The following is a 57,671-nucleotide window of genomic DNA, read 5'->3' on the forward strand; positions in this document are numbered from 1 at the left end:
CCCCGGATGGGGCATTCATTACATGGCACTGACTTTCGGCACGCTGTTGAGTTCTCAAGGAGCGGACGCGCACGGACCCCGACCGAAATGCTCCGGTCATCGTTCCGCGGCGGTGTCCACACTGTACACCGGGCTCCGCAGCAGCCTCACCACAAGGGCTCGGCCGGCGGTTTCCCAGACCCCGCAGGGCCCGGTCCGTTCTCGCTCGGTGCAGGAAGAACAATACACGCCCCCTCCGGCCCCTGCACGAGGGGTCCCCCACACCCCCGCGACGGCGCGGAGGCGGCTGTCGGACCCCCTTGGCAGAGTGGGGGTCGTCGTCCCCAGGAGGTCCGCATGCCAGCGCTCGTCCCCCGCTCGCACCGGGTCGCCGGCGCGCTGATCGGCTCCGCCGTCGGGGACGCGCTCGGCGCCCCCTTCGAGTTCGGGCCGCCCGGCCGGTTCACCGGCCGGTTCCCCGCCGACGCCCGGGGCGCCCGGACCGAGATGTGCGGCGGTGGGTCGCTGGGCCGGGAACCGGGCGAGTTCACCGACGACACCCAGATGGCCCTGCTGGTCGCGCAGTCGCTGATCGAGTGTGGCGGGCTGGACGAGGCAGACGTCTTCGCGCGGTTCCGCACCTGGGCGAGCGCCGGGCCGCCGGACATCGGCAACCAGACCCGCGCCGTCCTCGGCTCCGGACGGCCGTGGGACGTCGCCGCCGCCGAGCACTTCGCGCGCAACGGGCACGCGGCCGGCAACGGTTCGCTGATGCGCACGACACCCGCGGCGATCCGCTTCAGCCGCGAGGGGCAGGCGGCCACCACCGAGGCCGCGCGCCGGCTGTCCGCGCTGACCCACGGGGATCCGGCCGCGGGTGAGGGGTGCGCGGTCTTCCACGAGCTGGTGCGGATCGCGCTGGACGGCGGGGATCCGCTGGACGCCGTCCCGGCCGCGGTCGACCTCGTCCGGCCCGAGCACCGGGACCGGTGGGCGGCCGTGCTGGCTCCGGGCTGGACGCCCGCCCAGGCCACCGAGAGCAACGGCGCGGTGTGGCCGACGCTCGGCCAGGCGGTCTGGGCGCTGCGGCACGGCCGGGACTTCGCCGAGGTCCTCCGCCTGGTGATCGACCTCGGCGGCGACACCGACACGGTGGCCGCGGTCGCCGGTGGCCTCGCCGGCGCGGTGTACGGCATCGCCGGCATCCCGATCCGCTGGACGTCGGCGGTGCACGGGCGCATCCCCGGCTCCGGGGACCGCGTGTGGTGGCTCGCCGACCTGCACCACCTGGCCGCCGCGCTCGACGGGTCGGCCGAGCCGCCGTACGAGCCGGTCGAGCTGGAGGGGCTGGAGGCGCGGGAGGTCACCGACGGCGTCTGGGCGGCCGACCTGGCCGGCGCCCGGCGCAGCTCGACGGAGTTCGCCGTCGTCTCGCTGTGCCGCACCGGCGCCCGGTTCCCGCACGACGTGCAGCGGTTCGCCTACCTCACCGACGACGACGCCAACCCGGAGCTGGACGCCGTCCTGGCTGACGTGCTCGACGACATCGCCGCGCTCCGGGCTGACGGGAGACCGGTGCTGGTGCACTGCTTCGCCGGCCAGTCCCGGACGGGCCTGGTGCTGCGCGCCTGGCTGCGCCGCACCCGGGGGATGTCCGCGGCCGAGGCGACGGCGTACGTCCGCGAGCGGTGGCCGCACCTCAACGAGTGGAACGCCAGCTTCACCGCCGCGTTGGAGCGGGTCCGCTGACCGGGCGGCCGGCCAGCGCGGACGGCCGGTCAGCCCGGACGGTCGGGGTCGACCGGGAGACCCTGGTCTGGCAGCTCCGACGCGCCGCCGGGCTGGTCGGCCAGCCCGCCGTGCTGCGCGGTGGGCGACTGCACTGCCGGGCCGACCCGGTCCCCGGCCGGCCGCTCCCCCGGCAACGGCTCGTCGTCGTTCGGTGTCCGGTTCGCGCCTTCATAGGGGCTGCCGGTCAGGTTGCCCTCGGTCATCGCTGACCTCACCTCCGGTGGAGAGCACCGGTGTAGCCGGTGCCGGCGCGGCGGAAACCGCGTCGGCCGGGCGGGTCAGTCGCCGACGAAGTCGGTGACGCCGAAGTGCTGCTCGCCGTTGTCGTCCTCCTGCACCAGGACGGTGTAGGCCGCGCCGTTGATGACCGCGGCGCAGGTGCCGCCGTCGCACTCGACGGTCTCCAGCGACGCGCCCTGACCGGAGACCATCTCGGCGAAGGCGGCCTCGGTGTCGGCGTTGGCCTCGTCGACGCCGTGCCGGTAGAGGGTCAGCCCGGTGATGGCCGCGGCGGCGACGATGACCGCCACCATCAGCGTGATCAGCGTCGCGCTGTGCCGGGCCACCCAGCCCGGCTCGGCGTCCTCGCCGGCCGGGGAGCCGTCGCCGATCGCGCCGGTGGTCGTGCCGGCCGCGGGCTGCTCGGCGGCCGGGGCCTCCGGAGCCGTGACGTCGGCAGCCGTGACGTCGGGAGCCGCGGCGTGGGGAGCCGGGGTCGCGCCGGTCGGGGTGGTGCTGTCCGTGCTCATCTGTGCATGCCTCGCTCTGGTGGGATCGGGGGTCCGTGGCGCGGTGTCCGCCGCCCGGCGCTCCCCCTCGACTGTGCCACAGCGCCCGCCCGGTGCCCGGGGCGCGCGACGGGCGCTGCGGCGATCAGTTGCCCGGGTCGAAGGCGAGCCGGTGCAGGGCGGTGGCGAGCACCGACGCCCCCCGGACGCAGTCGGCGAGCTCGGTGAACTCCGCGGGGCTGTGCGAGCGGCCCCCCACGCTGGGCACGAAGAGCATCGCCGTCGGCACCCGGCTGGCCATGAGCTGGCTGTCGTGCCCGGCACCGCTGGGCATCGACCGCGAACTCACCCCGCAGCTGTCCACCGCGTCCCGCAGCACCGCCAGCAGGCCGGCGTCCATCGATGCGGGCTCCTCGTGCTTGTCCCGGACGATCTCGACCTGGACCTCGTGGTCGGCGGCGACGTCGGCGCAGATCCGGTCGATCTCGGCCAGCAGCCGGTCGCGCACCGGCTCCTGCGGGTGGCGCAGGTCCACGGAGAACCGGGCCAGGCCGGGGACGATGCTCGGCAGGCCGGGCACCACCTCCCACCGGCCGGTGGTGACGACGGCGGGGCGGCCCCTCCCCTCGACCAGCCGGGTGATCCGCCGGGACATCTCCGCCGCGGCCTGGAACGCGTCCCGCCGCAGGTCCATGGGGGTGGCGCCGGCGTGGTCCTGCTGACCGCGCACGGTGACGGTCTGCCAGGTGATCGCGGGGATCACCTCGACCAGGCCCACCTCCACCCCCTCGTCGGCGAGCACCCGGCCCTGCTCGATGTGCAGCTCGAGGAACGCGTCGAGGTCCGAGCGCTGCGCCGTGGGGATGGCCGCGGGGTCCAGCCCGGCCTCCCGCATCGCCTCGGCGAGGCGGATGCCGTCGGCGTCGACCAGCCGGTCGGGCTCGTCGGGCTCGATGAGCCCGAGCATCGCCCGGGTGCCGAAGAAGTTGCCGGTGAACCGGCTGCTCTCCTCCTCGCAGAGGGCGACGACCTCGAGGGTCCGCTCCGGCGTGCCGTGCTCGCGCAGCGCGGCGAGCGCGGCCAGGCCACCGACCACGCCGAGGGCGCCGTCGTACCGACCGCCCGAGGGGACGGTGTCCACGTGCGAGCCGGTGAGCACGACCCGGTCCGACCGCCCGGGCAGCCGCCCGAAGACGTTGCCGACGGCGTCGACCCGGCCCTCCAACCCGGCCTGCTCGATCCACTGCAGCAGCTGGTCGCGGGCCTGCTGCCAGGCCTCGTTGTACTGGAACCGGAAGAGCCCGTTGCCGGGCACCTCGCCGATCCGGCCGAGCTCCTCGACGTAGGTGCCGAGCAGCTGCTCGTCGACCCGGACCGGGCCGGTCATGCGGCGGTCGGGACCGCGGCGCCGGTGTCCGCCAGCTCGTTGCGCTGGACGACGCCGTCCTTGGCCACCAGGACCACGCGGCCGGTCGCGGTGATGTCGGCGACCGGGTCCCCGTCGACGACGACCAGGTCGGCGAGCTTGCCGACCTCCAGGGTGCCGATCTCGTGGGCGAGGCCCAGGTTCGCCGCGGCGCTGGAGGTCGCAGCCACCAGCGTCTGCATCGGGCTCAGCCCGTGCTGGACCATCAGGGCGAGCTCCTGCGCCATCTGGCCGTGCCCGTTGAACGGCGTCCCGGCGTCGGTGCCGGCGGCGATCCGCAGGCCGGAGGCGACGGCCGCGGCGAAGCTCACCCGCTGCTGCTGTGCCTCCGCCTCGGCCTTGTCCACCACCCAGCCGGGGATGCCGGCGGCCAGCCCGTTCCGGACGATCCCGTCGACGGCGAGCATCGTGGGCACCAGGAAGGTGCCCTGGTCGATGGCGATGTCCAGCAGCTCGTCGTCGAAGTAGAAGCCGTGCTCGACCGAGTCGATCCCGGCGAGCAGCGCGTTGTGGATGCCCGCCCGGCCGATCGCGTGGGTGGTCACCCGCCGGCCGGAGTTGTGCGCCTCCTGCGCGACGACCGCGAGCTCCTCGGGGAGCAGCGCGGTCTGCGTCGGCGAGACCCCCGGGGTGAGCACGCCACCGGTGGCCATCACCTTGATCACCGCGGCGCCGGCCTTGATCTCGGCGCGGGTGGCCTTGCGCACCTCGTCGGGCCCGTCGGCCTCGCGGCCGATGAAGTGCCCGTGCCCGCCGGTCATGGTGATCACCCGGCCGGCCGCCTGCACCCGTGGCCCGGGGACCAGACCGCGGTCGATGGCCTTGGCCAGCTCGATGACGATGTCGTCGGCGGCGCCGCAGTCACGCACCGTGGTGACCCCGGAGTGCAAGGTCGTCCAGGCGCTGTCGGCCGCACGCAGCGTGGCGAGCGGGACGGTGTCCCCGGCGGCCTGGGCGAACAGGTCCGGGGCGCCGTTGGCGGTGAGGTGCACGTGGCAGTTGATCAGCCCGGGCAGCACGGTGCCGCCGCCGCCGTCGACGACGGACTCCGGCGCGACGCCGGGTGCCTGGTCCTCCGGGCCGATCCAGGCGATCCGGCGTCCCTCGACGACCAGGGCCTGGCCGGGGACGGGGGCGGCGCCGGTGCCGTCGACGACGGTGACGTTGCGGAGCAGGAAGCTGGAGGTGGTCATGTGCCCTTCCGGTCAGGGAGTGGTGAGGCGCCCGAACAGCGCCAGGTCGACGTTGCCGCCGCTGATGACGGAGACGACGCGCGTGCCGGGCGGCAGCTCCAGCACGCCGGTCATGAGCGCGGCCAGCGGCGCGGCGGCCGAGGGCTCGAGCAGGAGCTTCGTGCGCGTCACCGCCAGGGCGAGCGCGGCGAGGATGTCCGCGTCGGGCACCCGCACCACGCGCTCGACGAAGGCCTGCACGTGCGCGACGGTGACCGCGCCGCTCATCGGCGGGGCCAGCCCGTCGGCGATGCTGCGCGCCTCGGGCATCCGCACCGGGCCGCCGGCGGCGAGGCTGCGGGTCATCACGTCGGCGGTCTCCGGCTCGACGCCGATCACCCGGGTGCCCGGCGCGACCCGGGCGAGAGCGGCGGCGACCCCGCTGATCAGCCCGCCGCCGCCCACCGGCACGAGCACCACGTCGGCGTCGGGCACGTCCTCGGCGATCTCCAGGCCGACGGTGCCCGCGCCGGCGACGACCGCGGGGTCGTCGAAGGGGTGCACGGGGATCCGGCCGGTCTCGGCGACGACGGACAGGTAGGTCTCGACCAGGTCGCCGTCGGTGAGGACGACGTCCGCGCCGTACGCCCGGCAGGCCTCGACCTTCGCCGGCACCGCCGTCGCCGGCATGACCACCGTGCCGGGCACCCCGACGCTGGCCGCGGCGTAGGCGACCGCGGCGCCGGCGTTGCCCGCCGAGAGCGTGACGATCCCCCGGGCGCGCTCCTCCGCGGGCAGCGCGAGCACCTTGTTGAGCATGCCGCGGGGCTTGAAGCTGCCGGTCCGCTGGAACAGCTCGGCCTTGAGGTCCAGCCGCACGTCCCCCCACAACCGGCCCAGGCTGGTCGACCGCAGCACCGGGGTGCGGTGCAGGCGGCCGGCCAACCGGCCGGCGGCGGCGCGGACGTCGTCCAGGCCGACCAGTTCCGCTCCGGTCACGCGGCCGGCCTGTCCACGGTGCGCATCCGCGGGTCGAGGGCGTCCCGCAACCCGTCGCCGAGCAGGTTGAAGGCGAGGATGGCCAGGAAGATCGCGATCCCGGGGAACGTCGTCATGTGCGGGGCGCTGAAGATGAACTGCCGACCCTCCCCCAGCATCGTGCCCCACTCGGCGGTGGGTGACTGGACGCCCAGGCCGAGGAAGCCGAGGCCGGCGGCGAGCAGGATGCTCACCCCGATGCTCAGCGTCCCGTGCACCAGCACCGGGGTCAGCGCGTTGCGGAACACGTGCCGGACGATGATCCGGCCGTTGCCCGCGCCCAGTGCCCGGGCCGCCTCGACGTAGGGCTCCTCGCGCAGGCTGAGCACCGACGACCGGACCAGCCGGATGATCACCGGGATCACGCTGATCCCCACCGCGACGATCACGTTCTGCAGGCTGACGCCGAGGACGGCGACCAGGGTGAGCGCCAGCAGGATGCTGGTGAAGGCGAACATCATGTCCGCCAGCCGCGAGATCGCCAGGTCCGCCCAGCCGCCGTAGTAGCCGGCCAGCATGCCCAGCGGCACGCCGACCACCAGGCCGATCAGCACCGCGAGCACGCCGATCATCAGCGAGATCCGCCCGCCGTACATGAGCCGGGTGGCGATGTCGCGGCCCAGCTGGTCGGTGCCCAGCCAGTGCGAGCCCGACGGTCCCTGGATCGCCGAGGCGAGGTCCTGGTCGTTGGGGTCGTAGGGCGAGATCAGCGGCGCGAAGACGGCCAGCAGCACGAACGCGGCGACGATGCCCAGGCCGATCATCGCCGGGGTGTGGTGACGGAAGCGCCGCCATGCCCTCATCGGTGCACCGCCCTCATCGGCTTTCCCTCCGCCATGTCAGTACCGGATCCGCGGGTCGACCACGACGTAGAGGAGGTCGACGATCACGTTGAGCAGGATGAAGAAGGTGGCGTAGACCAGGACGAGCCCCTGGACGACGGCGAAGTCGCGGGCACCGATCGAGTCGACCATCAGCCGCCCGATGCCCGGCCACCCGAAGACGGTCTCGGTCAGCACCGCACCGCCGAGCAGGGCGCCGAACTGGAGGCTGATGACGGTCAGGACCGGGATGAACGCGTTGCGCAGGGCGTGCTTGACCACCACGGTCCGCGGCGGGGCACCCTTGGCGTGCGCGGTGCGGACGTAGTCCTGCCCGAGCACCTCGAGCATGCTGGCCCGGGTCATCCGGGAGACCAGCGCGGTGGAGAACGCCGCGAGCGTCACCGCCGGCAGCACGATGCTCAGCGGCTCCCCGCTGCCGGCCGCGGGCAGCCAGCCCAGCGTCACGGCGAACAGCAGGATGAGCAGCAGCCCCAGCCAGTAGACCGGCATGGAGATGCCCATCATCGCCACGCTGGAGATCACGTGGTCGATGATCGAGTTGCGCCGGACGGCGGCGATCACGCCGGCGGCGATCCCGACGACCGAGCCGATGACGGTGGCGACCACCGCGAGGATCAGCGTCGCGGGCAGCCGGACGGCGATCTCGCTGGTCACCGGCCGCGAGGTGCGGGCCGAGGTGCCCAGGTCGCCGGTGAGCACCCCGGAGATGAAGGAGCCGTACTGCGACAGCAGGGAGTCGTCGAGGCCGAGCTGCTCGCGCAGCCGGGCGACCTGCTCCTCGCTGGCGTTGAGGCCGGCCAGCACCCGCGCGGGGTCACCGGGCAGCACCCGCAGCATCAGGAAGATCAGCACCGACACCCCCAGGAGGGTGATCAGCGACAGCAGCAGCGTGCGCACGATGTGCGCGGCCGTGCCCTTCATGGCGTGTCCATCCGTTCAGTTCCTCCTCCGCCGGGGGCGGCGGCCGCCCCTGCCGTCGGGCAGGGGCGACCACCAGGGCCAGTGGGTCAGTCGGCCGGCCGGGCGTAGATGGCGTCGAACTTCTCGGTCGGCGTGGTGTCGATGCCGGTCACCTCGGCCGAGTGGACGACCGGGAAGGACTGCGTCCACAGGAAGATCCAGGGCGCCTCGTCCCAGATGATCTGCGAGGCGTCGCAGTACAGCTGCTCCCGGGTGTCGCGGTCGGTCTCCACGTCCGCCTGCGCGAGCAGCTCCTCGACCTGCGGGTTGGTGTAGAACGCCGTGCCCAGGCCGGCCGGCGGGTGGGTGGCCTGCCGGAACATCTGCATCTGGAACTCCGCGTCCAGGTACGGCGGGGCCCAGCCGAGCAGGTGCGCGTCCACGGTGTTCTCCGAGTGCGGCGCGTTCACCCGGGACAGGAACGACGGGAAGTCGCTGGTGGTGACGTTCACCGTGAGGCCGACCTCGCGCAGGTAGCCGGCGATGGCTTCGGCGGCCTGCTGGTCCTGGACGTAGCGGCCGCTGGGGGTGAGCAGGTCCAGCGAGGCGCCGGCCGCCCCGGACTCGGCCAGCAGCTGCTGCGCGCGCTCCGGGTCGTAGTCGTAGGAGCCGGTCTCGCAGTAGCCGAAGAGGCTGGGGGCCATCGGCGCGTTCATGACGTCGGCGGCACCGAAGAGCACGCTGTCGACGATCGCCTGCTTGTCGACGGCGTAGTTCAGCGCCTGCCGGGCCACCGGGTTGGACCAGATCGGGTCCTGGGTGTCCATGGCGATGTAGATGCTGCGGTCGCTCTCGCCGAGGATCACCTCGACGTCGCCGTTGTTCTGCAGCGCCTCGAGGTCCGACACCGGCGGCAGGATGATCATGTCGACCTGCCCGGCGAGCAGCAGGCTCTCCCGGGTCGCCGCCTCCGGGACGACCCGGAAGTTGACCGTGTCGTAGTGCGGCTCCTCGCCCCAGTAGTCGGCGAACTTCTGCACGGTGACGCTCTCACCGGCGGTGTAGCTGTCGAACGTGTACGGGCCGGTGCCCACCGGGTTCTGGTAGTTCTCGTTGGTGTTGCCCTCGGCGGTCACCGAATCGGGCGAGATCATCGCCGCGGTCGTCACCGACAGCGCGCTGAGGAAGCCCGGGGAGGGCTGGGTCAGCTTGATCTCCACGTTGGTGTCGTCGACCGCGGTCACCGACTCGATGACGTCGAACGGCGCGCCGAGCGGGACCGCGAGGTTGGGGTCCTTGATCCGCTCGAGGTTGAACTTCACGGCCTCGGCGTTGAACGGCGTCCCGTCCTGGAACTGCACGCCCTCCCGCAGCCCGAGGGTGACCGTGAGGCCGTCCTCGGAGACCTCGAAGGTCTCGGCGAGCCTGCCGCTGACGGTCCCCTCCTCGTCGACCGAGACCAGCGTCTCGACGACGTAGTCGACCATGTTCTGCACGGTGGTCGTGGTCTGGCCGGCCGGGTCGAAGGTGTCCGGGTCGATGCCCACGGCGATGTTGAAGGTGCCGCCGCCGCCCTCGGCGCTGTCCGAGGCCGGCGCCTCGGGGTCGCTGACGGAGCAGGCGGACAGCAGGATCCCGAGCGCCGCAGCGGCGGCGGCGAAGGACCTCATCCGGGTGGTGCGACGGCGTGCTGTGGACATGGGCAGGCTCCTGCGTTGGACGAGGTGGTGCACAACAGGGGTCGAGGGGCGGTGCTCAGGGGCGTGCGGCCGTCAGGGGGATGACGGGGCGCACCTCCGGGAAGTGGCAGGCGCTGGGGTGCCCGTGCCCCTCCCGGTCGATCAGTTCCGGCTCCTGCTCCGCGCAGATCGCCTGGGCCTTGAAGCACCGGGTGCGGAAGTTGCAGCCGGACGGCGGGTTGGCCGGGCTGGGGACGTCGCCGGTGAGCACGATCCGCTCGCGGGTGCCCCGCTGGGTGGGGTCCGGGATGGGCACAGCCGACAGCAGCGCCTGGGTGTAGGGGTGCGTGGGCCGGGTGTAGATGTCGGCCCGGGTGCCGATCTCGACGATCTTGCCGAGGTACATCACCGCGACCCGGTCGGAGATGTGCCGGACCACCGAGAGGTCGTGGGCGATGAAGACGTAGGACAGCCCGCGCTCGGCCTGCAGCTCCTGCAGCAGGTTGACCACCTGCGCCTGGATCGAGACGTCGAGGGCGGAGACCGGCTCGTCGAGCACCAGCACCTGCGGGTTCAGCGCCAGCGCCCGGGCGATGCCGATGCGCTGCCGCTGGCCGCCGGAGAACTCGTGCGGGTAGCGCCCGGCCTGCTCGGGGGTGAGCCCGACCGCCTGCAGCAGTTCGTCCACCCGGGCCCTGAGCGCGGAGCCGGAGAGCAGCCCGTGGATCTGCAGCGGCTCGTTGACGATGGTCCGGACGGTCATCCGCGGGTTCAGCGACGTGTAGGGGTCCTGGAAGACGAACTGCATCTCCCGACGGACGGCCTTCATCTGGGCCCGCCCGTAGCCGGTGATCTCGGCGCCCTTGAACCAGACCTTGCCGGCGGTGGGCTCCTGCAGCTTGACCAGCGTCCGGCCGGCTGTGGTCTTGCCGCAGCCGCTCTCGCCCACCAGGCCGAGCGTCTCCCCGGCCGCGACGGTGAAGCTCACGCCGTCCACCGCGTAGACGGTGCCGACCTGCCGGCGGGTCACCCCGCCGCGGATCGGGAAGTGGGTCTTGAGGTCCTCCACGCGGAGGATCTCGGTGCCCGCCTCCGCCCGCGCGTGCAGGTCGGCGCCGTCCACGGCGGTCATGCCCCGCTCCCGAGCCGCGCGCCCATCTCACGGGAGACCGTGACCATCTCTGCGGGGACCTCCTCGGAGAAGTGGCAGGCCGCGCCCTTGCCCGGACCCGTGTCGTAGAGCGGCGGCACCGTGGTGCGGCACACCTCGCGGCCCCGGGTCACGCGGCAGCGCGGCCGGAAGGAGCAGCCCTCCGGCAGGTCGACCAGGTTGGGCGGCGAGCCGGGGATCGGGTCGAGCCGGTGCAGGTCGACGTCCAGCCGCGGCAGGCTGCTCATCAGGCCGAGCGTGTAGGGGTGCCGGGGGGCGGAGAAGATCGACCGGACGTCGGCGACCTCGACGACCTTGCCCCCGTACATCACCACGACCCGGTCGGCGTGCTCGGCGATCACGCCGAGGTCGTGGGTGATGAGGACGGTGGCGGCGTTGGTGCGCTCCTGCGCCGTCTTCAGGACCTCGAGCACCTGCGCCTGGATGGTCACGTCGAGCGCGGTGGTCGGCTCGTCGGCGATGAGCACCTTCGGGTCGTTGGCGATCGCCATGGCGATCATCGCCCGCTGGCGCATGCCGCCGGAGTGCTCGTGCGGGTACTGGTCGTACCGGCCCTCGGGGTTGGGGACGCCGACCAGCGCCAGCAGCTCGATCGCCCGGGTGCGCGCCTGCGCGCGGCTGAGGTCGCCGTTGTGCAGCCGCAGCGTCTCGGTGATCTGGGCGCCCACGGTCAGCACCGGGTTCAGGCTGGTCATCGGGTCCTGGAAGATCATCCCGATGTCGCTGCCGCGCAGCTTCCGCAGCTCCTTGGCCGACATCTTCAGCAGGTCGCGGCCCTCGAACAGGATCTCGCCGGCCACGATCCGCCCGGGCGGGCTCGGGACCAGGCCGAGGATCGACATGGCGGTGACGCTCTTGCCGGAGCCCGACTCCCCGACCACGCCGAGCGTCTCGCCGGGGTACAGGTCCCAGCTCACGTCGTTGACGGCCTTCACCACTCCGCCCGGGGTGACGAATTCCGTCGTCAGACCCTGGACGGAGAGAACGGGATTGGTCACGAACCGCGCCTCCTCGACCGATCGGTGCGTGAAACCTAAGCCAGATCTGCGGCCGTGAGGTGACACTCAGATCACGGCGGTGAGTCGTGACTCTCGGCTACACCGGATTGACGGAACGTCCGGACGTCGGATCGGCCGGAACCGGGTCGTTCCAGACCTCCATCCGCACCGCACCGGTGGCCCGGCCGCTGACGTCGAGCAGGTGGCCCATGCGCTTGACCGGGCGGAGCACGACCAGCCGGTCGACCACCTCGGCGTCGGGCACCTGGTGCACCAGGTCCTGCTCGAAGCGGTGCACCTGGTCCAGCGAGGTCAGCCAGGCGGTCACGAGCAGGCTGGGGGTCCCGGCCAGCGTGGCCGACAGCCGGACCTGGCGCATCCGGCCGGCCCGGGCTGCCGCCTCGTCCAGCCGGCCGGCGGGCGCGTTCGCGGACAGCACCACCGTGACCGGCCAGCCAGCCAGCGGAGCGGCGACCTCGGTGCGCAGCAGCACGGCGCCGGAGGAGATGAGCCGGTCGACCCGGCGGCGGGCGGTGGGCTGGCTGATGCCGGTGGCCTGCGCCAGGGACGCGTAGGAGGCCCGGCCGTCCACGCCCAGCCGGGCCATCAGCTCGCGGTCGACGCCGTCCAGGACGACCGGCCGGGGCGCCGGCAGGACCGCGCCGGCCGACGTCCCGTCCCCGTTGCCGGTGGCGGCGGGCAGGACCCCGAGGCGCCACAGGCTCCCCTCGGCGAACAGCCGGGTGGCGACGCGGACCCGCGAGCCGGTGACACCGGGCACCCGGTCGAGCCGTTCCAGCAGGTAGCGGGCCAGCGTCGGCAGGTCGACGGCGGCGACGGTCATCAGCAGGTCGCGGCCGCCCGCGGTGATGTCCACCGACAGGGCGTGCGCGTCCCCGGCGAGCTCCGCGGCGACCCGGGTCTTCTCGCTCGGCAGGCAGGTCACCTCGACGTAGGCGAGCACCTGCGCGTGGTACGAGTGCGGGCCGGGGGCGCCGGTGACCCACGCCGCCCCGGCGGCCCGCAGCCGCTCCCAGCGCCGGGACGCGGTGACGGCGTTGGTCCCCACGACCTCGGCGACCTCCGTCCACGGCGCGCGCGGGTCCCGCTGCAGCGCTTCCACGAGGGCCAGATCGTCTTCGTCCAGGGCAACCAGATCGGACATCGCGCGGGCCTCTCGTGACGGATTCCTGCGAATCCTTCCGCAGATCAGTCCGGAGTCATAGCCTCCGGTCCACCCGTACGAGGAGGCTCCATGACCCGGTCCGAGGCCCTGCGTTCCGATGCGCAGGCGATGTCCGACGAGCTCCGGCAGCTCCGGCACCAGCTGCACCGCCGTCCCGAGATCGGGCTGCACCTGCCCAGGACGCAGGAGACCGTGCTCGCCGCGCTCGACGGCCTCGGCCTGGAGGTGAGCACCGGGACGGAGCTGTCCTCGGTGACCGCGGTGCTGCGGGGCGGCCGGCCCGGGCCCGCGGTGCTGCTGCGCGGCGACATGGACGCCCTGCCGGTGCAGGAGGAGACCGGGCTGGACTACAGCAGCGAGGTCGACGGCGTCATGCACGCCTGCGGGCACGACCTGCACACCGCGATGCTGGTCGGCGCGGCCCGGCTGCTCAGCGCCCACCGCGAGTCGCTGGCCGGCGACGTCGTCTTCATGTTCCAGCCGGGCGAGGAGGGCTGGGACGGCGCCGGCTACATGCTCCACGAGGGCGTGCTCGACGCCGCCGGTTCCCGGGTGACCTCGGCGTACGGCATGCACGTCATGTCCTCGGCGACACCGCGCGGGCAGTTCACCACCCGGCCGGGCACCCTCATGGCCGCCAGCGACGAGCTGCGGGTGACCGTGCACGGGTCCGGCGGGCACGGATCGGCCCCGCACCTGGCCCGCGACCCGATCACCGTGGCCGCGCAGCTGGTGGGCGACCTGCAGACGATGGTGACCCGCCGCTTCAACGTGTTCGACCCGGTCGTGCTCACCATCGGCACGTTCCACGCCGGCACGAAGCGCAACATCATCCCGGACCAGGCGGAGTTCTCGGCGACCGTGCGGTCGTTCTCCGCGGAGGCGCGGGAGCTGATGCGGACCGCGTCGGTGCAGCTGTGCGAGTCGGTGGCCGCGGCCTACGGGCTCGAGGTGGACGCGGAGTACCTCGAGGAGTACCCGGTGACGGTGAACGCCCCTGAGCACGCCGCGTTCGCCGCCGGCGTTGCCCTCGAGGTCTTCGGCGACGACCGGTACGCGCCGCAGGCGTACCCGCAGGCCGGGTCCGAGGACTTCTCCCGCGTGCTGGCCGAGGTGCCGGGCGCCTACCTGTTCCTGGGCGCGGCGCCCGGCGACGACCACGAGACCGCGCCGAACAACCACAGCCCGCGTGCGGAGTTCAGCGACAGCGTGCTCGCGGACGGCACGCTGCTGCACGCCGAGCTCGCGGTCCGCGCCCTGGAGCGGGACGCCGCCCCGGCGTCCGCCTGAGCCCCGGTCCGGACGGCGCCGGCCGCACCCGGCGCCGTCCGGACGGACTCGTCCCCCACCTCACTGGTCACAGCTCGGCGGGGTTCCCCGCCCGGACGCCTCCCCGGCGGTAGACACCTCCCATGGGCACCTTCCCCTGCCCGCAGCGCCCCGGGACCGGGGCGGAGGGCGGCATCTCGATCTCGGCCGACCCCGTTCCCGTCCTCAGCGAGGCGCTCGCCCGCGCCGGGATCCCCGTCGTGGCCGGCCTGCGGCTGACCACGGACGGCGACCCGGTGCGGGCCGCGCGGGTCACGGTCACGGTGCGGACGGCGGACGGCGACCTCGGCCGGCCCGTCGAGCTGACCGCCGACGTCGTCCCCGGCCGGCCGACGGTGCTCACCGACGTCCCGCTGGTCCTGGACGCGGACCGGCTGGCCGCGGTCCCCGAGCCCTGCCCGGCCTCGCTCACCGTGCAGGTCGAGGCGGGCGGCACGGTGCTGGCCAGCGCGACCACCCCCCTGCGGGTGCTGGGCGCCGGGCAGTGGCTGGCCTCTCCTCCCCCGCTGGCCCTCGAGCTGCTCGCGGCGCACGTGCTGCCCGACGACCCCGCGGTCGCCGGCCTGGTCGGCGCCGCCACCGACCTGCTGCGCTCGCGCACCGCCGATCCGCTGCGGGTCGACGAGACGGCCGCCGCGATCGTGGAGGGGATGCGCCGCCGCGGGATCCGGCCGCGGCCGGTGACCGCGGACTGGCGGGACGTGCCGCAGCGGGTGCGCACCCCCGCGGAGGTGCTCGAGGAGCGCGCCGGCACCACCCTCGACGTGGCCGTGACCCTCGCCGCCGCGTTCGAGCACGCCGGGCTGCGTCCGCTGCTGTGGGTGGCCGCCGACCGGCCGCACGCCTTCCTCGGCTACTGGCGGGTGCCGCACCGTGCCGACGGCGCCGCGGTCACCGACGTGACCGGCCTGGCCGAGCTGGTCGAGCGCGGGCTGGTCCAGCTGGTGGAGACCGCGCTGCTGCGGGTCGGGGCGGAGCCGGCGACCTTCGGCGACCTGCACCGCACCGCGGCCGCCACCTGGCTGACCGGGGACCTGCACCGGCTGGTCGGCGTCACCGACGTCCACCGGGCCCGGCTGGACGGCGTCGTCCCGCTGCCCGGGGACGACGGGCTGCTCGGCGCGACGCGGCGGGCGGCGCGTGACCGGCGGCGGCGGGCGGCCGGGCCGACGGCCGCGCTGCTCGACCTCGACCTCCGTGGCGGCGAGGACGGCCCGCTCCCCCTCACCGTCCCCCCGGGCCGGCTGGCCGCCATCGCCGACCAGCTCGGCGCGGGTGCCGCGCTGACCCTGCTGCCGGCCGACCAGCTCGGCGCCGGCGCGCGCCGCCGGGGCATCCGCGCGGCCCGCGACCTGCCTCCGCACCAGCTGGGTGAGCTGCTGGTCGAGCACGCCGGGCTGTACACCGAGGTCCCGTCCGACGACTACGCCGTCCGGCTCGGTGACCTGGCCGAGCGGGCCCGCCGGGTCGTCGAGGAGCGCGGCACCAACGACCTGTGCCTGGCGCTGGGCTCGCTGGCTTGGGAGGTCGACGGCCGGCCGGCGCGCTCGCCGCTGCTGCTGGTGCCGGTCGTCCTCGCGCCCGGGGCGAGGGCCGGCTCGTGGCGCATCTCCGCCGACCCGGCGGGCACCGTCACCCCGAACGGCTGCCTGCTCGGCGAGCTCCGCCGGCGGCACAGTGTCGCCGTTCCCGAGGACGCCGCCGACCTCACCCCGGTGCTGCGGCAGGCGCTGGCCGCCCAGGGGCTGCCCTTCCGGGTGGAGACGACCGCCGAGCTGACGCTGCTGCCGGCGGCCGCGTTCCGCGTGCGGGAGGACGCCGACCGGCTGGGTGCCGCCGCGCTGCGCAACCCGCTGGTGCCGGTGCTGCTGCGGCCCGGCCAGCCGTTCGCCGAGCCCGAGCCGGCACCGGGGAGCGACCTCGACGAGCTGGCCGCCGCCCTGCCGCTGCCCGCGGACGGCAGCCAGCTGCGGGCGGTGGCCGACGCCGCCGCCGGGCACTCGTTCGTGCTCGAGGGGGCGCCGGGGACCGGCAAGACCCAGGCGGTCGCGAACCTGGTGGCGGCCGCGGTGGCCGACGCCCGGCGGGTGCTCGTCGTCGGCCCGCAGCCGCGCGCCCTCGACGTGCTGGCCCGGCGCCTGGACGCCGCGGGACTGGGCGCGCTGACCCTGGCGCTGCACGGCGCCGCCGGGCAGCCGGCGGCCGTCCGCGCGCACCTCCGCCGCACCCACGAGCGGGCCTTCTCGGGCTCAAGCCCGGGGGCTTTCTCGGGCTCGAGCGCGGGGACGGCGCTCCGGGACGAGCTGCGGGACCTCCGGCGGCGCATCGCCGAGTACACCGACCGGCTGCACGCACCGAACGCGGCGGGGATGTCCGCGTACTCGGCGCACGCCGGCCTGCTGTCCGCCACCGACGGCCCGCCTGCCCTGGCGGTGCCCCCGGAGTTCGTCTCCAACGCCTCGGCGCGCACCACCGCGGCCGTCCGCCGGGTGCTGGCCGGGCTGCCCGAGGTGGCGGCGCGGACGCGACCCCGGGCGGGGCACCCGTGGGGCTTCCTCGACTCCGCGGACGTCGACCCGGTGGCCGTGCAGGCGGCCGTCGTCGCCGTCGACCGCGCGCTCGCCGCCCTGCCGCCCGCCGGCCCGCTCGCCCGGGTCGTCGCCGCCGCCCGGACGCCGGAGGACCTCGACGCGGTGGCCGAGGTCCTCGACGGCCCGGCCGTTCCGCTGCCCGCGCTCGACGCGACCTGCGCGCCGGGCTGGGACGACGAGGTCGAGGAGCTGCTCGCCGAGGTCGCCGGCTTCACCGCGGTCGAGCACCCGGGGCTGGACGTCGCCGACCCGCGGGTCCTCGACCTGCCGCTGGTGCGCATCGCCGCGGACGCGCGGGACGCCGCGGTGTCGGGCCGGTTCGGCCGCGGCCGGCGACTGTCCGCCGTCCTCGCCGAGCTGGCCCCGACCCTGCGGCCCGGCGCCGCGGTGGAGCCGCCGGCCGTGCCGGAGCTGATCGAGCAGCTGCTCGACGTGCACGACGCCGTCCGCGACCTGGCCGCTCGCGCCGCTGCCGTCCCCGGGCTGCTGGTGCCGTGGAACTGGAACCCGCTGACCGATCCGCACCTGCTCGACCGCCAGGTGGCCCACCTGCGGCGGCTGCGCGACGCGCTGACCACCGCGACGGCGTTCCTCCCCCACCTGCGCCGCTTCCTCGACACCGCGCCGGTCGAGGACCCGGTCCGGGCCGGCCGGGTGCGCCGGCTGCGCGCCGCGCTGGCCGCGCTCCCCGCCGCCTGCGCCACCTCGGCACGAGGGCTGCAGGAGTGGGCCGGGGACGGCGGCGTGCCCGCGCTGTGGGAATCCACCCAGCCCGGGCGCGCGATCGACGAGTTCGGCCTCCCCTCGCTGGCCCGCTGGCTGGACCTGCTGCGGCACCTGCACCTGCTCGACGCCGCCGGGCTGTCCGGGGTGCGTGAGGTCCTGCTGTCCGGCGCGGTTCCGGCCCGGGACGCCGTCGCCGCGTTCGACCGCGGGTTCGCCCAGGCCTCCTTCGTCGAGCGCCGCGCAGCCACCGGGCTGTCCGCCGCCGACGCGCGCGCCCAGGAGGAGGCGGTCCGCCGGTTCCTGGCCGCGTCGGCGGAGGCCCGTGCGGAGGTGCGGGCCGGGCTGGCGGCCCGGGCGCTCGCCGCCCGGGACATGCCGGAGGAGCCGGCACTCGACGCCCCGGACGTCTGCGGGCTGCTCACCGACCCGGGTGCCGCGGCGCTGACCCCGTGCGTGCTGGCCACGCCCGACACGGTGGCCCGGTCCCTGCCGGCGACCGCGGGTTCGTTCGACCTCGTGGTGGTGCTCGAGGCGTCCCGGCTGCCGGTCGCCGACGCGCTGGGCGCGCTCGGCCGCGCCACGGCCGCGGTCGTCGTCGGTGACCGGCGGCAGCTGCCGCCGCCCGGCGCCCGCCCCGGTGAGGACCTGCTCACCGCCTGCCTGCGGGTCGGCGTCCCGCGGCGTGAGCTCGGCTGGCAGCACCGGGCTCCCGACGGGGTGTCCGCGTTCGCCGACGCGGTGGCCTACGGCAACCGGCTGTCGGCGTGCCCGGCGCCCGGCGGGCCGGAGGTCTCGCTGGTCCGGGTGGCCGGTGCGTTCGCCCGGGCGGGCGCGGAGCGGCACACCAACGACGTGGAGGCGCGGGCGGTGGTCGCCGAGGTGCTGCGCCGGTTCGCGGCAGCGCCGGACGCCGATCCGTCGATCGCCGTGGTGACCCTGCACCCGCCGCAGCGGCGGCTGGTGGAGCGGCTGCTGCGCGGGTCCGGGGACGACCGGGTGGTCGCGGCGCTGGACGCCGGCGCCCTGCTGGTGCGCGACGTGGACACCGTCTCCGGCGAGCACCGGGACCTCGTGCTGCTCTCGCTCGCTTGCGCGCCGGACGCGCGCGGCGGCCTGCCGCTCGAGTTCGGCCCGCTGGGACGGGCCGGCGGCGAGCGGCGGCTCACCGTCGCGGTCACCCGCGCGCGCCGGCAGGTCGTCGTCTACGCGTCCTTCCCCGCGGCGCTGCTGCGGCCGGCGGAGACGTCGGCCCTCGGCGTCCGGCAGCTGCGCGCCTACCTCGACGTCGCGGCGCAGGGACCCGACGCGGTGCCGCAGAACGGCCGGCCGGCGCCGCCGCCTGACCCGCACCGCGAGGACGTGGCCGCGGCGCTGCGCGGCCGGGGGCTGGTGGTGTCCACCGACGTCGGGCTGTCCGGCTTCCGGCTGGACCTGATCGTCGCCCGCGCCGCCGCCCCGGAGCAGCCGGTGCTGGCCGTGCTGCTCGACGGGCCGGCGTGGGCGCAGCGCTCGCCGGTGGTCGACCGGGTCGCGGTCCCGGCCGGCCTGCTGGCCGCCCGCGGATGGCCGGCGGTCGAGCGGGTGTGGCTGCCGGAGTGGCTGGCCGACCGGGAGGCGGTGGTGGACCGGCTGACGGCCGCCGCGGCCAGTGCCGACCTGCCGGCGGCGGTGCTGCCCGCGGCCGAGCCGGTCGCCGAGGACGAGCCCGAGGAGGCCGACGAGCCGCCCTCGTCGGAGGCGCCCCGGCGGGTGCCGGCCCGTCCGGCGGTGCCGCCCGCGCGGCTGGCCGACGAGCAGCAGTTCCGGCCCTGGACGCCGGACGAGGCCGGCGAGCCGCGGCTGCTGCGGCAACTGGACGACCCGGAGACCGCGCGCCGGGTGCGCCGGGTGCTGGCGGCCGGGATCGCCGCGGAGGGGCCGATCCACCGTGACCGGCTGGCGGCGCTGACCGCGTCGGCCTTCGGGATCCCGCGGGTGAACGCGGCGCGGATCGAGTCGATCCTCGCGCTGCTGCCCGACCCGTCCGCGGAGTTCCTCTGGCCGGCGGAGCTGGACCCGGAGACCTGGACCGGCTTCCGCCGGCACGGTCGCGGGGTGGAGCGGCCGCTGGAGCACGTGCCGCCGGAGGAGATCGGCAACGCGATGGTGGCGCTGTGCCGGGCCGGCTCGGGGATGACCCGCGACGACCTGTTCCTGCAGACGCTGGTCGTGTTCGGCCACCGGCGGCGCCACCCGGTGCTCCTGCCGCACCTGGAGGTGGGGCTGGCGCACGCCGTCCGGGCCAGCCGGGTCGTCCGGGCCGGGTCGGGTCAGCCGATCACCGCCGCCTGAGCCGGTCAGCCCACGGAGACGGCGCCGCTGCCGAGGGGGACGAGCTCGACCCAGGTGGTGCCCGGGGCGAGCCGGACGGGGGCGCCGTCCGAGCCGGTGAGCAGGAGGCGGTCGCCGACGCCCGCCTTCGACCAGGTGGCGGGGACCGCGGAGCCGCCGGTCAGCACCAGCGCCTCGCCCGACCCGGTGAGCACGGTCTCCGGCACGGGGGTGCCGGCGGCGTCCCGGGCGGCGGTGTCCACGACGGTGACCCGGAGGACGACGACGTTCGTCGCCCGCAGCGGGGTGCCGTCGGCCTCGACGGCCGGCCGGCCGCCCTCGGCGCGCAGCCACCTGCCGTCCGGCGGGCTCCACGTCCACACCGGGTGGCTGAGCCCGGAGAGGGTGAGCCGCACCGCCGCCGCGGGCGTGCCGGCAGAGGGCGGCTCCCCCGGCGGGGCGAGGTCGAACTGCGCCGGCGGCGGGGCCTGGTGCGCGGCGTCGGCGGAGGCGAGCAGGGCCGCCGGGTCGGCGTAGATGTTGTGCGGCGCCGACCGCGCGCGGATGCGGTGGAAGCCGCCGTCCCCCCGCTCGAAGCTGACCGTCTGCAGACCGGCAGCCGCGAGCGCGTCGACGTACCCGGCCCTCCCGCCGGAGAAGGCGATCAGACCGCGCAGCGGCGCGGCGATGGCCGGGTCCATCGGCCGGACCGACCGCACCGGCCCGACCTGCGGCGGCAGCGTGGAGTGGTAGACGGCGACGAACCGGGTGATGCCGCCCTCGACGACCTGCTCCCAGACCACGTCCGCGGCGCCGAGGCCGGTCTGCGGCCGGGCGTCGACCGAGTTCTCGATCTTGACGGCGAGGGCCGGGCGCGGCGGGACGGGGCCGCTCTCGATGCCGGTGAGCGGCCAGAGCACCGGCGGGGGCGGCGGGGGCGGTGGCGGAGGCGGAGGGGGCGGCGTGGGGCTGGCACTGGTGGTGGGAGCCGTCGCGGCGGTCCGGACGGTCTCCCCGGAGGGGGTGCAGGCGACCGAGCCGAGGAGCGCGACGCCCACGAGCAGGACGGCGCGGAGTGCGGTGCTGCGACGGGCCACGGCGACGCTCCCGGGTCGGCCTGCGGGCGGGCTCGTCACCCTAGGGAGCCGCGAGCCGCCGCGGGGACTCACGGGCGGCCCGACCTCGGTGGCGGGCTAGGTTGCTCCGGTGATCGAGCGCTGGTTCGAGGACTACGTGCCGGGGACGACGGCGGAGGCCGGTCCGATCCGGGTCGAGGAGGCCGAGGTCGTCGAGTTCGCCCGGCGCTTCGACCCGCAGCCGTTCCACGTCGACGCCGAGGCCGCCGCCCGGGGTCCGTTCGGTGGGCTGATCGCCAGCGGCTGGCACACCTGCGCGCTGATGATGCGGCTCCTCGCCGAGGAGTACCTGTCGCCGGTGTCGAGCCTGGGCTCGCCCGGCATCGACGAGCTGCGGTGGCTGGCGCCCGTCCGCCCCGGGGACGAGCTGGTGCTCCGGACGACGGTCGAGGACGCCCGGGTGTCCCGGAGCAAGCCGGACCGGGGCATCGTGACCACGCTGGTGGAGATGGTCGACCAGGCCGGCTCGGCGGTGCTGCGGCTGCGGGCGACGAACCTGGTCCGCACCCGCCCGGCCGGCGCCGGCTGACCGTCGTCCGGTCGCGCCGGAGGGAGGGTCATGCCATCGACCCGCGACGTCCCCGTGCTGCTGCTCGACGTGGACGGCGTCGTCAACGCGCTCCGGCTCGACCCGCCCGACGGCTGGCAGCGCGGGCTGTTCGAGGGCTTCCTGATCACCTGGGACCCCACGGTCACCGCCCGGCTGCGGGACCTGCACGAGTCCGGCCGGGTGGAGATCCAGTGGCTGACCACGTGGGCGGAGAACGCGGACCGGGTGCTGGCCGAGCCGCTGGGCCTGCCCCGCGGGCTGCGGACCCACGCCCGGCCGGGCATCGGACCGACCGGCTTCGCCGGTTCGCTCGGCGGTGCGTCCGGGTGGTGGAAGCTGGCCGCGGCCCAGGAGGTCGCCGAGGCGGAGCCGGACCGGCGGATCGTGTGGATCGACGACGACCTGGGTGAACGGGCCGAGGAGACCGTCGAGTGGCTGACCGCGCACCCTCAGGTGCTGGTGGTCGCCCCGGACGTGTTCGAGGGCCTCACCCACGCCCAGCTGGACGAGATCGAGGCCTGGCTCGCGAGGTGACCCGCACCGGCCATGTTGGCCAACATGGCCGTGGGAGGGACGACGACGGTCACGTGCGGTCGCTGTCCCCCGCCTGGAGGACGGCGTCTTCGGGCAGCCGGGGGCCGGTGTCGTGTACGCGGTCGGTCACCCGTTGCCAGAACCCGTCCCGGTCAGATCGGTCGGCCAGCGCCGCGAGCTGTGTGCGCAGGTACTGCTGCAGGGACTGCCCGGCCCGTGCGGCGCGCGCCGTGAGCACGTCGTGGACCTCGTCCGGGAGACGGATGGTGATCGACACCGGCATACAGCCGTCCTAGCACCGACCCCACCTGCTCGGGTGAGTACAAGGGGTTGACCGGCGGGTTTCCTGAGATCGTGTCCGGGTGCCGCTGACCGCCGCCGGGTTGCCCGACCTGCCGCCGGAGCTGTCCGGGCCGGTGGGCGTCGCGCTGACCAAGCCGGTCGCCGCCCTGCCGCACCCGAGCGCGCTGCCCGGTGGCTGCCGGTACGAGCCGAAGTGGGACGGGTTCCGGCTGGTCGTCGTCCGCGAGGTGACCGCCACCCGGGTCTGGTCCCGGCAGGGCCGCGATCTGTCCGGGCGGTTCCCCGACGTCGTGGCCGCCGCGCGAGCCCAGCTGCCGCCGGGCACGGTGGTGGACGGCGAGGTGGTCATCTGGAACGGGGACCGGCTCGACTTCAGCCTGCTGCAGCGCCGGATGGTCACCGCGGCCGGCCGGAACGGCCCGCTCGTCGCCGAGTACCCGGCCTCGTACGTCGCCTTCGACGTGCTCGCCGTCGGCGGCGCCGACCAGCGGTCGGAGCCGCTGTGGCGGCGCCGGACGCAGCTGGAGGCGCTGGCCGGGGGCTGGTCGCCGCCGCTGCAGCTCTCCCCGATGACCGAGGACCCGGCCGAGGCCGAGCGCTGGTCGCGTGAGTACCGGGCCGCCGGCGTCGAGGGCCTGGTGGTGAAGTCGGCCACCGGCCGGTACCTGCCCGCCCGGCGGGACTGGCTGAAGGTGAAGTCGTGGGAGACGACGGAGGTCGTCGTCGGCGGGGTGATCGGTGCGCTGGAGAACCCCAGCCAGCTGGTGCTCGGCCGGTACCGGGACGGCGAGCTGGTCGTGGTCGGCCGGACCAGCCCGCTGAACCCCGGGCAGGCCGCCGGGCTCGCCGCCGTCCTCACGCCGGCCAGGGCTGAGCACCCGTGGCCGGACCGGATCGGCACGGGGGCCTTCGGCGGTGGCCGGCTGTCGGTGCCGCTGACGAAGGTCGAGCCCTCGGTGGTCGTGGAGGTCAGCGCGGACGCCGCACTGCACGCGGGGGTGTTCCGCCATCCGCTGCGCTTCGTCCGCGCCCGCCCCGACCTCAACCCGGGCGACGTCCCACCGATCTGAGCGCTACCGGACCAGCAGGTCGATCAGCAGGACGGCGGCGAGCGCGGCGACCACCGTCAGGCTGAGGTTCCGGAACCGGTGGGCGATCCCGGCGACCAGCGCCATCGCCCCGAGCGCGAGCAGGTTGCTCCGCAGATCGCCGGAGCCGACGGTGCTGGTCAGCTCAACCGCGGCGATCCCGGCGAGCACCGCGGGCGCCAGGTGGTCCAGCCCCCGGCGGATCCGCGACGGCAGGGCGGTGGCGGGGACGAGCAGCACGAACACGATGCGGAAGACCCAGCAGATCGCGCCCAGGGCCAGCACCACGACGAGGTCAGTCATCACGGCTCACCGCCATCGCGGCCACGACACCGGACAGCGCACCGGCGACGATCCCCGCCGCGGGCAGCACCCAGGACACCGCCGCGGCCACTGCTCCGCCGACCAGGGCCGCGACCACGGCCGGCCGGTCGACCAGACGCGGCACCAGCAGCCGATGAACATCGCCGTCCCGACCAGGGTCAGGTGCGGCAGTGGCGGTAGCACCGGCGCGAGCCCGATGCCCAGGGCGATCGATCCGGTCCAGACGACCAGGACGGCGCCGCCGAGCCAGACCCAGTAGCGGCGGAAGTCCCGATCGGCGAGCTCCGGGCGGGAGCTGGCCATCAGATAGGTCTGGTCGATGATGAGGTGCGGCGCCAGCCAGCGGAACAGTGCCGGCTGGGCGCGGAAGCGGTGCCCGAGCGCGGCGCTGTAGAGCAGCAGCCGGGCGTTGACGACCGCGGCGCTGAGGACGACGGCGACCAGCCCCAGCCCCCGGTCCGACAGCGTGAGCGCGGTCAGCTGCGCGCTGCCGCCGTAGACGATCGGGCCGCCGAGCACGCCGGCCGGCCCGCTGGCGCCGGTGGTCACCACGGTCACGCCGAGCAGCACCCCGAAGGGCAGCAGACCGGGGACGACGGTGCGGGCGTCCCGCAGCGCGAGACCCCTTGCGTCGACACGGATCGCCGCGCGCGGCGTCGGCAGGGTGGTTGTCACGAGCAACCTCCGGTTCGTCAGGAGGCCGGCGGTCGCCGACCCGGGGACGACCCTGCTCGGGAACGCACGTCCGGTCTTGGCGCCGACCTGGAGACGGGATGGAGAACGTCAGCTCGCGAGGAACTGCTCGACCTGGTCGAGGAACCGCGGCCAGGCCGGCTCGTCGGGCAGCAGCAGGTGGTTGGGGCTGTCCAGCGACACGAACCGGCTGTCCGGGATGGCGGCGGCGATCAGCTGCCCCTGGCTGGGCGGCACGAGCTTCTCCCGCCGGGCGTGCAGGACCAGGGTCGGCGTGGTGACCAGTGGCGCCCGGGCCGCGACGTCCACGGCGTTGAACGCCTCGAGGAACCGGACGGCGTTCGTGCTGGGCGTCGTCCGGCGCTGGAGCTCGTCGAACGCCGTCCACGCCTCCGGCGGCCCCTCGGGCAGGAAGCGCATCGTGAACACGTGCCGGAAGATCGGGTGCTCGCGGCCCCAGCCGAGCTGCGCGAGCTCCGGCATCAGCAGGGCCTCGCGGACGTGCTCGGGCTTGCGCGCGCTCAGCGCCGGCCCGGTCATGAAGGCGCCGTAGAGCACCAGGTGGGTGACCCGCTCGGGGTGCCGGACGGCGTACTCGATGGCGACCGCACCGCCCTGGGAGATGCCGAACAGCGGGAACCGGTCCAGCCCGGCTGCGTCGACGACGGCCTCCAGGTCGTCCACCCAGTCGTCGACCGTGTAGCCGTCGGCGTCCAGGTCCGAGAGTCCGGTGCCCCTCTCGTCGTAGCGGAGCAGCCGGTACCGCGCGCCCAGCTCCTCGTACCAGTGCCGCCAGACCGGGCTCTCCAGGTCGTACTCGAGATGGGTGAGCCAGTTGGCCACCTTGACCAGCGGTGGCCCCTCTCCCGAGAACGCGTAGGCCAGCCGGACGCCGTCCGCGGTGCGGCAGAAGTGGACGTCCTGGTCCAGCGGGTGCCGGCGCCGGGCCGGCCGGGCGCCGTCCGCCGGCGCGAGGTCGGCGACGAACCGGAAGCCGTGCCCGTGCGCCGTCCGGATGACGGCCTGGGTCTGGCCGTCGTCCCCCAGGGCGCGGCGCAGCGCCTTGATCCGCGAGGTCAGCGCCGACTCGCTGACCATCCGGGTGTGCCACACCCGGTCCAGCAGCTCCTCCTTGGTCACCACGCGGTGGCGTTCGCGGAGGAGGACGACGAGGACGTCGAAGACCTGTGGCTCGACAGCGACCCGCTGCCCGGCCCGGCGGATCTCCCGGGCGCCGACGTCGACGACGAAGTCGCCGAAGCCGTAGGGACCACGGCCGTCTCCATCGGCACCGTCCATCGGACCTCGCCCTCTGCCGTCCGCGTCGAACCCTAGGACCGCCGGCCCCGGCTGGCGAGGGGCTTCCGGGCAGCATGACGTCCCGGCTCCCTGTGGGAGCCGGGACGTCGCGGGGTGGATCAGGCGGTGCGCACCTCGATGTCGACGCTGGTGCCGTTGGTCAGCACGTCGAACACCGCGGAGCGGCGCCGGGAGCGCTCGACCAGGCCGGCCAGCTCCTCCGCGGAGGCGTCCCCCTCGACGGTCATCGCGATCCGGATGCCGGAGTAGCCGTTCCGGACGTCGCGGTCGAGGCCGAGGATGCCGAGCAGGTCGATGTCCCCGGTGACCGTGGAGCTGACCTTCGTGAGCGTGATCCCGCGGGCGGAGGCGATGTTGACCAGACCGGCGGTGAGGCAGGCCGCGAGTGCGTGCAGCAGGAACTCCACGGGCGTCGGCCCGTTGTCCTCCCCGGTCAGCACCCGCGGGTGGTCGGCGTCGAAGGTGAACCCGCCGGAGCGGTCCAGCTCCTGGCCGGCGCCGAAGTACCCGTCGATCGTGCTGCGGTTGTGGGTGCCGCTGATCCAGTCGTTGGTGGCGCGGAACTGGAACTTCGCCAGCTCCGGGTGCTCGCGCACCGCCTCGCGCGTGGTGAGCAGCGCGTGCGTGTCGACGCCGTTGACGGTGGTCGTGGTGGTGGCGGTCATGGTGGTCGTTCCTCTCGGTTGGGATGGGTGGTGCGGTCAGGACGTGATGCGGGCGCCGAGTTGGAGGAGCCGGCCGAGGTCGTCCGCGTTGCGCCAGGTCTCGGCGATCCGGCCGTCGGCCAGGCGGAAGGTGAAGGTGGCGGTGAAGACCTGCCGGATGCCGGCGGCCGGGACGCCGAAGAAGCTCTCCTGCACGCAGGTGTTGGTGGCCCGGACGACGACCCGGTCGCCCTCGGCGATGACGTCGTCGACCGTCCAGGTCTGCTCGATCGGGCCGATGGAGGCGAAGAGCGCGTGGATCCCGGCGGCACCCCGCGGCAGGCCGGGTGGCCCGCCGGTCATCTGCCAGTCCGGCGTGATGAGGGTCAGCAGGGTGTCGACGTCCCCCGCGGTGACGGCGTCGAGGAAGCGGACGGCGGTGGCCTTGTTGTCGGCGAGGGTCATGCCTGTCTCTCCTTCAGGCTCAGGCGGCGATCGGGACGGCGTCGCCGGGGACCGGGAGGCCGGCCAGCCAGGACGACTCCCGCTCGATGGCGGCGGACAGCTGCTTCTGCAGGGCGGTGAACTGGTCGAGCGGCGGGAAGGCGGTCAGCGCGCGGGTGATCTGCAGGACGTCGCGGAGCGCGGCGCTGCGGGTGCGGTCGTAACGGTCGGCGATCTCGGCCTCCGACGCGCGCCCGGACAGCTCGTCGTCCAGGGCGCAGGCGAGCAGTTCGGCGTCCCGGAAGGCGTCGGTGATGCCGTGGCCGGTGATGGGGTCGCGGTGGTAGCCGGCGTCCCCGACCAGCGCCCAGCCCGGGCCGATGGGGTCCAGGACCTGGTTGGGCAGGTTCAGCGCGCCGCGGACCGGCGCGTTGATCCGTGCTCGGTCCAGGCGACGTCCGAGGACTGGCGCCTTCACTGCGATCAGCCGGTGGAGGGCGGCAGGCTTCTCGTGGCCCGCGCTCCTGAGCCCGGCGAGGTCGGTGTCCGGGGCGGAGATCCAGACGCAGGACTGGTCGCCGTGGGTCGGGAAGACGCCGATCAGCGCCTGAGGCGCGAGGTGGAACTCGAAACCGCCGGCGTCAAGGTCGTCGACGTAGGCGTAGAAGGTGCCGCTGGGCGAGATGGTGCGATCGCGGACCCGGGCGCCGACGTCGCGCGCCGTCTTCGACCGGAGACCGTCCGCGCCGACGACCCAGCGGCCGTGCAGCTCCCCGTCGCTGGTGTCCACCCCGCACACCCGCCCTGCCGCGTCGCGGCGGAGGCCGGTGACCGTCGTGGCCTCGTACAGCGTGACTCCGGAGTCGGCGGCCGCCTCGCGGAGCAGCGTGTCGAGGACGTGGCGGCGGGGCGCGACGAGCAGGTCGACGCCGGCGGTGGCCTTCACCGCGCGCTCGGCGAGGCCGTCGGGGGTGCCGAAGCCGATCGAGCGGATGGCCGGGGCGCCGCTGGCGAGGACCGCGTCGAGCAGGCCCCAGCGGTTGAGCTGGACGACGCCGGAGCGGGAGATGGCGTGGGTGGAGAGGGTGTCGCTCGGGAAGGTGGCGCGGTCCACGAGGGCGACGTCGTGACCCATCCGGGCCAGCAGGAGTGCGGTCGCGGCGCCGGCGCACCGTCCGCCCACGATCACGACGTCGTGGGTCCGGACCTGTCGGAATGTCACGGCTCGTCTCCCCTGGAGTCCGTCCGCCGCACCGTTGCGGTGGATGACTGCAACGGTGGCCGCTCAGCGGCGGGAGCACTTGGAGACGACGTGGTGACCGGGTGGAGAGCTCCGGACCCAGCTGGACCCGCCCTCCTCAGGGCTGACCACGACGGCGGCCCGCCCTTGACGAGCGAGAGCGGGCCGCCGTACCTCGATCAGCCGATGGGCTGCTTGGTGTCGCAGTCGATCGGCGTGTAGCTCTTGCCGCCCGGGGCGTAGCTCCGGCATACGTGGGGCTGCTCGCGTTCCCGCGGGAACGCGTGGCCGCCCGCTCAGCTCCCGGCTACTCGCAGCCGACGCCGTCGTTGTCGCGGTCGAACTTCGGCGCCCAGCCGGGGTCTCCCGCGTGGATCGGAGCAGCTCCGGCCGCCCGGACGGCGTCGCAGTTCTGGTAGTGGACGCCCGCGGCGGGAGCGGGAGCGGGGGCGGGCGCCGGTGCCGGAGCGGGCACGGGCGCGGGGACGACGGCCGGAGCCGGAGCCGGCTTCGGCGCGGCGGCCGGCGCCTTCACGGGCACGTTGGCGACGACACCACCGGGCAGCGGCTCGGCCGGGCAGCTGCTGAGCACCGTGGCGATCGCGTTGCGCTCCGCCTGCGTCATCCAGAGCCCGTAGGTCACCTTGACCGCCACCTGCCGCGCCACGTACGCACAGCGGTAGGACTTGTTCGGCGGCAGCCAGGTCGCGGCGTCGCCGTCCCCCTTCTGCATGTTCAGCGGACCGTCGACCGCCAGCAGGTTCAGCGGGTCGTTGCCGAACGCCGTCCGGCGGGCCGCGTCCCAACCCTGGGCCCCGGTCTGCCAGCTGTTCGACAGCGCGACCACGTGGTCGATCTGCACGTCATCGCTGGTGCTCTGCCCGCGCTGGAAGGCGATCGTCCGGCCGGAGTAGGGGTCGGCGAGCGAGCCGGTCAGCACGACGCAGTTGCGGGTGCCGGCCTTGAACGTCTCTCCGCTCAGGTCCCGGGCCAGCATGTCGTTGCGGGTGTCGCAGCCGTTCCGGTCGACGTCCACCCAGCCGGAGCCGAACAGGTCGCGGTCGTAGCCGGTCTTCGCGGCCCGGCCCTGGACCGGGACGGCGGCCAGCGCGGCGAGTGCGGTCGAGGGCGGGGCGGCGACGACGGCCGTGTCGGTGAGCAGGCCACTGCTGCTGGAGGCAGCGGTGGAGGTGGTCGCCGCTTCGGCGCTCTCGTCCCCGAGGAGGGCCGCTTCGGCGGCAGCGATCGCGGCCTCGGTCTCGGCGGCGGACGACGACGCGGTCGCACTCGACGTGGCCGCGGTGGGCTCGGTCTCCGGGGTCGCGCTTCCGCAGCCGACCGCCAGAGCGGCAGCGACGAACGAGACGAGCGCGCGGAGGACGTGCCGTCGCCTGCGCCGCACGGTGGACGGTTGAGACGACGACATGAGCGGACCCCCGTTGAACTGCGACGAACCGCCCCATCGTGTGGCCGCTCCGGCCCTGAGCTGGGACGACATGCCACCGACGCCCGCCCGTGGCCCCACCCGTCCCTGCGGTCGCGCCCGCATCACCCGGCGAGGGGGTCCGCTGTGGCGGATCAGCGGTCCGTCGGGAGGACCACAGAGGACTCGGCGGGGCCGACGTAGCGCCTCCGGAAGCGTCCTGCCCACTCGGCGAGCTCGGGGATCGACGCGGCAGCGTTGGCGAAGCGACCGTGCCCGACGTAGCGCACGCCGGTCACCAGGTCGCCGCGCAGTCCGTCGAGCGCCGTCACCGCATCCTGCGCTGCGCGGTCGTCGTCCCGGGCTAGGACCACGGTGATCGCCTCGTCGAACAGGGGCTCCGCCGCGGAGCCGGAGCGACGGACGCTCTCGGTGAGCAGGACGTTGCGGAGCAGTTGCCGGGTCGCCGACCCCTTGAGCGCGTCGAAGGCCTCCCCGGGCATGCCGAAGTTCGCGCAGAACCGCCGGTACTTCCGGTCCTTCTCCTCGTCGACGGGGTCCCTGCTGAACGTGTCGATGTACTTCGCCTCCACCGCGATGAGCAGGCGCCGCCCGTCGACGGTTCGGCCCGCGACGACGGCGTCGAACGCCGATCCGTCGTTCAGGTGCTCCTTGCGGGCGGGCGCCCATTCGCACTCGATGCCATCGATGCCCCGGTCACCGACCGCCACGCGGTCGAGTCCGGCGAGCTCCCGTTGCAGGAGAACGCTGAGCAGCGAGACGGCCGCTGCCGGATGCGCGCGGAGGTGCCCGAAGACGGTGAAGCACAGCGGCATCGAGCTGAGCATGTTGGTGAACAGGCGGGTCTGCTCGAGCTGGCCGCCCTCACGCTGGACGACGTCCACCCGGGCGGCGGCGTACTGGGCGGCCTCGTCGCTGAGGAAGTTGCTCCGTCGATCGTCGGCCGGCAGGTAGTTGCCGAGTGTCCTTCCCCGCCGGTCGGTCCCCGCCGGCAGGTCCAGCACCTGCTCCCGGTAGGCGGACTGGCGACGCCGCTCCCGACGGGTGACCGCGTTGTCCGATGCGACGTCCATGATGTCCACGCTCATTCCTGACCTCCGCTCCGGTACAGGCAGATCGAGACCCGCCAGGCCCGTTATCGGCGGGTATCTGGCCGTTAGGGCAGGACGCGCCGCGTCGCATCGACGGAGCCGGACATCGGCGGCACCTGTGTCAGAGTCCGGCCGTGTCTGCGCCGCGGGAGAACGTCGACGTCCTGATTCGTCAGCAAGGAGGCGCGTGGTCCGCGCCGACCAGCCATGGCTACGCCAACGAGGCCGAACTCCAGGAGCTGCTCTTTCTCCAGCCGAGCCTGATTGAGGGCGTGAGCGCCGAGGCGGTCGCCGTCCGGGAGTTCAGCACCGGTGTCGGCCCGGCCGACCTGGTAATCGTGGACGTCGACGGCTCGCTGACGGTTGTCGAGTGCAAGCTGGCGTCGAACGCGGACATCCGCCGGACGATCATCGGCCAGGTCATCGACTACGCCGCGCGTCTCGCCGAGCTCGCGCCGGCGGACTTCGTCGAGCAGTGGCACAGCCAGGAGGGACCTTCTCTGAACGCCCTGTTCGACAGCCGCCCAGACGACCCACGCGGGGCGCTCGAGACCAACCTGTCGGCCGGGGTCTTCACGCTCGTCCTGGCTGTCGACGCGATCAACGAGGACCTGCGGCGCATCGTGCGCTTCCTCAACACCCACACCTCCGCCGGGATGCGGCTGCTGGCGATCGAACTGCGGCGAGCTGTCCACGGATCGACCGAGGTCCTCATCCCGACCGTGTACGGATTGGAGTCCGCGGACGAGAAGGACGCTCGTCGGAGCGGCAGGTCCCCAGCGCGCTGGACGCATGCGGACGTCGACCCCCATCTCCGAGAGCACGGCCACGAGGAGCTAGCCGACGCGCTGGCAGCCTTCAAGCGTGAGCTGGAGGCAGCCGGCTTCTGGGTGCGCGGCGGCGGCACTGGATCGGCTCCTAGCTACTCGATCTGGGGGCGCACGGCCGGCGGCGTTGAGATCGTGCCGTTCAGCGCCTACTGCAGCGACCTGTCGCTGTCCTGCAACTTCCAGTGGATCGCTCCGGCGGGGCGGGCCGCTCAGGAGCGTTTTCTGGACGAACTGCTCGCCGCCGGGGCCGAATTACGCAAGGAGGTCATCGCGGCCGCCAACTTCAGCAAGCGACCTGGCACTCCGCTCTCCCTCCTGCGCGATCCGGCTCGCCGGTCCGCGTTCGTCGCGGCTGCCCACCGACTGACGCAAGTCACGACGTTGCCGGACCGGGCCGGCTGACCCCCTCCAGGTCCACCGCGGTGCCGAGCGGCAGCCAACGGAACCGCCGCCGGATCTCCTCCGGCGCCCGGGCCAGGTCGCGCTCGACCCCGGCGCAGCCCTGGCGGAAGTGGCTCCAGCCCTCGTAGTGCACCGGGACGACGGTGCGCGCGTCGAGCAGTCGGCACAGCCGCACCGCCTCCCGCCCGGTCATCGAGTAGCGGACCGGGCCGGTCACCGGGAAGCGGACGCCGCCCAGGTGCAGGACGGCGGTGTCCACCCGCACCCGAGCGGCGACGTCCCGCAGGCCGCGGAAGAACACCGTGTCACCGGAGATCCACAGCCCGCCGTCCGAACCCTCCTCCGTCACCACGAACCCGACGACGTCCCCGGCGACCGGCCGGCTCAACGGCGGACCGTGCCGTGCCGGTGTCGCCGTCACCTGCAGCGTCGGGCGGCCCGGCATCGCCAGCACGGTCGTCTCCCACGGGCGCAGCCCGCGCGCTCCCCCGCCCAGCCGCGTCGCGCCGGCCGCCGTCGTCACGACCACCGGCACGGTCGGCAGCAGCGCCCGGCCGGCGTCGTCCAGGTTGTCCGCGTGGTGGTCGTGACTGAGCAGGACCGCGTCCACCGGCGGCAGCTCGTCGGGCTGCCGAGCAGGGCCGACCAGCTTCCGGGAGCCGGTCCCCCAGCCGAAGGCGTACCGCCGGCCGGGCGGGTCGAAGGTCGGATCGGTGAGCAGCCGCCAGCCGGCGACCTCGATCAGCAGCGTCGGCCCGCCGATGTGGGTCAGCCTCACGAAGCCCCGGTCACCTTGGGGCGTGACCCGGTCGCGTGGGCGAGCGCCCACTCGAGCACCTCGTCGGCGATCTGCTCCCAGCCGGCCTGGGCGGGCAGCAGGTGGGCGTAGCCCGGGTACTCCTTGACCTCGGTGACCGTGTCGCCGGAGTAGTGCCGGGCGTTCGACCGCTGCACGCTCGGCGGCATGATGTGGTCCTCCCCGCCGGAGACGAACAGCAAGGGCGGCCGCGCGTCGTTGGCGTAGTCGACGTGGGCGTCCTGCGGGCCGGGCATCAGGTTGGCCAGCACCGAGCTCCAGAGGATCCGGCCGGACGCCGGGATGTGGTAGCGCCGGTACAGCGCCCGCGACTCCTCCTCGTCCCAGGTGTTGGTGAAGGCGTAGTGCCACTGCTCCTCGGTGAGCCCGACGGCCTTGTGCCGGTTCGCCGGGTTCTTGAGCACGGCCCACGTCGAGCGGATCTGCGACAGCGGCGTCACGCGCACGCCCTCGGTCGGCGCGGAGTTGAGGACGACGCCGCACGCGCCGAGCCCGCGGTCGAGGAGCAGCTGGGTGATCGTGCCGCCGGCGGAGTGGCCGATCAGGATCGGCGGCGTCTCCAGCGCGCCGATGACCTCGGCCATGTGGTCGACGATCTGCGGCAGGGTGACCTCGGCGATCGGCGTCGGGTCGGCGTTGAGCGCCTCGACCTCGACCTCGAAGCCCGGATAGGTGGGGGTGAGCACCCGGAACCCGCGGTTCTCGTAGTGGGTCTTCCAGTGCTCCCAGCTGCGCGGGGTCACCCAGAAGCCGTGGATCAGCACGATGGTGTCGGGTGCGGCCATGCCCGTTCTCCTAGTGCGCGGGGACGTCGACGTGCTGACCCTGGCAGCGCCACGCCGCCGGTGATCGGCTGAGCGTGCAAGCGTCTGGTCTGTCGGTGCGGTCCTCTGCCACGCTCGACGGAGCTCCACGGGGACGTCCGCTCCAGCCGAGGCCAGGGACCGCCGATGCTGCTCCTCGACACCCGTGACCTCCCGCGCGCCGACCGCGTCGAGGCCTTCCGCGTCGCGATGCAGGAGGCCTCGGCACCCTGCCGGGTCGAGCTCAGCGAGCCTCCCGACCAGCTGCAGGCGCGGATGCACCTGTGGCGCTACGGCCGGACGGCGCTGTTCACCACCGACGCCTCGGGCTACCGGCTGACCCGCACGGAACGGCACCTGCGCGCGCAGGGCGAGCCCGTCCTGGCGGTGTCCTTGCAGGACTCCGGGCTCGGCGAGTTCGCCCAGCTCGGGCACGAGCAGGTGGTGCGGGACGACGACCTGATGCTGGTCGACCTCACCGCGCCGTACTCCTTCGGGTGCGCGACCGGCGGTGGGTCACGGGCGTTCCTGCTGACCTACGACCAGCTGGCGCTCCCGGTGGACGTCGTCCGGCGGGCGCTGCCACGGCTGCGTGCCAGCCCGCTGCACGACCTGGTGCACGCCCACCTGTCGCGGCTGGCCGCGACCGCTCCGGAGCTGGCGGCCGATCCGGGCGCCGCCGCTCTCGGGACGGCGACCGTCGAGCTCGTGCGGGCGCTGATCGTGTCGGCCGCCGGGGACGCCCTCCGCAGCCCGTCGGTGCGGGAGCGGACGCTGGTCACGCGGGTGCGGGCGTACGTCGCCCAGCACCTCCACGACCCCGGGCTGACGCCGGGCGCGATCGCCGGCGCGCACAACGTGTCGCTGCGCCAGCTGTACAAGGCGTGCAACGAGGCAGGTCTCCGGCTGGAGCAGTGGATCATCGAGCAGCGGCTGGAGGCGGCCCGGGTGCACCTGACCACGCCCGCCGGGTTGCGTCGGTCGATCGCGGCGACGGCGCGGGCACACGGCTTCGCCGACCCGAGCCACTTCACCCGGCGGTTCCGGCAGGCCTACGGGATGACGCCCCGCGAGTGGCAACGGGTCGCCACTGCCTGACCGCTTATGCGGCGAGTGCCGGGACCCCCGCCGTCGTCCAGCCGGGCGGGAGCGGGCGAGCCGTCTCGCCGCCGCGCGCGACGAGGTAGGGGCGCGCGAGGCGCTCCTTCTCGATCCGGTCCCAGACGGTCAGCAGGTCGGCGACCCACCGGGCAAGGGTGAGCGCGTTGCTGGCCAGCGGGTCGCCGGCGACCTCGGCCGTGGGGCGGGTGGGGATCCGCGGCCAGCGCGGGCTCACCAGGCTGCGCTTGGACGACGGGAGGGCGGCCACGTGAGCGGCGAAGGCGCCGTCGAGGGCGCTGGTCTCCGCGACGATCGCGAAGGCGAGGCCGGCCACGTCGGCACCGACGCCGAACCGCGCCGCGGCCTTGGCGGTGGTGACCAGGATCCGGCCGCTGAGCAGCCGGGCGATCCGGTCGTCGTCCGAGGCCAGGACCCAGGCGCCGGCCATGGTGGACTCCAGCCCCTCGCCGACGTTCACGTGCCAGCCCACGACCCGGCCCTCGACCGGCTGGTCGACAACGACGATCCCGCGCATCCGGACTCCGCTCTCAGTGATCACCCCGGCACGGGGCGTGAGGGACGTTCCCATGCGGAGACGGCTGGATGCCAGCCCTGTTTCGCGGTCGCTGCCTCATCGACAACACGCGCCCCAGGTGACCCTCGCGACTTGCGTCACCGCGCTCCGGGTGGGAGCGCGAGCACGTCGACGTGGCCGACCACGATCCGCAGCTGCCCGGCACGGCAGGCGTCCAGCCGTCGCCCGAGGTAGGCGCCGGCACCCCGTTCCAGGTCCGGTTGCTGCATGCAGGCGGCGGCGATCCAGGCGCGCAGCCACTCCTCGGCCAGCTCGGCCTGGCCGGCACCGAGGCGCCACGGGCTCGGCCGGACCTTCACCACTGCGCCCCGGCGGGCGAACGCGTCCGCGGCGACGGCGCCGGCGTCCGGACCGAGCAGCCGCCGACCGTTCGTGCAGCGTCGTTGATGGGCGTTGAAGGCATCCGCGAACTCGGCGTCGAGCGGATCGGCCGGCGCCAGCTCGACGTCCCCGGTGACCGACAGGGTCAGCAGTGCGGCGGCTCCGACCTCGGTGCACGCGGCGGCGAGCCGGTCCACCTCCTCGGCGGTCAGCAGGTCCAGGACGGCGGACGCGGTCACCAGCGCTGTGCCGGAGAGGTCGGCTGTGCGCAGGTCTGTGAAGTCGCCGTGGTGTGTCCGCGCGGAGACGACGGCGCCGTCGGCGGTCGAGCTGGGCATGGTCGCCGCGGCGGAGGCGAGGAGCCCGGGGTCGCGGTCGTGCAGGACCCACTCCTGCGGCCCGGGCAGCCGCGGGGCCAACCAGCGGCCCATCGAGCCGGTGCCGCAACCGAGGTCCCGGATGAGCGCCGGCGCCCGTCGCCCGGCCGCCAGGTGGTGGACGCGGACGAGCTCGACCAGGTCGGGCGCCCGCGCGGCGGCGTCGGCGTCCTCGCGCAGCGCCAGCCAGTCGGGGGCGCACACAGGCGAGCCGGGACGGCTCAGCCGAGCGCCCCAGGGAGCCGGTCCGGTATCCACGCGTCGCCTCCCTTGCTGAGGTGCAAGCCGCAGCAGGTCCCGTTCCCGGAGGGTGTGGATCCCACGGCCTCGCATCCCTACCCTCTCGAACTCGTGCAGGAAAAGAGACGGACCTACCGGGACCGTTCCTGATCATCGTCACCGTCGTCCGATGGCCCCGGACCTCGACGTCGTGACGAGGGGTCAGGTGGGCAAACACGACGTCGACGCCCGCATCGCCGAGTGGGAGGCGCTGGACCGGGCGCACGGGCTCGGCGGTGCCGGTCAGCGAGTGGCCGACACGCCTGCGGGAGCTGATGACCCGGTCGTGGGAGTTGGGCCTTCGACCTCGGTGGACGGCCCCGCAGGTTCGTCGTGCAGGGGTACCGGGCCCGCCCGTGGCCCGACGTCGCCGAGCTGGCCGCCGCGGTGCCGGCCGACGGTGACGTCGGTCGTCGACGTGGTCGCTGCCGACCGCGCCCCCGGCCAGGTGGCACTGGACCTGCTGTGCTCCTGACTGCCGGCGGCCGGAGGAGCCCGGCTTCCCGGAGCCCCGCAGCTCGGCGTGCGGCGGGAGACTCACGTCCATGGGGCGGCGCAAGCGCGGGACGCACCCGTACGACTACACACCCGCCGACGACAGGGGCTTCGCCGGCAGCGGGGTGGGTGGCACGCTGCGCGTGCTGCACGGACCCGGCTGCGGCCTGGGCGTGCCGGAGGGCGTCTCCTGCGACGTCGAGGTGCTGGCCGCGGACGGCGGTCTGCTGGACGAGTGCCACGAGGGGAAGTTCGGCAAGGAGCACCGCCTGCACGGCACCGCGCCCGGGGACCGGATCACCGTCACCGTGCGCGGCGGGTTCGGGGACGAGCGGCTGACCGCGTCGCGAACGGTGCGGCTGACCGGGCGCCTCGCGGACGTCGTCCGGTTCGGCGTCGGCCCCGCCTGGCGGCTGGTGGAGGCCATCGACACCGGAGAAGAGGAGCCGTGGCCCCACTCACCCACCGCCACCTCCTGGGGTACGGGCGTACGGCTGCGCGGGGCCGAGCCGGGCTGAGCGTAGAAAGAACGCCCGCCGCGCAAGATCGCCGACCCGATGGTGAGGGCAATGCCAGCATCAGAACCGCAGGAGCGCCGTCGCAAGCGCGAGTTGCTCGATCGCGTACTGGACGAGGAGTTGCCTCGATACGCCAAAGCCTTGGAGCGCCTCGGTCAGTGATCCATCTCGACGTCGAGTGCCGTGGACGTGACGCCGACCTCTCCGGTGGCCATGTTGGCCAACATGGCCACCGGGGAGGTGTCAGGCGAAGGGGTCGGCGGGGAGTCGCGGGTTGAGCAGGTGCGCGACCAGCGCCGTCCAGCCGGTCTGGTGACTGGCACCGAGGCCCTCACCGGTGTCCCCGTCGAAGTACTCGCTGAACGTCGGGTGCGCCGACCACAGCGGTGAGTCGCTGGACTCGATGCGCTTCCCGTCCGCCGGGCGCTTGCCGTCCACCGGCCGGAAGAGCCCGGTCAGCGAGTTGTCGATCAGGTCCGCGGCCTCGACCAGCGTGCAGTGCTTCCCCGAGCCGGTCGGGATCTCGATGGTGAACGAGTCGCCGTAGTGCCGGCCCAGCGTGCGCAGCTTGTCGGCGAGCAGCACGTTGACCGGGAACCAGATCGGCCCGCGCCAGTTAGAGTTGCCGCCGAACAGCTTGGTCCGCGACTCCCCCGGCTCGTACTCGATCGAGACGTCCCGCCCGCCGACGTTGGCGAACACCTGCCCGGTCGACTTCGACAGCGACCGGATGCCGTAGGGCGAGAGGAACTCCTCGGTGTCGAACATCCGCTGCAGGATCTTCCGCAGCCGCTCCTTGCCGACCAGCGACAGCAGCATCTTGCGGCCCTCGGGCGTCGACCGGCTGCGCAGCGGGCCCATCAGCTCCGGACGGCGCTTCTGCAGCCAGCGCACCCGGTCGGCGACGTCCGGCAGCTGGCTGACCCACCCGGGGATCTCGGTGGAACCCAGGATCGGCAGCAGCCCGACCATCGATCGGACCCGCAGCGGCTCCGACGTCCCGTCCGGTGCAACCAGGACGTCGTAGAAGAAGCCGTCGTCCTCCTGCCACAGCTTCACCTCGTGCGACCCGAAGGCGTTCATCGCCTGCGAGATCGCGAGGAAGTGCTCGAAGAACTTGGTCGCGGTGCCGTCCCACGCGTGGTCGAACCGGGACAGCTCGAGCGCGATCTTCAGCATCTGCTGGCAGTAGAACGCCATCCAGCTGGTCGCGTCGGACTGCTCCAAGCGGTAGCCCGGCGGCAGCGGCGCGGACCGGTCGAACAGCGCGATGTTGTCCATCCCGAGGAAGCCGCCCTCGAAGACGTTCGACCCGTCGGCGTCCTTGCGGTTGACCCACCAGGAGAAATTCATCAGCAGCTTGGTGAACACCCGGATGAGGAACTGCTGGTCGCGGTAGCCGTCGAGCCGGTAGACGTGCCAGGCGGCCCAGGCGTGCACCGGCGGGTTGACGTCGCCGAACGCCCACTCGTAGGCAGGCAGCTGGCCGTTGGGGTGCATCGCCCACTCGCGGCACATGAGCACGAGCTGTTCCTTGGCGAACGCGGGGTCGACGTGCGCCAGCGGGATGGTGTGGAAGGCGGTGTCCCACGCGGCAAACCACGGGTACTCCCACTCGTCGGGCATCGAGATGACGTCGGCGAGCGCGACGTGCCGCCAGTGGGTGTTGCGCCGGCCCTTCGCCCGGCGGGCCTCGGGCGCGGGGACGTCGGGGTCGCCGTCCAACCACTGGGCGACGTCGAAGCGGTACAGCTGCTTGGTCCACAGCAGCCCGGCGTAGGCGCGGCGGGCGACGTGCCGGTCCTCGTCGTCCAGGCTCGGGTGGATGACCCGGCCGTAGAACTCGTCGGCCTCGGCCTTGCGGGAGTCGAAGACCTGGTCGAAGACGTCGCCGAACGTCTGCTCGTCGGGGTCCTGCTGCCGCAGGCGCAGCTTGACGCTGACGGTCTCCCCCGGCGCGACGGCGTCCCACTGGTACCAGAAGGCGGCCTTGGTGCCCGAGCCGGCCGGGTTGACGGCGTCGAGGTCGCCGTGGACGACGCGGCGGTTGACGCCGTCCTTCGTGTACTTGCTGGCGTTGCGCCGCTTGGCGCCGAAGAGGCTGACGGCGTCGGTCTCGTTGTCGCAGCAGAGGACCTCGGGCGCGCCCTCCGCGGCGAGGACGTAGCGGCCGAGGAAGCCGTGCTCGGCCTCGACCGCCTCCAGTCCGTTGACCGTGAGGGTGGGCGCGAGGAGCTGGGTCAGCGTGCCTTGGCGCTTGTCGCCGCCCCAGGACCAGGTGTTGCGGAACCAGACCTGCGGCAGCAGGTGCAGCGGCGCCGGGTCGGGGCCGTGGTTGGTGGCGGAGACGATGATGCAGACGTCGTCCGGGGCGTTCTTGGCGTAGGTGACCTGGACGTCGAAGAACCGGTCCTCGTCCAGGACGCCGGTGTCGGCGAGCTCGTACTCGCGCTCGTCACGGCTGCGGCGGGCGTTCTCCTCGCGGAGTTCCTGGTAGGGGAACTCGGCCTGCGGGTAGCGGTAGAGCCACTGCATCCAGGAGTGGGTGGGCGTGCCGTCGAGGTGCCACCAGTACTCCTTGGCGTCCTCGCCGTGGTTCCCCTCCTCGTTGGTCAGCCCGAAGAGGCGCTCCTTGAGGATCGGGTCCTTGCCGTTCCACATCGCGACGGAGAAGTTGAGGAAGCCGTACCGGTCGCAGATGCCGCCCAGGCCGTCCTCACCCCAGCGGTAGGCGCGGCGGTGGGCGTGGTCGAACGGGAAGGAGCGCCAGGCGTCGCCGTCGGCGGAGTAGTCCTCACGGACGGTCCCCCACTGCCGGCCGGCCAGGTAGGGGCCCCACAGCCGCCAGGGGGCGGACATGTCACTCGATTCCGCCAGACGCGCGTGCTCGGCGCTGCGGTGGACGTCGGCGTGCTCGGGGGTGGGCTGTCCGTCGAGCGGAGAACCAGTTGCTGCGGCAGACACGACCTCCACAGTGCCACGGCGGCGTTGCCGTCCCGTGTCACGCGGGGACGTCTGTGACCAGAGTGACCGACTGGGCGCTCTGGCGGGTGTCTACTACGCCGCACCACGTGCCGAGCGAGCGCAGGAGGTCCCGGTGCCCCGTCTCCAGGTCGTCGTCGCGCACCCCGACGACGAGACGTTCGGCTGCGGTTCGATGCTGCTGCACGCGGCCGGCTCCGGCGCGGAGACCGCTGTCGTGTGCGCGACCCGGGGTGAGGCCGGCGGCCACGCCGACGACCTCGGGGTGGTGCGCGAGCAGGAGCTGCGCGAGGCCGCCGAGGTGCTCGGGGTGTCGCGGGTCGACCTGCTGGACTTCGCCGACTCCGGGATGAGCGGCGAGGCGCCGGCCGGCAGCCTGGTGTCCGCGCCGTTCGAGGACGTCGTCTCTGCGGTCACCGGGGCCGTGGCCGGGTTCGGGCCGGACGTGCTGATCACCCTGGACGGGAGTGACAGCCACCGGGACCACGTGCGTATTCGGGACGCCGCACTGGCGGCTGCTTCGAGTGTCGGGGTGCCGCGCGTCTACCTCGCCTGCATCCCGCGGTCACTGATGCGGCGCTGGGTCGACCACGTGAAGGTCGCCCGGCCGGACATGGAGCACCTCGATGCCGACTTGGCGGCGCTGGGAACTCCGGACGAGGAGATCACCACGTTCGTCGACGTCGCGGAGCACCTACCGGCGCGCGAGCACGCGATCGCGTTGCACGCCTCGCAGACCTCGCCGTTCGAGGGCCTGCCCGACGAGCTGCGCAGGGCGTTCCTGGCCACCGATCACCTCCGCCGCGTCGTCCCGCCCTGGCCCGGCGGCGCACCGGAGACCTGCCTTCTCGACTGATGGGCACTGTGGCCGAGTCGGTCTGTCGGGGACATTCCGGAGCGGGGACGACTCGGCCTCTGCTCTTGATCTCGCAGCGACCCAACGGATAGAAGCAGGTGGCGCCGGCGGAGATCGGCAACGCGACGGTCCCGTCGGTTCGACCGCTGCGCCCTCCGGCCTGATCACTGCCTGACGAGGGCTGCGGGCCCCGACCACCTCAAAGGTGGGCGAGACCCGCGCCGCGACTACTTCTTCTTGGCCTTTGCCTTTTTCGCCTTGGCCTTCGCCTTGGCATCGGTGGCCTTGGCCTTGAGCTTCGCGGTGGCCTTGTCGGCCTTCTTGCCCTTCTTCGTGCTGGTCTTCGCCATGGGGACGTCCTCGACTCCTCGGGGAAAGGAGCTCGAGAGCCTACTCGCGCCGTTGCCAGTCCCGCCTCGCTGGACTTCGAAGAGATTCGCAGATCGAATTGTCAGCAGGTGCAGCCGCGCAGTCAGCTCGCCCCGGCGAGTGGCTCGCCTACCGCTGGCGCTGGCGCTGTGGCCCGCCTTCGTCCTGGCGGATGGACCCCGCGGTCGCCGCGCAGGTCGGCTCGGCCACCAACCTGCTCCACGCACGTCCACCCTCGGCGCCGAGCTGGTGGGCCTCGACTCGGTCGGGATCGATCTCACTGCTGCCGCGCTGGTCGACGCGCGGTCCCGCTCGACGACGTCAACCGCGGCGGGAGCGGCCGACCTCCCACATCCCGTGCACACCCCGACCGAGGTGCTCGGCGAGCGGATCGGCAGCAGACTCGACCTCAGGCTCACGCTGCCCGCCGCGTATTAGCACGCCGGGTCGCCGACGGGCACGCTTTCCTCGGCAGGGCTCGCAATCGACGCTCACTGTCCCGCGTCGCGCTCCTCACCGTTCCCCCGTCGACGGAACCCGGCGATGCCTCCGGCAATGCCGCCAGAGATGCCCCCGGAGATGCGGCCCGTCACCGACTTGGCCCGGTCGAGGGTCTCGGTGCCGAGACGCAGCGAGACATCGAGCCCCTCGGCTCCGGTCTCGAACACCTTCCCCTTCAACTCCGTGGCCGCGTCCGCCCACGCCCGCGCTTCCACGAACTCGTGGCCGGTCTCGATCCCGAGCGGACCGTGAAAGTCAGCGACAGCGAGTGCGACCTTCTCGCTCGACTGCACGATGGCCGGGGACTGAATCGGGTTAAGCAACACCTTCGAGTTCGCCCTGCCCGCAGCCTCCGCCATCCGGGCCACCAGGCGCGTGGTGACCTGCGCGATGGCGTCCCGCCGCTTGTCTCGGGCGGCCTTCAGTCCGATGCGATGACCGTCGAAGTCGTCGGGAGCCACCACCAGCACACGGTCGATCTCGAGCACGGCTATCGCGTCCTGCAGCTGGAAACTGCGCGCCAGGACAGCGAGCCACCTTTGGCCCTTGACCTCGGCTTCCCGGGTCGTCTCGGCCAGCTCAGCGATCTTCGCCGTCCGCTCCAGCTTCTCGGCGAGCGCATCGAGCTGACGCAAGGCATAGGCCTGCGTCCGCGCGATCGTCGTGGATGATCCTTGGACTTTTGACCACGTGACCTCGTTGACCCGGCCACCGTGCTCGCGGAGCGTCATGGCCTCGTCGATGTCGAAGCCCACGCCGATCATGTCCGCATGGACCGCGTCCTCCTGGGCGCGAATCACATCGTCGAGCTTCTCGTCGATCTTGGCGAGGTAGTCGGTGATCTCCTCCATGGTCTGCTGCATGGCGAGCTGCGCCATGATCCCTGCAGCGCCGGCCAGCAGCGCCGGATTGCTCGCGATCGCCCCGGGGCCCTTCGCGAACTGGACGAAGCCCTTGATCTGGCCGTGGTTCCCCTTCACCACGCCTGTGCTGAGACCCGTCTTCGAGCTCTGCCTCAGCCCGTGCTTGGCCACCTGCTGCGCGGACTCCTTGGTCAGCTGCACCCAGCGACCCGAGCTGAGCGCCAGTTCGGAGCCCGCCTGCGCAAGTGCCGACCCGGCGCTGAGAGTCTTCGCCAGCCGGGGCAATCCAAGGTCCTTCGAGGGCAGTCCTTCCTCAGCAAGGAAGCGCTCGACTGCAGCAGGCTCGCCGATGACCGCCAGGCCGTCGCCGTCACTGATCAGCTGGATCTCATTTGTCATGGTCAGTCCCTAAGCAGACGGCAATGGACAGTGGTTGCGGTGAGCCCAAAGGCACACGGAGCGAACACCGGCACCCTGTCACGCAGCGTCGACCAGCAAGGACTGCCGGCACAGAAACCGTGACGCGTTGACGCTCCTGATGCAGCTGTTTCGCCGGCGCATGATTGCCTCCGCTGCGCGACGACGTCGTCAAGGAAGGACGGTCGCCATTTCGACGAGTCGGCAGAGCGCATTGACCTGACGCAGCTGTTCGGGCGTCCGCACCGGGGCGTCGAGCAGCTCCTCGCTCATCACGACGACGGCCAGTGCCTTGGCGCGGGACACCGCCACGTTCAGCCGATTCAGGTCGTAGAGGAACGTCACCCCGCGGGGCGCGTCCTCGGCGCTGGTCGACGTCATCGAGTACAGGACGACCGGCGCCTCCTGCCCCTGGAACTTGTCCACGGTGCCCACCCGGGCGCCGTCGGGCAGCAACCCGCGGATCAGCGCGACCTGGCCGTTGTACGGCGCGACGACCAGCACGTCCTCGGCACCGATTTCGTGCCGCTCACCGGCGGCGTCCACCCAGCCGACGCCCTGCAGCGAGCGCCACAGCTCCGCGACCGCCCGCGCCTCATCGGCCGAGGACGCCGCCGCCGGACGGGTGTGATCCACGAACCGGACGGCCAGCCCGCTGGCCCAGCCGTCGACGGCGATCCGCTCCCGGTCCGGTGCCGACTCCAGCCGGCCCTCGTAGGCGAGGTCGGACACGAACGCGGTCAGCGCCGGGTGCATCCGGTAGGTCCGGTCGAGGAAGACGCCGCGGTCCTCGGGCACGGTCGGGTGTCCCTCGAGCAGGTGCTCCAGCGCCGAGAGCCCGGACTCGCCCGGGTGCACGGCCTGCGTCGGCTGCGCCAGCTGCTGCGGATCGCCGAGCAGCATGAGCGACTTGGCGGCCCGGGCCACCGCGACCGCGTTCGCCAGCGAGAACTGCCCCGCCTCGTCGATGACCAGGACGTCGACCGCCTCGGCCAGGTTCTCCCGGCACCAGAACCACGACGTCCCGCCGACCAGCGGGACGTCACCGCCCAGCAGCCGGTTTTCGACGTCGGCGGCGTCCTTGGACCACTCGACCCCGGGTGCGCCGCACGCCTGGCTCTCCTCGCACTTCTGCAGCGCCGGCCGGCCCACCGCCCGGAGCACGTTGCCGATCACCGCGTGCGAGGTCGCCGTGACACCCACCTTCTTGCCGGCGTCGAGCAGCTCCCGGATCAGCCGGGACGCCGCCCGGGTCTTGCCGCTGCCGGGCGGCCCCTGCACCGCAAGCACCTCGCCCTGCAGCGACCGACCGAGCCGGACGACGGCGTCGCCGGCCTCCTCCCCCGGCAGCCGGCGGGTGTCGGCCGGGACGACGCGGTCGAGCAGCGCCTGCCCGAGACACGACCGACCGGCCAGGACGTCGTCCGCCGTCGCGGCGATCGCCGCGCGCAGGGCCTTGTCGTCGAGCGGCCCCTCCGGACCGAGGCCGCGGACGGCGGCGGGAGACTTGGTGCTCTTGACGACGAGGCGCCCGCCGACCGCATCGAGCGCGCGCACCTCGCCGACCCGCGTGCGGGTGTCGACGTCGAACGCCGGCTTGCCGACCGACAGCTTCGCGTCCTGCGGCGGAAAGGTGAACTCGTACAGCTTGCTGCGCTTCTCGGTACCGATTTCGACCGCGCCGGACAGGCCGCCGACCGCCGTCCGGTCCTCGATCAGCTGCTCGTCCTCCAGGTCGCCGCGGCTGAAGAACGCCCACCAGCCGGGCCGGGCCTCGCGGCGGTGCCACTGCACCAGGTCGCCCAGCAGGCCCTGTCCGACGTCGGTCAGCCGCTCGACCAGCGCGAGCTCGGCGACCTCGGCGTCCGACCGCGGGGCGGGGCCGGACACCTCGGGCACGGCCGGTCGCGGCTGCGGGCCGTGCAGCGCCTCCAGTCCGGCGCGCTCGGTCTCCAGCCAGTCGTGCAGCTCGCGGGTGGAGTCGACGTCGTCCTTGTTGTAGTCCTCGATCGCCTGCAGGCGGGCGGGGTCGCGGTCCGCGAGCCACTGCTCGTACTCGACGACGCTGGACATGGCGTCGGCCACGTCGCCGGTGTGCTCGCGCCCGTAGAAGGCCTCGACCTTCTTGATCGAGTACGACTCCTTGCTGATCCGCATCCCCTGGCGGACGACGGGATACAGGTCGACGAACCGCTCGGCGCGCAGCAGCTGGTCGAGCTCGGCCTCGCGGACGCCGTACCGGCCGGTCAGCCGCTTGAGCGCGCTGACCTCGTAGGCGGCGTAGTGGTAGACGTGCATGCCGGGGTCGGTGCGCCAGTCGTCGACGATCCGGTCGACGAGGTCGGCGACCATCCGCCGTTCCTGGTCGGCGTCGTGCGCCCACAGCGCGGTGAACCGGCCGGCGCGGTCGCCGAGGCCGGCCAGGTACTCCAGCCCCGCGCCGTCGCCGGACAGCGGATCGCCCTCGAAGTCGAGGTAGAGGTCGCCGGGGCTCGGTTTGGGGAGCCGCAGGAGGCCCTGCGCCGGGGCGGGCGTCAGCAGGGTGCGGGTGGGCGCGCCGGCGGCGCGACCGCGGAGCTGTTCGCGGGCCTGCTCCTGCAGCCGTTCCCGGGTGGCCCTGCCGATGCCGGTGGCCTTGAGCGTCTCGGGATCGGCGTCGGCCAGCTGCGGCAGCGTGGTGACGCCGACGGCGTGCAGCGCGGCGCGCTGGTCGCGGCGCATCCCGGCGACCAGGCTGAGGTCGTCCCCGTTCCGGAGCTCGGCCTCGCACCGCGCCTGCCAGGGGCACTGGCCGCAGTGGCTCACGGGCACCGGCTGGGTGGGCGGGGCGTCGCCGAGGAAGCCCTCCAACCGGAGCCGGGCGCGGCGGGCGTAGGCGGCGACGTCGACCAGCCGCCACGGCCGCGAAGCGCCGTCGCCGGTGACCACGAAGAGCCGCTCCGGCTCCCGGCCCTGCAGGACGGCGAGCCGGTCGGCGTAGGTGGCCATCTGCAGCAGCGCCGGCACCTTGACCCGGCGGGCGAGCTTGGCATCGGCGACCTCGTACGACCAGTCCCCCAGCGCCGACGGCGTCGCCGTCTTGAGCAGGAAGTCGGCCTGCCCGCCCCAGGTCCCGTCGAAGAGCGTCGCCTGGTAGATGACGTCGCAGCCCGCCCGCATCGCGTCGACGGTCGCGGCCTCGTCCCGTTCGCCGTCCAGCCGCGCGACGCTCCTGCCCTCGACCTCGAGGGACTCCAGGTAGCGCTGCTCGTGGGCGATGCCGAGGTCGACGACGAGCTGCCCCTGATCGTTCGCGCCCGCAGTGCGAGGCTCGAGCCGGCCGGCGGCGACCGCGAGGTTGAGCGTGGTGAGGTGGTGGCACTCCTGGTGCCGCGTCAGGTCGCTGGGGCTGAGGACCAGCCGGCCGTCGGCGCGGTACACGGCTCAGCTCCCCGTCGGACGGACGACGGGCAGGGACTGGTGCGGCAAGGTTCCCCCGGAGTGCGGCGTGCAGAGCCCGTTGAGGCTGTCACGTCCGACCCCGATCCGGAATGTCCGCGCGCCGATCTGGGGCTCGTGGGACTACTCGGTAGCAACGGCGCCGGTGCGGTTGGGCACCAGCTCGACCCAGGCGTTGCCCGGTGCCAGCGTCACCTGATCGCCGTCCGACCCGGTGAGGGTGACCGGGTCGCTGATCCTGGGCTTGGACCAGGTGGCCGCGACCGTGTGGCCGCCGGAGGCGACGAGCGCCTCACCGCTGCCGGTCAGGATGGTCTCCGGGACCGGGTTTCCGGCCGGGTCGCGCGCATCGGTGGAGACGACGTCGACCCGCAGGACGACGACGTTGGCGGCGCCGATCCGGCTGCCGTCCGCCTCGACGGCGGGAGTGCTGCCCTCGGCGCGCAGCCAGCGGTTGGCTTCGGCGTTCCAGGTCCACTGCGGGCGCCCGACGCCAGACATCGTCAGCGCCAAAGCGCCGGTCGGCTGTCCCTCGGCGACGGCGGTTGGCTGCTGATCCGCATCCGAGTACGCGAATTGGGCGGTGGGCGGGGCCCGGTGCGCGTCGTCGGCCTGGGCGACGAGGGTCTCCGGCGCCGCATAGACGTTGTGCGGCGCGCGGCGGGTCGTCCAGCGGTGGAAGCCGTCGATGCCGGAGTCCTGGGTGAGCACCTGCAATCCGGCGCCCCGGGCGGCGTCGACGTAGGTCGGCACGCCGCCGGAGAAGGCGAGCAGGCCGTGCAGTGGAGCGGCGATCGCGGGGTCCATCGGCCGAATGGAGCGCACCGGGCCGATCTCGGGCGGCAGGGTCGAGTGGTAGACGGCGACGAATCGGGTGATACCGCCCTCGACGACCTGCTCCCACACCACGTCGGCGGCGTTCAGCCCGGTCTGCGGGCGGGCGTCGACCGAGTTCTCGATCTTCACGGCGAGCGCCGGACGGTCCGCGACTGCCTCGGCGGGGACGCCGGTCAGCGGCCAAGCGGGTGTGGTGGGGCCTCCAGCGATCGAATCGAGGAGCGGCAGGGAGGCCAGGTCCCGCCCAGTTGCTTGCCACCCGACCACCACGGCCGCCACCAGGAGTACGAGCAGCGCCGCTCGACGACCGCGCCGCGACCTCTGCTGTCGGCGGCCCTTCGCCGACTTCCTCTTCTTGGCCGGGGTGCCCCTCCTGGTGCGCGAGCCCGTGCTGGGTCCGGAGCGGCGCCTTGGCGCGGTGGACCTGGGCACGTCAGGGCTCCCTGGCTCGGCGTGGCATCCCTTCTCGTATCGGCACGGCGCGACGGTGGCGGCACCACAGCCTCAATGCGCGGACGCTCTTCGATACGTACGTCACCGAAAGGCGCGCCGTCCGACCAATGCTGGCCGCCACGTCCCGCCGGTAGCAGATTTGGGGGCGGGCGTTCTCTCTGCATCGATTCCGGTTCCCACCTCGACCGGCTCACCCGGCTGACCGCGGGCGACGTCGTCTGGCCGTCGCGGTTGGACCGTTCGGCGTGGGCCGGGTTCCGTCGTGATCCGGCAGCGACCCGGTCGATGGAGCAGGTGGCGCCGGAGGAGATCGGCGACGCGACGATCGCGCTGTGCCGGGTGAGGGCTGCGGTGACCACGGACGGCTGTTCGCCCGGACGCTGGAGGTGTCGGCTGTCGCCGCCCCACCGCGGCGCAGGTCGCCGTCCTGGAGTCGGCGCTGGCCGCGGCAACGTCCGCCAGCCGGTTGATCGCCGCGACGTCCGGCGTGCTCACCACCTGGCGTGCGGATCGGTCCCGCCCCTGGAGGAGCGGGACCGGCCGTCGCGACTACTTCGTCTTGGCCTTCGCCTTGTCCTTCGTCGACTTGGCCTTCGCCTTGACGTCCGTGGCCTTGGCCTCGAGCTTCGCAGTGGCCTTGTCGGCCTTCTTGTCCGCCTTCGCGGTGGCCTTGGTGGCCTTCTTGCCCGGCTTTGTGCTGGTCTTGGCCATGGCGACGTCCTCGTCTCCTCGGGAACAGGGCTCGAGAGCCTACCGCCGCCCGCCAGTTCCCCACCGGGCGTCGGCAACCTGTGTGTGGGGGGCTGTTCTGTCGAGCGGGCAAGGAACCGCCCCGGCGAGGTCTGCGGCGGCGGGCTCCCCCTTCGGGGGATGTGCCGTGGCCAGTCCATGACTGGGATGCGCGTCTGCAGCAGGGCGATGCGGGGCGCTGCTCTCCAGCGGCCAGTCGGCACGCCGAACGACCGGATCAGCGGGTGGGGCCGTGCCGAGCGCCTGGTCAGACCACTGCTCGTCGCGGCGACCGCCGCCGCAACAGGGCGGTGTTTCCATCGACTGGAGCGCGGTGGCCGCCGTCCCGGCGCCCAGTCCAGCAACATGGATCGCCGCCCCGGGCCCGAGCGTGGCCTCAAGACCACGCACGTCGGGTGGGATGACTGCCTGGCCCCGCCCGATGCCCATCTTCCTTGACCGCACGCGCGCCTCACAGGCGCGGAGCCGCGCACGGGACAGGGCATCGCGCTCGCACCACACCGGCGGCGAGTGCCAACCCGGCACGGATGGGGTTGATGGGACGGCGGTGACGGGCGGTAGTGCGAGTGGGCGTCATACCCCGGGTGACCGCCGCGGCAGAGTTAACGTCCCCCGACCGTTCCGATTCACCCGGAACTCCCGCTCACGCAACTCTGCAGCGCTCATTGGGGACACAGCCACATGATGGACATCAACCAGCCGGCGGCGTCGACGACCGAAGCAGCCCCGCCCAAGCTGACGCCGCCACTTGCGCTCACCCCGCCGGCGGAGGTCGCGGTCATCGAACCCGAGCAGGCCGAAGGAATGTTGCCGATCTCTGACGACCGCCGGACGCAGCTCAGGGAGATGGCCCACAAAGAGGTCGAGGCCATCTCCGGGCTGCAGCCGAACAGCCCGGAGATGAGCCAGAAGGTCGACGAACTGGCCGACCTCGGCCGAGCGGAGATCATGCAGGCCGGCAACCTGGCCAACCGGATGCTCCAGCGGCCTGCAACGGCCCTCGAGGGGAATAACGGCAAAGCTCCGGACACGGCGCAAGGCAAGGTCTCCAAGACGCTTGCGGACCTGCGACACACCATCGAGGACCTGAGTCCGTCAGGCACCAATCTGGGCGCGTCACGGAAGCTCTTCGGGGTCATCCCCTTCGGCAAGCAGATCGACCGCTACTTCGACAAGTACCGGTCGGCCCAATCACACCTCGACGCCATCACACGGGCGCTCGTCGCTGGGCAGGACGAACTCCGCAAGGACAACGCGGCGATCGACACCGAACGGCGCGAGATGTACGCGGCCATGGAGAAGCTCAGCGAGTGGGCGTTCGTCCTGCAGTCCCTGGACGACGCGGCGGAGACCAAGCGCCTCCAGCTGGAGAACACGCGCCCGCAGGTGGCCCAGGACTTTCAGGGCCGAGTCCTCTTCGCGATCCGCCAGCGTCGGACGGACGTGCTCACCCAGTTGGCCGTCACCGCTCAGGGCTATCTGGCCATGGACATGGTCAAGCAGAACAACTCCGAGCTCATCCGCGGCGTCGACCGCGCTCGCTCCACCACGCTCTCGGCCCTGCGCACGGCCGTCATCGCGTCGCAGGCGCTGGCCAGCCAGAAGCTGGTACTGGAGCAGATTTCGGCGCTCAACGCCACGACAAGCCAGCTGATCGCCAACAACGCCTCGCTCCTGCGCTCGCAAGGAGCCGCAATCCAGCAGCAGGCCGCCAGCAGCACGGTGGACATCGCAAAGTTGGAGCAGGCGTTCACGGACGTCTTCGCCGCCATGGACGAACTCGACCGTTTCCGAGCTCAGGCTGCAACCAGCATGCAGGGCACAGTCGCTCGGCTGGAGGGCCAAATGGAGCGAGCCAAGCCCTACCTCGCCCGGTCGACGCGTGTGGATCCGTCGTGAGGTCCACGTTGCTATATACCGGAGGACAACGATGAAGGCGCGTCGGTGGGCCTGGGCACTCGTTCCTGTTCTGACCTTCGGGCTCTTCAGCTGGTTGACGTACGGGTTCTTGGCTGCGCGGCGACGTTCCATCCCGCTGGCCGCCGAGGCGGCGGCCTACTTTGCGTTATTCCTGCTCGTGATGAGCCCCGTTGCCCAGACGGATGACGGCAAATTGACCGACGCCGCTGGAATATTGATGTGCATTGGATGGGGCGTCTCGAGTTTCCGTGCCTTTTGGCTGACAAACTCCAAGCGCGCAAGCCAGGACTCACATGGGCTCAGCATTCCGATGAACCCGCGGGATACACCACCGACAGGCCAGGTGTCAGCGTCGGCCTCTGGCGGTGACCTGGCGACCCGGGACGCTCTCCTCACCGAAGTCCGCTTCGGCGCCGCAAGGTTCCACTACGCTCCGCCGGATCACCGAATCGATTCGGACATCTGGGATGGACTGGAGAGAATCGTCGGTTACAGCTGGACCGTGCTGGCGACCGCGCGGGAGAAGGGCATAGTTGGTGACCAATTGATCGCCGTGGAGTTGATGCACAGCGATTATGTCCCGTCGTCGGTTCGCGTGGTCACTGCGGTGACACCCGAGCAATTGGTCACCGCGGAGGACGCTGCACGGGCCAACCAAACGGCTCGCCAGATCGTGGACACCATCAGTCGTGAATTGACCTCGATGATGCGATCGGTGGGTAGCGGGGACCTGACCAAATTGGACGAACAACAGGCGTTCTTGCAGAGCCGCTTCGGCCAAACTGGCAGCATTCACCTCTGATCCGCCCGCAGCGGACTGCCGGCTCGGGCGGTTTGTCAGGCGCCGGCTCGCGCTCAAAGCGACGGATGACCAGATCGGGGAGCAACTGTCTCGCGGCGAGTTCACCAGGCCGCCACGGTGGACAACGTCGTCGCCGCCATCACGGCCCGGCGATCCGCTTCTCAATGACCTACAGGAAGCAGAAATCACTTCATGGCGTCAGCAACTCCTGAGACCCGCAACCAGCTGGGCGCCGGCCCACTCGGCGAGCGATACGACGAAGCCCTGGCCTACGCCGCAGCCCACCACCGGCACCAGCTTCGCAAGGGCTCCCGGGTGCCCTACATGTCACACCTCATCAGCGTCAGCGCGATAGTCCTAGAGCACGGTGGGAGCGAGGGCCAGGCGATCGCGGCCCTGCTGCACGACGCGGTCGAGGACGCGCCGGCCGGTGAGGGCCTGACCGTCCTGCGGGAGATCCGGGAGCGGTTCGGCGAGACTGTCGCCGACATCGTCGAGGCCTGCAGCGACTCGCTCAACGAGACCACCGCGGGCAAGGCCCCGTGGGCGGAGCGGAAGCGCGCCTACATCGACGGGCTGCGCGACAAGGCGAAGAAGTCGGATGAGGCGTTGCTGGTGACGGCGGCAGACAAGATCCACAACGGATCGTGCATCGCGGCCGATCTGCGCACCTACGGCTCGGAGTTCTGGTCGACGTTCAACGCCTGCGAGCACGAACTGCTCTGGTACTACACCAGCGTCGACGCCGCGGTCACCGAGCGCGTGCCCGAAACCAGCATCGCCATCGCGCTGCACCGCGCGGTCGAGGACCTCGTGGCGGCAGCAGACGCCGACCGTGACTCAATCACCAGCGGGCTCCCGGACTGCGGCTGCCGACCCGGCGACTGAGCGTCGCCGCACCAAGCGCCAGCTTTCGGGCGCCATCAGCGGGCTGCGCAGGATCCCGTAACGGCCCGGCTACGTTGAGCACATGGGGGATCTGCGCACGGGCATCTACGAGCACTTGGTGACGTCGGAGTTGGCCGATCGAGTTTCGGCAACCGATGCCTCGTTGGTGCAGCTTGCGACCCTCGACCCTGCCGAAGCTCATGAGGCGCTGACACGTCACGTTGCCGGGGTGGTGAACCGAGCCCTTCGAACGGCAGGTGGCGACGACCAGGCCGCCGTGGCCCGACAGGTTGACCTGGCAAACAGCATCGTCAAGGCCGTCAGCGCACTTTCCCCCGCTGCGGCCCCAGAGGACGCGATCGCAGAGCCGGCGCGGTCGGTACTCGCGGTGGTCAGCCCGCCGAACACGCCAGGCCCGATCACCTTCCCTGAACGGCCCGAAGTACCGCTGTCTGCGAGCGCGCTACTGGTCAACGGGCGCGGACAGCCGCGGATCGGCCATGAGGTCAACCGCGAGCTCGCTTCCGCCGACCGGGTAGACCTGCTGTGCGCCTTCATCAAATGGCAGGGACTGCGCGTCCTGGAGAAGGGGCTCACCGACCTCCGCCAGCGCGGCGGCCGGCTCCGTGTCATCACGACCACCTACATCGGCGCGACGGATCAGCGAGCCTTGGACCGCCTCGTCGAGCTCGGCGCGGAGGTCAAGACCTCCTACGAGACCAGGACGACGCGGCTGCACGCGAAGGCCTGGCTCTTCCATCGCTCGACGGGGCTGTCGACCGGGTATGTCGGCTCGTCCAACCTGTCTGCTCCCGCACTGACCGACGGGTTGGAGTGGAACGTCCGGCTCTCCAATGTCGAGCAGGCACACCTCCTGGCGATGTTCGCCGACACGTTCGACGGCTACTGGGAGGACCCGTCCTTCGAGACGTACGAGCCTGGTCGGGACGGCGACCGGTTGCGACGCGCCTTGAGCGTCGAGCGCGGCGGCAGCAGAGACCTGCCCCTCGAGGTCGCGACGCTCGACGTCCGTCCGTTCGGCTATCAGCAGGAGATCCTGGACAAACTTGACGCCGAGCGCACCATTCACGACCGCTGGCGCAATCTCGTCGTCATGGCGACTGGGACCGGGAAGACCGTCGTCTCCGCACTGGACTATCGCCGCCTTCGCGCCGCCGGCTCGGTCGAGTCCGTTCTGTTCGTGGCCCATCGCAAGGAGTTGCTGACCCAGAGCCGCTCGACGTTCCGGCACGTGCTGCGCCGCGGTGACTTTGGCGAACTCCTCGTGGACGGTGAGCGCCCTCGGGAGTGGCAACACGTCTTCGCATCCGTGCAGTCGCTCGCACAGTTGGATTCAACGGAGCTGGACCCGACGCGCTTCGACCTGGTCGTCGTCGATGAGTTCCACCACGCCATGGCGGCGACCTACCGTCGACTACTCGAGCACCTCCGGCCCAAGGTCCTGCTCGGGCTGACAGCCACTCCTGAGCGGACGGACGGCGCCGACGTCCGCAGTTGGTTCGACGGCCGGACGGCGGTGGAGCTGCGGTTGTGGGAGGCGCTCGACGCGGGACTGCTCGCCCCGTTCCAGTACTTCGGTATCCATGACGACGTCGCGCTGCAGCAGTTGCAGTGGAAGCGCGGCCGCGGCTACGACGTCACGGAGCTGAGCAACCTCTACACCGGGGACGACCACCGAGTCCGACTGGTCCTTCAAGCCGTTCAGGACAAGATCGCGGATCCAGGTCAGATGCGCGCACTGGGCTTCTGCGTGAGCATCCAGCATGCCGAGTTCATGGCCGCTCGGTTCAACAAGGCCGGCATCCGCAGCCTCGCGATCACGTCTCAAAACATCAGCGATGACCGCAACGCCGCCCTGGCCGCCCTCCGCGACGGCACCGTGAGCGTGCTCTTCACGGTGGACCTCTTCAACGAGGGCATCGATCTCCCGATGGTCGACACAGTCCTCTTCCTCCGTCCCACGGAGAGCGCGACGATCTTCCTCCAGCAGTTGGGGCGGGGGCTGCGCCTCTCCGAGGGCAAGGCGTGCCTGACCGTGCTGGACTTCATCGGCGCACAGCACAAGGAGTTCCGCTTCGACCTGCGGTTCCGGGCCCTCACCGGCGCATCCCGACGAGGCCTTCAGCGCGAGGTCGAGCAGGAGTTTCCGACGCTCCCTGCCGGCTGTCACATCGAACTGGACCGGGTCGCACAGCGCATCGTCTTGGACAACATCAGGCAGTCGCTGACCGTGTCGTGGAAGGGGCTGGTCAACGAGGCGCGGACTCTGACGGGTCCGAGCATGGCGTCGTTCCTCGAGGAGACCGGCGTTGTGGTCGAGGATCTGTACCGCGGGACCGGACGCAGTTGGCTCGACCTCAAGCGTTCGGCCGGTTGGGACGTCGCCGAGCCAGGACCCGACGACCGCGACTTGGGCAGTGCCTTCGCTCGCATGTTGCACATCGACGACCTCGAACGGCTGCGATTCATCCGCACGCTGCCCCAACAGGGAACAAGCGAGGAAGCGTCGTCCGAGCGAGTCCGTCGGATGGCCGCCATGTTGCACTTCTCGCTGTATGGCTCGCGCGCGCCGTTCAGCAGCGTGGAGGCGACGCTCTCCCGACTGCTCGCGAACCCCGGCCGCCCCGAGGAGCTCGTCGAGCTGACCGGGGTACTGCAGGACCGCATCCATCGGGTGGCGCCGGCACTTGAGCTGACGGGATCCCGTCCCCTGCACGTGCACGCCCGCTACAGCCGGGACGAAGTCCTGGCAGCGTTCGGGATTGAGGACCTCAACGGCACGTGGGGATCGGGCGTGCGCTGGGTGCCTGGCGACCAGGCGGACGTCTTCTTCGTGACGCTGGTGAAGACGGAGGCACACTTCTCCCCCACCACCATGTACGCGGACCACGCGATCTCACCGACGCTCTTTCAGTGGGAGTCGCAGAACACAACGGCCGAAGCGTCCAAGACCGGGCAGCGCTACGTCCACCACCGCGACATGGGGACGTCGGTGCACCTGTTCGTCCGCGAGTCGAAGACCGCTGACGGCACACTCGGCACGCCGCCGTACCTGTACGCCGGCCCCATGACCTACGTGTCGCACTCCGGCGAGCGCCCGATGCGGATCTTGTGGCACCTCGACCACGCGCTTCCCGGCGACGTATTCCACGCGGCCAAAGTCGCTTGACGTATACACGCAGGGCCCGCGCGCCAAGCTGACCTGGTCGGTCGCCGAGACGCTGTGGCACCAGCCCACATCCGCCCGCGATCGGGTCGGCCACCACCGGTTCCTTGCAGAGCACCGCGATCGGTGCAGATCGGCGACGACTTAGACCCGGCGACTGTTCACCGCCGGAACGACAACCGGGTGACCTCGTCCGCCATGCCACTGAACGCCGCAACGCCGTGGGGCCGACTGCGCGACGCGACGAACCACCGAGCCCGAGATCACAGTCCTCGTTCGAACCCCGTGTCACATACGCCCCTCCTGCGAGGGACGTTGCCTGCAGTGACCGAGCGAACACCCCAGGGTTACGTCAGTATCGAAACGGGGATGGGTTGATTTTGGACGTCTTCAAGGTCCACGAGCAGGTGATCGCGGACTACCGCGCGTTCACCTCCGGCTTCGTGCGGGTCCGCGACGAGCGGATCACCGAGTTCGTCGACCAGCAGTTCGCCGAGGGCGTTCAGTGGCCTGACCCCTGGCTGAGCCTCAACCCCTCCTTCGCGTCCGGTGGCTCCGTGCCCGAGCTGGTGGGCGAGGGGCTCCTCCACCCCGAAGCAGAGCGGATCTTCCGCCGCAAGTCCGACATGACCGACGCCGGGCGCGACCCGATCATCCTGCACTGCCACCAGCGGGAAGCCGTCGAGGTAGCCCAATCTGGCAAGAGCTACGTCCTGACGACGGGCACGGGATCCGGTAAGTCGCTGGCCTAAATCATCCCGATCGTCGACGCCGTCCTTCGCGGCCGGGACGCCAACGGCGGACGACGCCAGCCCGGCGTCAAGGCGATCGTCGTCTACCCGATGAACGCCCTGGCCAACTCCCAGGTCGGCGAGCTGGAGAAGTTCCTGCGCTTCGGTTATCCCGAAGGCGGCGAACCGGTCACCTTCGCGAGGTACACGGGCCAGGAAAGCCCCGACGAGCGCCGCCGGATCCTCGCCGAGCCGCCGGACATCCTCCTCACCAACTACGTGATGCTCGAGCTGGTCCTCACGCGACCGGACGAGCGCAAGCACCTCGTCCGGGCAGCGCAGGGCCTCCGCTTCCTGGCGCTCGACGAGCTCCACACCTACCGCGGCCGCCAAGGCGCGGACGTCGCCATGCTGATCCGTCGCCTCCGCGACCAGTGCGCGGCCGAAGACCTGCAGATCGTCGGGACCAGCGCCACGATGGCGAGCGCCGGGACCACGGCCGAACGCAACGCCATCGTGGCCGACGTCGCCACCCGGCTGTTCGGCTCGGAGGTCACTCCCGAACGCGTCATCGGCGAGACCCTCACCCGGGCCACCACTGCGACCGCCCCGACGGCAGAACAGCTCCGCGCAGCCGTTTCGGCGGCGCAGGGCCCCGAGCAGACACGCAGGCACGCCGAGTTTGTCGATGACCCGCTCGCCGGCTGGATCGAGATGACCTTCGGTCTCGACCACGAGGCAGGAACGGATCGGCTCGTCCGCCGGGCGCCCACCACCCTCCCCGAAGCTGCTACCACCCTCGCCGAGCTGACCGGGCATCCCGAGGAGGCCTGCCGGACGGCACTGCGCCGGGTGCTCGAAGAGGGCTCCCGTGTCCGCCAGCCGGTCATCGACCGTCCGGTGTTCGCGTTCCGGCTGCACCAGTTCCTGTCCAAGGGCGACACCGTGTACGTCTCCCTGGAGCCGGAGGACACCCGGCACATCACTGGCACCTACCAGGTGACCGTTCCGGGCCACCCCGACAAGGCCTTGCTGCCGTTGGGCTTCTGCCGCGAGTGCGGTCAGGAGTACCTGGTCGTCGCGAAGGTGAAGCAGAACGGCGGCAGTGCCCTCGTCTCCCGCCGGGACGTCGACGCCAGCGGCGGGGACAGCATCACCGGCTACCTGTACGTCTCGTCCGACCTGCCGTGGCCTAACGACCCCCTGGCGACCGGGCGGCTGCCCGAGTCGTGGTTGGTCACCGACCCGGACACCGACCGGATCGAGATCCTCGACAGCAAGCGGAAGTACCTGCCGGAGAAGGTCTCCGTACTGCCGGACGGCACCTTGGACAACGCCGGTCTTGGCCTTCCCGCGTGGTTCGTGTCCACTCCGTTCGCCTTCTGCATGCGCTGCGGGGTGTCGTACGAACAGGTCCGCGGCCAGGACTTCGGCAAGCTCGCCACGCTGGACTCCGAGG

General features: G+C 72.7%; 48 protein-coding genes (1 of these 48 running past the window's edge). 17 read left to right on the forward strand and 31 right to left on the reverse strand.

Annotation, left to right across the window (positions count from 1 at the left end; genetic code table 11):
• Positions 1–336: 336 nt before the first annotated feature.
• Positions 337–1,728, forward strand: coding sequence for an ADP-ribosylglycohydrolase family protein (locus HL189_RS15505; protein ID WP_369134608.1), 1,392 nt, complete (start codon positions 337–339; stop codon positions 1,726–1,728).
• Between the two features lie 29 nt (positions 1,729–1,757).
• Here the strand turns inward: HL189_RS15505 and HL189_RS15510 are convergent, their stop codons facing one another.
• The 11 genes from HL189_RS15510 to HL189_RS15560 form a co-directional block, all read right to left on the reverse strand.
• Entirely contained in the window at positions 1,758–1,973 is a 216-nt protein-coding gene (locus tag HL189_RS15510; RefSeq protein ID WP_369134609.1) for a hypothetical protein, read from the reverse strand.
• A 75-nt stretch (positions 1,974–2,048) separates the two neighbouring features.
• On the reverse strand, positions 2,049–2,519 hold the full coding sequence (locus HL189_RS15515; protein WP_369134610.1) for a hypothetical protein: 471 nt from the start codon (positions 2,517–2,519) through the stop codon (positions 2,049–2,051).
• Between the two features lie 124 nt (positions 2,520–2,643).
• Entirely contained in the window at positions 2,644–3,885 is a 1,242-nt protein-coding gene (locus tag HL189_RS15520; RefSeq protein ID WP_369134611.1) for a Zn-dependent hydrolase, read from the reverse strand.
• The gene (locus tag HL189_RS15525; RefSeq protein ID WP_369134612.1) at positions 3,882–5,117 is read right to left on the reverse strand and encodes an amidohydrolase family protein; all 1,236 of its coding nucleotides are present in this window, start codon (positions 5,115–5,117) and stop codon (positions 3,882–3,884) included. The genes HL189_RS15520 and HL189_RS15525 overlap by 4 nt, the downstream gene beginning before the upstream one ends.
• A 12-nt stretch (positions 5,118–5,129) precedes the next feature.
• Positions 5,130–6,095, reverse strand: a complete 966-nt coding sequence (locus HL189_RS15530; RefSeq protein WP_369134613.1) for a pyridoxal-phosphate dependent enzyme — start codon at positions 6,093–6,095, stop codon at positions 5,130–5,132.
• The gene (locus tag HL189_RS15535; RefSeq protein WP_369134614.1) at positions 6,092–6,937 is read right to left on the reverse strand and encodes an ABC transporter permease; all 846 of its coding nucleotides are present in this window, start codon (positions 6,935–6,937) and stop codon (positions 6,092–6,094) included. The genes HL189_RS15530 and HL189_RS15535 overlap by 4 nt, the downstream gene beginning before the upstream one ends.
• 36 nt (positions 6,938–6,973) lie before the next feature.
• Entirely contained in the window at positions 6,974–7,900 is a 927-nt protein-coding gene (locus HL189_RS15540; protein ID WP_369134615.1) for an ABC transporter permease, read from the reverse strand.
• Between the two features lie 86 nt (positions 7,901–7,986).
• A complete protein-coding gene (locus HL189_RS15545; protein WP_369134616.1) occupies positions 7,987–9,579 on the reverse strand; it encodes an ABC transporter substrate-binding protein in 1,593 nt (530 codons plus the stop codon).
• 55 nt (positions 9,580–9,634) lie between these two features.
• Positions 9,635–10,690, reverse strand: a complete 1,056-nt coding sequence (locus HL189_RS15550; protein WP_369134617.1) for an ABC transporter ATP-binding protein — start codon at positions 10,688–10,690, stop codon at positions 9,635–9,637.
• Positions 10,687–11,727: an ABC transporter ATP-binding protein gene (locus tag HL189_RS15555; RefSeq protein ID WP_369134618.1), complete on the reverse strand. Its 1,041-nt coding sequence runs from the start codon at positions 11,725–11,727 to the stop codon at positions 10,687–10,689. The genes HL189_RS15550 and HL189_RS15555 overlap by 4 nt, the downstream gene beginning before the upstream one ends.
• Before the next feature lie 97 nt (positions 11,728–11,824).
• On the reverse strand, positions 11,825–12,892 hold the full coding sequence (locus tag HL189_RS15560; RefSeq protein WP_369134619.1) for an Lrp/AsnC family transcriptional regulator: 1,068 nt from the start codon (positions 12,890–12,892) through the stop codon (positions 11,825–11,827).
• Positions 12,893–12,982: 90 nt separating this feature from the next.
• Between HL189_RS15560 and HL189_RS15565 the strand changes: the two genes are divergently transcribed.
• Both HL189_RS15565 and HL189_RS15570 read left to right on the forward strand, forming a co-directional pair.
• Positions 12,983–14,203 carry a M20 family metallopeptidase gene (locus tag HL189_RS15565; RefSeq protein ID WP_369134620.1) on the forward strand — a complete coding sequence of 407 codons (1,221 nt, stop codon included), beginning with the start codon at positions 12,983–12,985 and terminating at the stop codon, positions 14,201–14,203.
• A 122-nt stretch (positions 14,204–14,325) separates the two neighbouring features.
• A complete protein-coding gene (locus tag HL189_RS15570) occupies positions 14,326–19,890 on the forward strand; it encodes a DUF3320 domain-containing protein (RefSeq protein WP_369134621.1) in 5,565 nt (1,854 codons plus the stop codon).
• Positions 19,891–19,895: 5 nt separating this feature from the next.
• Here HL189_RS15570 and HL189_RS15575 read toward each other — a convergent pair whose 3' ends face one another.
• The gene (locus HL189_RS15575) at positions 19,896–20,966 is read right to left on the reverse strand and encodes a DUF3048 domain-containing protein (RefSeq protein WP_369134622.1); all 1,071 of its coding nucleotides are present in this window, start codon (positions 20,964–20,966) and stop codon (positions 19,896–19,898) included.
• Positions 20,967–21,075: 109 nt separating this feature from the next.
• Between HL189_RS15575 and HL189_RS15580 the strand changes: the two genes are divergently transcribed.
• The gene (locus HL189_RS15580; protein WP_369134623.1) at positions 21,076–21,534 is read left to right on the forward strand and encodes a MaoC family dehydratase; all 459 of its coding nucleotides are present in this window, start codon (positions 21,076–21,078) and stop codon (positions 21,532–21,534) included.
• Between the two features lie 30 nt (positions 21,535–21,564).
• On the forward strand, positions 21,565–22,089 hold the full coding sequence (locus HL189_RS15585) for an HAD domain-containing protein (RefSeq protein ID WP_369134624.1): 525 nt from the start codon (positions 21,565–21,567) through the stop codon (positions 22,087–22,089).
• A 49-nt stretch (positions 22,090–22,138) separates the two neighbouring features.
• Here the strand turns inward: HL189_RS15585 and HL189_RS15590 are convergent, their stop codons facing one another.
• Entirely contained in the window at positions 22,139–22,372 is a 234-nt protein-coding gene (locus tag HL189_RS15590; protein ID WP_369134625.1) for a hypothetical protein, read from the reverse strand.
• 79 nt (positions 22,373–22,451) lie between these two features.
• On the opposite strand from HL189_RS15590, the gene HL189_RS15595 reads away from it, so the two are divergent.
• Positions 22,452–23,462, forward strand: coding sequence for an ATP-dependent DNA ligase (locus HL189_RS15595; protein ID WP_369134626.1), 1,011 nt, complete (start codon positions 22,452–22,454; stop codon positions 23,460–23,462).
• Between the two features lie 3 nt (positions 23,463–23,465).
• Here the strand turns inward: HL189_RS15595 and HL189_RS15600 are convergent, their stop codons facing one another.
• From HL189_RS15600 to HL189_RS15635, 8 genes are all read right to left on the reverse strand, one after another.
• Positions 23,466–23,783, reverse strand: coding sequence for an AzlD domain-containing protein (locus tag HL189_RS15600; protein WP_369134627.1), 318 nt, complete (start codon positions 23,781–23,783; stop codon positions 23,466–23,468).
• Between the two features lie 6 nt (positions 23,784–23,789).
• Positions 23,790–24,479 carry an AzlC family ABC transporter permease gene (locus HL189_RS15605; RefSeq protein WP_369134628.1) on the reverse strand — a complete coding sequence of 230 codons (690 nt, stop codon included), beginning with the start codon at positions 24,477–24,479 and terminating at the stop codon, positions 23,790–23,792.
• A gap of 108 nt (positions 24,480–24,587) precedes the next feature.
• The gene (locus HL189_RS15610; protein ID WP_369134629.1) at positions 24,588–25,796 is read right to left on the reverse strand and encodes an alpha/beta fold hydrolase; all 1,209 of its coding nucleotides are present in this window, start codon (positions 25,794–25,796) and stop codon (positions 24,588–24,590) included.
• A gap of 119 nt (positions 25,797–25,915) precedes the next feature.
• Positions 25,916–26,482 carry an OsmC family protein gene (locus HL189_RS15615; RefSeq protein ID WP_369134630.1) on the reverse strand — a complete coding sequence of 189 codons (567 nt, stop codon included), beginning with the start codon at positions 26,480–26,482 and terminating at the stop codon, positions 25,916–25,918.
• A 36-nt stretch (positions 26,483–26,518) separates the two neighbouring features.
• A complete protein-coding gene (locus HL189_RS15620; RefSeq protein ID WP_369134631.1) occupies positions 26,519–26,926 on the reverse strand; it encodes an ester cyclase in 408 nt (135 codons plus the stop codon).
• A 19-nt stretch (positions 26,927–26,945) separates the two neighbouring features.
• Complete coding sequence (locus HL189_RS15625; RefSeq protein WP_369134632.1) at positions 26,946–28,127, reverse strand: NAD(P)/FAD-dependent oxidoreductase; 1,182 nt, start codon at positions 28,125–28,127, stop codon at positions 26,946–26,948.
• Positions 28,128–28,452: 325 nt separating this feature from the next.
• A complete protein-coding gene (locus HL189_RS15630) occupies positions 28,453–29,547 on the reverse strand; it encodes a DUF1524 domain-containing protein (protein ID WP_369134633.1) in 1,095 nt (364 codons plus the stop codon).
• A 176-nt stretch (positions 29,548–29,723) separates the two neighbouring features.
• A complete protein-coding gene (locus tag HL189_RS15635; RefSeq protein WP_369134634.1) occupies positions 29,724–30,677 on the reverse strand; it encodes a hypothetical protein in 954 nt (317 codons plus the stop codon).
• 137 nt (positions 30,678–30,814) lie between these two features.
• Between HL189_RS15635 and HL189_RS15640 the strand changes: the two genes are divergently transcribed.
• Entirely contained in the window at positions 30,815–31,912 is a 1,098-nt protein-coding gene (locus HL189_RS15640; RefSeq protein WP_369134635.1) for a hypothetical protein, read from the forward strand.
• Here HL189_RS15640 and HL189_RS15645 read toward each other — a convergent pair.
• Together HL189_RS15645 and HL189_RS15650 are read right to left on the reverse strand one after the other, a co-directional pair.
• Positions 31,884–32,690 carry an MBL fold metallo-hydrolase gene (locus HL189_RS15645; RefSeq protein WP_369134636.1) on the reverse strand — a complete coding sequence of 269 codons (807 nt, stop codon included), beginning with the start codon at positions 32,688–32,690 and terminating at the stop codon, positions 31,884–31,886. The two genes, HL189_RS15640 and HL189_RS15645, sit on opposite strands and share 29 nt — an antisense overlap.
• Positions 32,687–33,514, reverse strand: coding sequence for an alpha/beta hydrolase (locus tag HL189_RS15650; protein WP_369134637.1), 828 nt, complete (start codon positions 33,512–33,514; stop codon positions 32,687–32,689). Before HL189_RS15650 ends, HL189_RS15645 begins: the two co-directional genes overlap by 4 nt.
• Positions 33,515–33,679: 165 nt before the next feature.
• Between HL189_RS15650 and HL189_RS15655 the strand changes: the two genes are divergently transcribed.
• The gene (locus HL189_RS15655) at positions 33,680–34,630 is read left to right on the forward strand and encodes a helix-turn-helix domain-containing protein (protein ID WP_369134638.1); all 951 of its coding nucleotides are present in this window, start codon (positions 33,680–33,682) and stop codon (positions 34,628–34,630) included.
• 4 nt (positions 34,631–34,634) lie between these two features.
• On the opposite strand, the gene HL189_RS15660 is transcribed toward HL189_RS15655, so the two are convergent.
• Together HL189_RS15660 and HL189_RS15665 are read right to left on the reverse strand one after the other, a co-directional pair.
• Positions 34,635–35,168 carry a hypothetical protein gene (locus HL189_RS15660; RefSeq protein ID WP_369134639.1) on the reverse strand — a complete coding sequence of 178 codons (534 nt, stop codon included), beginning with the start codon at positions 35,166–35,168 and terminating at the stop codon, positions 34,635–34,637.
• A gap of 137 nt (positions 35,169–35,305) precedes the next feature.
• On the reverse strand, positions 35,306–36,130 hold the full coding sequence (locus HL189_RS15665) for a class I SAM-dependent methyltransferase (protein WP_369134640.1): 825 nt from the start codon (positions 36,128–36,130) through the stop codon (positions 35,306–35,308).
• Positions 36,131–36,750: 620 nt separating this feature from the next.
• On the opposite strand from HL189_RS15665, the gene HL189_RS15670 reads away from it, so the two are divergent.
• Positions 36,751–37,218: a hypothetical protein gene (locus HL189_RS15670; RefSeq protein ID WP_369134641.1), complete on the forward strand. Its 468-nt coding sequence runs from the start codon at positions 36,751–36,753 to the stop codon at positions 37,216–37,218.
• 243 nt (positions 37,219–37,461) lie between these two features.
• Here HL189_RS15670 and HL189_RS15675 read toward each other — a convergent pair whose 3' ends face one another.
• Complete coding sequence (locus HL189_RS15675; RefSeq protein ID WP_369134642.1) at positions 37,462–40,077, reverse strand: glucosidase; 2,616 nt, start codon at positions 40,075–40,077, stop codon at positions 37,462–37,464.
• A 238-nt stretch (positions 40,078–40,315) separates the two neighbouring features.
• Between HL189_RS15675 and HL189_RS15680 the strand changes: the two genes are divergently transcribed.
• Positions 40,316–41,056, forward strand: a complete 741-nt coding sequence (locus HL189_RS15680) for a PIG-L deacetylase family protein (RefSeq protein WP_369134643.1) — start codon at positions 40,316–40,318, stop codon at positions 41,054–41,056.
• A 227-nt stretch (positions 41,057–41,283) separates the two neighbouring features.
• On the opposite strand, the gene HL189_RS15685 is transcribed toward HL189_RS15680, so the two are convergent.
• A complete protein-coding gene (locus HL189_RS15685) occupies positions 41,284–41,406 on the reverse strand; it encodes a hypothetical protein (RefSeq protein WP_369134644.1) in 123 nt (40 codons plus the stop codon).
• Between the two features lie 268 nt (positions 41,407–41,674).
• Between HL189_RS15685 and HL189_RS15690 the strand changes: the two genes are divergently transcribed.
• The gene (locus HL189_RS15690; protein ID WP_369134645.1) at positions 41,675–41,863 is read left to right on the forward strand and encodes a hypothetical protein; all 189 of its coding nucleotides are present in this window, start codon (positions 41,675–41,677) and stop codon (positions 41,861–41,863) included.
• A gap of 53 nt (positions 41,864–41,916) precedes the next feature.
• Here the strand turns inward: HL189_RS15690 and HL189_RS15695 are convergent, their stop codons facing one another.
• The 4 genes from HL189_RS15695 to HL189_RS15710 all read right to left on the reverse strand — a co-directional run bounded on the left by HL189_RS15695 (position 41,917) and on the right by HL189_RS15710 (position 48,645).
• Positions 41,917–43,188: a hypothetical protein gene (locus tag HL189_RS15695; protein ID WP_369134646.1), complete on the reverse strand. Its 1,272-nt coding sequence runs from the start codon at positions 43,186–43,188 to the stop codon at positions 41,917–41,919.
• 189 nt (positions 43,189–43,377) lie between these two features.
• Complete coding sequence (locus HL189_RS15700) at positions 43,378–46,626, reverse strand: TM0106 family RecB-like putative nuclease (RefSeq protein WP_369134647.1); 3,249 nt, start codon at positions 46,624–46,626, stop codon at positions 43,378–43,380.
• Positions 46,627–46,767: 141 nt separating this feature from the next.
• Entirely contained in the window at positions 46,768–47,760 is a 993-nt protein-coding gene (locus HL189_RS15705) for a DUF3048 domain-containing protein (protein WP_369134648.1), read from the reverse strand.
• Positions 47,761–48,483: 723 nt separating this feature from the next.
• Positions 48,484–48,645 (reverse strand): hypothetical protein, encoded by a 162-nt coding sequence (locus tag HL189_RS15710; protein ID WP_369134649.1) that lies wholly within the window; start codon positions 48,643–48,645, stop codon positions 48,484–48,486.
• Between the two features lie 720 nt (positions 48,646–49,365).
• Here HL189_RS15710 and HL189_RS15715 point away from each other — a divergent pair.
• The 6 genes from HL189_RS15715 to HL189_RS15740 form a co-directional block, all read left to right on the forward strand.
• Positions 49,366–50,583: a toxic anion resistance protein gene (locus tag HL189_RS15715; RefSeq protein WP_369134650.1), complete on the forward strand. Its 1,218-nt coding sequence runs from the start codon at positions 49,366–49,368 to the stop codon at positions 50,581–50,583.
• Positions 50,584–50,614: 31 nt separating this feature from the next.
• Positions 50,615–51,406, forward strand: a complete 792-nt coding sequence (locus HL189_RS15720; RefSeq protein WP_369134651.1) for a hypothetical protein — start codon at positions 50,615–50,617, stop codon at positions 51,404–51,406.
• A 192-nt stretch (positions 51,407–51,598) separates the two neighbouring features.
• The gene (locus HL189_RS15725) at positions 51,599–52,294 is read left to right on the forward strand and encodes an HD domain-containing protein (protein WP_369134652.1); all 696 of its coding nucleotides are present in this window, start codon (positions 51,599–51,601) and stop codon (positions 52,292–52,294) included.
• Between the two features lie 82 nt (positions 52,295–52,376).
• Complete coding sequence (locus tag HL189_RS15730) at positions 52,377–55,484, forward strand: DUF3427 domain-containing protein (RefSeq protein WP_369134653.1); 3,108 nt, start codon at positions 52,377–52,379, stop codon at positions 55,482–55,484.
• Between the two features lie 377 nt (positions 55,485–55,861).
• A complete protein-coding gene (locus HL189_RS15735; RefSeq protein ID WP_369134654.1) occupies positions 55,862–56,233 on the forward strand; it encodes a hypothetical protein in 372 nt (123 codons plus the stop codon).
• 9 nt (positions 56,234–56,242) lie between these two features.
• Positions 56,243–57,671 carry the 5' portion of a DEAD/DEAH box helicase gene (locus tag HL189_RS15740; protein WP_369134792.1) on the forward strand. Its footprint extends 965 nt past the window's final position, so the window shows 1,429 of its 2,394 coding nt (coding positions 1–1,429); its start codon is at positions 56,243–56,245; its stop codon lies off the right edge, out of view.

Source organism: Modestobacter sp. I12A-02662, from assembly GCF_041028325.1.
GTDB lineage: Bacteria > Actinomycetota > Actinomycetes > Mycobacteriales > Geodermatophilaceae > Modestobacter.

What these genes read in the sequence shown, in the direction of transcription:
- HL189_RS15505 (WP_369134608.1), top strand. Translation starts at nt 337, where the DNA reads ATGCCAGCGCTCGTCCCCCGCTCGCACCGGGTCGCCGGCGCGCTGATC.
- HL189_RS15510 (WP_369134609.1), bottom strand. Translation starts at nt 1,973, where the DNA reads ATGACCGAGGGCAACCTGACCGGCAGCCCCTATGAAGGCGCGAACCGG.
- HL189_RS15515 (WP_369134610.1), bottom strand. Translation starts at nt 2,519, where the DNA reads ATGAGCACGGACAGCACCACCCCGACCGGCGCGACCCCGGCTCCCCAC.
- HL189_RS15520 (WP_369134611.1), bottom strand. Translation starts at nt 3,885, where the DNA reads ATGACCGGCCCGGTCCGGGTCGACGAGCAGCTGCTCGGCACCTACGTC.
- HL189_RS15525 (WP_369134612.1), bottom strand. Translation starts at nt 5,117, where the DNA reads ATGACCACCTCCAGCTTCCTGCTCCGCAACGTCACCGTCGTCGACGGC.
- HL189_RS15535 (WP_369134614.1), bottom strand. Translation starts at nt 6,937, where the DNA reads ATGAGGGCATGGCGGCGCTTCCGTCACCACACCCCGGCGATGATCGGC.
- HL189_RS15540 (WP_369134615.1), bottom strand. Translation starts at nt 7,900, where the DNA reads ATGAAGGGCACGGCCGCGCACATCGTGCGCACGCTGCTGCTGTCGCTG.
- HL189_RS15545 (WP_369134616.1), bottom strand. Translation starts at nt 9,579, where the DNA reads ATGTCCACAGCACGCCGTCGCACCACCCGGATGAGGTCCTTCGCCGCC.
- HL189_RS15550 (WP_369134617.1), bottom strand. Translation starts at nt 10,690, where the DNA reads ATGACCGCCGTGGACGGCGCCGACCTGCACGCGCGGGCGGAGGCGGGC.
- HL189_RS15560 (WP_369134619.1), bottom strand. Translation starts at nt 12,892, where the DNA reads ATGTCCGATCTGGTTGCCCTGGACGAAGACGATCTGGCCCTCGTGGAA.
- HL189_RS15565 (WP_369134620.1), top strand. Translation starts at nt 12,983, where the DNA reads ATGACCCGGTCCGAGGCCCTGCGTTCCGATGCGCAGGCGATGTCCGAC.
- HL189_RS15570 (WP_369134621.1), top strand. Translation starts at nt 14,326, where the DNA reads ATGGGCACCTTCCCCTGCCCGCAGCGCCCCGGGACCGGGGCGGAGGGC.
- HL189_RS15585 (WP_369134624.1), top strand. Translation starts at nt 21,565, where the DNA reads ATGCCATCGACCCGCGACGTCCCCGTGCTGCTGCTCGACGTGGACGGC.
- HL189_RS15590 (WP_369134625.1), bottom strand. Translation starts at nt 22,372, where the DNA reads ATGCCGGTGTCGATCACCATCCGTCTCCCGGACGAGGTCCACGACGTG.
- HL189_RS15600 (WP_369134627.1), bottom strand. Translation starts at nt 23,783, where the DNA reads ATGACTGACCTCGTCGTGGTGCTGGCCCTGGGCGCGATCTGCTGGGTC.
- HL189_RS15610 (WP_369134629.1), bottom strand. Translation starts at nt 25,796, where the DNA reads ATGGACGGTGCCGATGGAGACGGCCGTGGTCCCTACGGCTTCGGCGAC.
- HL189_RS15615 (WP_369134630.1), bottom strand. Translation starts at nt 26,482, where the DNA reads ATGACCGCCACCACCACGACCACCGTCAACGGCGTCGACACGCACGCG.
- HL189_RS15620 (WP_369134631.1), bottom strand. Translation starts at nt 26,926, where the DNA reads ATGACCCTCGCCGACAACAAGGCCACCGCCGTCCGCTTCCTCGACGCC.
- HL189_RS15635 (WP_369134634.1), bottom strand. Translation starts at nt 30,677, where the DNA reads ATGAGCGTGGACATCATGGACGTCGCATCGGACAACGCGGTCACCCGT.
- HL189_RS15650 (WP_369134637.1), bottom strand. Translation starts at nt 33,514, where the DNA reads ATGGCCGCACCCGACACCATCGTGCTGATCCACGGCTTCTGGGTGACC.
- HL189_RS15655 (WP_369134638.1), top strand. Translation starts at nt 33,680, where the DNA reads ATGCTGCTCCTCGACACCCGTGACCTCCCGCGCGCCGACCGCGTCGAG.
- HL189_RS15660 (WP_369134639.1), bottom strand. Translation starts at nt 35,168, where the DNA reads ATGCGCGGGATCGTCGTTGTCGACCAGCCGGTCGAGGGCCGGGTCGTG.
- HL189_RS15670 (WP_369134641.1), top strand. Translation starts at nt 36,751, where the DNA reads ATGGGGCGGCGCAAGCGCGGGACGCACCCGTACGACTACACACCCGCC.
- HL189_RS15675 (WP_369134642.1), bottom strand. Translation starts at nt 40,077, where the DNA reads ATGTCCGCCCCCTGGCGGCTGTGGGGCCCCTACCTGGCCGGCCGGCAG.
- HL189_RS15685 (WP_369134644.1), bottom strand. Translation starts at nt 41,406, where the DNA reads ATGGCGAAGACCAGCACGAAGAAGGGCAAGAAGGCCGACAAGGCCACC.
- HL189_RS15695 (WP_369134646.1), bottom strand. Translation starts at nt 43,188, where the DNA reads ATGACAAATGAGATCCAGCTGATCAGTGACGGCGACGGCCTGGCGGTC.
- HL189_RS15710 (WP_369134649.1), bottom strand. Translation starts at nt 48,645, where the DNA reads ATGGCCAAGACCAGCACAAAGCCGGGCAAGAAGGCCACCAAGGCCACC.
- HL189_RS15715 (WP_369134650.1), top strand. Translation starts at nt 49,366, where the DNA reads ATGATGGACATCAACCAGCCGGCGGCGTCGACGACCGAAGCAGCCCCG.
- HL189_RS15720 (WP_369134651.1), top strand. Translation starts at nt 50,615, where the DNA reads ATGAAGGCGCGTCGGTGGGCCTGGGCACTCGTTCCTGTTCTGACCTTC.
- HL189_RS15725 (WP_369134652.1), top strand. Translation starts at nt 51,599, where the DNA reads ATGGCGTCAGCAACTCCTGAGACCCGCAACCAGCTGGGCGCCGGCCCA.
- HL189_RS15730 (WP_369134653.1), top strand. Translation starts at nt 52,377, where the DNA reads ATGGGGGATCTGCGCACGGGCATCTACGAGCACTTGGTGACGTCGGAG.